Genomic DNA, 42005 nt, shown 5'->3' with positions numbered 1-42005 from the left:
TCGCCTGCGTTTCGGCAAGTACTGGAGTGGGAGACCCTCTGGAAACACCGATTCGCCGCCCACCACTCATACTCAGATTCAGCCCGCACAGCACCCGCTGTGTGGGCTTTCCGTATTTACTACGAGTCCGTTACGGAACCGTAGTGCACAATACTATCAAAACCTGAACCAAATTTCGATAACCGCTAATATATTTGGAGTGCATCTTATGCGAGCACGAGAGCGACGTGTCACATATGCCAGAGTCGACGCAATCCGACGCGGCCTCAATCGTTAATTTCCTATCCCGTCCCTGCTGTCGGGAGATTACGTACTCCCTCTTGGAAAACCGCGAGACGTCCGTCGAAACGCTGAGTCGACGGCTAACCGCCGAGGAGCACGGCGTTACATCCGAGCGAGAGCAGCGTCGAGTACGAACGTCGCTTATACACGATCTCCTTCCCCGACTCGAGGAGGATGGGCTTCTCGAGTTCGATCCCCGGAACGGAAGCGTCACGCGGACGGAAGCGTTCGACGCGAGACGCGACGAGATCGAACGCGCTCGTGCGCTCGACGAGGGATTGAGACGGGACGAGGGCCCGCTCGAGTCGGTTCGATACGCGGAGCCGTCGGCGGCCCGGTCCGCGGGATCGAGCGACTGACGGAACGCCGAGAGGGGCTCGGACGCGACGATACGGTATCGAGTTCGATCCTCGGGATGACTGGTGGGAGCTGCTGTATCGAGGTACCGATGTAATCGCGGGACGGTTGCGATCGTGCCGAAGCCGGCGCGCGGCGGTCCGTACGGGGAGTACCGCTCGAGTCGCGTCGCTCGAGAAGGTGGAAGTGTCGCCCGGAACACTAACGTCCAGCCTCATTCCGTGGCGGCGTGCCGCGTCGGCTGGCTAACCCTCGTGCCGGGCGGGGGACGTTCGTCCCCGGACGTGACGGCGTCCGTCACGATCGAGTTCGGCTGTCGCGTGCCCGGGTTCGCCGTGCTGTCATCGCACCCGGAACGGGTTCGCTCGGACGGGGACTAAAGGCACGCACCGGTAGTAGGGCGGTGGGTCCTTTAAGTCTTGTTTGCGGGCGGTCCGAACGCTCGCTCGAGTCTCCGGGGGCGAGCTATTCGCCCGGGCGCAACCGTATCTGCGATCGGTCGAGGGCGGAGCGCGGCCGCTACTCGTCTTCGGGAACGCTGTACGTGCTCGGGTCCGGCGCCGGGGGGACGCCGTCGCCGTCGCCGGGCTGTTCGGCGAGGTAAGAGAACTCGCCCGTGCCGTCCGGAGCGGTTCCCTGAGTCCAGGGCGCTTCGGGGTCCGGTTGCTGCTCCCGTCTGGTCGACATGAACGCGTAGTTGACGTCCTGATTTTCCTCCTCCTGCGGGAAACTCGCCGGAACGGGAAGCGGATCCTCGAGCGATTCGAGGGCCGCGAGCCACTGGTTCTGGTGCATCGTATCGCGCGCGATGAGGTACGAGAGCATGTCCTTCATGCCGGGGTCGTCGGTGTACTCGTAGAGGCGGGTGGCGAGGGTGCGTCCGGTCCCCTCGGCCATCACGTTCGCGTAGAGGTCGCCCGCGAGGTTCCCCGAGGCAACGACGTAGCCGCCGGAGAACGGAACGCCGTTGCTGTCGAGGGGCATCGCCGACTGGCCGGCGGAGAGGAACTGTCGCGGGTTCTGTCCGGTCATCGACGCGGCCGTCGACGCGACGTTCTCGGCATCCTCGCTCATCTGCTTGGACGAGCCGCGGAGGTTCTTCGTAACGGCCGTCGCGAGCATCTCGATGTGGCCGAGCTCTTCGGTCGCAGTCTCCATCAACAGGTTCCGATACCCTTCGTACTCCTCGGGGAGGGCCCAGGCCTGGAACATGTACTGCATCGCGACGCGCATCTCGCCCTCCTGCCCGCCGATGGCTTGCTGGAGCAGCTTCGCGAAGTGGGGATCCGGCTCTTCGACGGTAACCTCGTACTGGAGCTCCGGTTCGTGGAAGAACATCGGCTTATCGGGCCACCGCGAACGGAATAAAACCGACCCCTGAACGGATATCCGAACGGTTCGGGCCTGTATCGCCATGGCGAACGACTATGAACTCCTCAGTGGTGCTACCGCGGACGTGAGTTCGATGCACCCAGCCAACGCTCGATCGATGTCGCGGCGGACCTTCGCCAAGTACGGCGCGCTCTCGGCGGGCCTGCTCGTCGGCGGCTCGGAGCCGACCGCGGGAGCGCCTCGAGAGGACGGTTCCGAACGGGCGAAACTCGAGGAGGGGGTAATGGCTCCCTATCAGGTGGTTCCGGCGTCTCGAGTGACGGTCGTCGAGCGAGACGTCGGGTGGCAGCCTCAGGGGATCGCGTCCCACGACCGGGCGAGCGTGGTCCGCTACGATCATGCCCCCTCGCTGCGAGCGATCCTGTTGACGGTGGCTCCGCTCCGGGAGGATCGTTCGCTCGCACTGGGGGAGCCACGAGAAGCGGTGTCAGAGGCGAATCGCCCCCTCGTTACCGTCGGTCTCGACGCTGGGAAGCCGGACGGTTCCAGAACGCGGTGAGCCGTCGACGCGGCGGCGACGCCGACTCGACGGGGCCGTCGCTCAGTAGAAGTACTCGTCCTCGGTCAACTGGACGTACCGACCGTCGCGGTAGGAGAACTTGCGTCTCTTGTACGCCGCGAGCAGCTTCGTCGCGCCGATCCCCGCGGCGTAGGTCCGATCGAGGATCGCGTTGCCCCTTTCGGGGCTCTGCATGTCGGCGACGGTCTCGAACGCGCGGTCCCAGTCGTCGGGCTCGTACTCCGCGACGATGTCGGCGAAGGCGACGTTCCGGACGATCTCGTCGCCGATCGCGCGCTTCCAGACCTCGTTGTAGTTCTCGAGGGAGTCGGTCGCGGCGAGACGGCCGGCGATCTTGCCCGTGCGAACGGCGACGTGGTACCCTCCCTCGTGGAACGCCGAGGTCGTCCCCATCGCGCCGCCGGCGACGGCGATGTTCGCGCCGACCGGGGAGTCGATCGGTCGCGTCGAGGAGATCGGGTACGTCTCGGTTCCCTTCGACTTGCCGCGGTCCTCGACGATCGGGATGTCGGTCTCGATGTCGTACTCGTCGCCGTACTCCAGTTCGAGCAGCCGGCGGACGTACTCGGCGCCGGAGGGGAGTTGGTCGTCGGTCGGCTCCAAGAGCGCGTAGGCGCCGGGGTTGGAGACGTCCTCGAGGTCCATTCCGATCGGCATCGTCAGGCCGACGCGGGCGACGGTGCCGTCGTTGGGGAACACCCACGGGTAGGCGGTCTCGCCGGGCATGTACCCCCACCAGAACTTGAGGCGGTTCTCTTCGAACAGCTCGGGCGGAAACTCCCGGTACTCCTGGTAGGCGATGTGGTTCGCTTCGGGCGGCGAGAGGTGATCCGAAACGCTCCGTCCGGGCGGGGTGAACTGATCCAGCGCCTCGAGGGTGATCCGGCGCTGCGGTCCGTCCGCGAGGACGACGTACTGGGCCTCGAGTCGGTCGCCGTCCGAGAGCGTCAGCGTGTGGGTCGGCCCCTTCGGACTCGAGGCCCGCAGGTCGGTCTCGAGGGATTTGACCCCGGTTCCGACCCGCAGGTCGGCGCCGGCGTCGGTCGCGCGCTCGTGGAGCCAGTCGTCCATCCGGGCGCGGTGGAAGGTGTAGCCGAACCGCGGGTAGTCGGTGTCGATCCCGGTGGTCGCGAGTTCGAGGCGGCTCGAGGGGCCGACGAACTCGGTGGCGTCGAGTTCCCGGAGGATGACGTCGTCGGGAATCTCCCGGTAGTCGAAGTCCATGATATCGATCCAGTAATCGAGCATACCGGCCGCGTCGGTCGAGTCCGGACCGAGCCCGTCGCGGTCCTCCCGCGGGACCCCCTGTTCGAACAGGACCGTCTCGGCGCCGTGTGCGGCGGCCCGTTCCGCCGCACAGGCGCCGGCGGGCCCGCCGCCGACGATCGCGACATCAACGCGTTCCATACTTCCTTGGCACTGGACGGCCCGTATTAAACTGCCTGAAGTTCGGATCGACCGCCGGCGGCGGTACTCCCCGCGAACTGAACGTTTTTGCCGCCACCGCTCGAGGCACCTGATATGACGGACCTTCTCGTGTTGCGCAAGGGAACCCACGGAACGCCGATCGAACAGTACGCCCGGACGCTCCGGGAGCGGCTCCCCGACCGAACCGTCGAGCTCGCCCGCACCCCGACCGCCGAGCGCGAGCTGATCGAGGACGCCCGCTTCGTCACCGGGATGACCCTCGATGAGGAGCTGCTCGAGGACGCCGACGCCCTCGAGGCGTTCGCCTGCGCGTACGCGGGTACCGGTCACCTCCCGCTCGATCGACTCCGAGAGCGGGGCGTCGCGGTTACCAACGCCTCGGGGGTTCACGGGCCGAACATGGGCGAGCACGTTCTCGGCGCGATCTTGCACTTCACCCGCCGGTTCCACGTCGCCGAGCGCCGGCAGCGCCGCCGGGAGTGGCGCCACTACAGGGCCCACGAGCTCCAGGGGTCGACAGTCACCATCGTCGGCCTGGGCGCGATCGGGCGGGCGACCGCCGAGCGCCTCGAGCCGTTCGGCGTCGAGACGATCGGGGTGCGCTACACGCCGGAGAAGGGCGGTCCGACCGACGAGGTCGTCGGCTTCGAGGCCGAGCCGTTCGAGGACGCCCTCGCCCGGACCGACTACCTCGTGCTCGCCTGTCCGCTTACCGATCTCACCCGCGGGCTGATCGACCGGGAGGCGATGATCACGCTCGATCCCGAGGCCGTGATCGTCAACGTCGCGCGGGGACCGGTCGTCGACACCGACGCGCTCGTGGAGGCGCTTCGCTCGAACTGGATCCGCGGGGCCTCGCTGGACGTCACCGACCCCGAGCCGTTGCCGGAGGACCACCCGCTGTGGAACTTCGGGAACGTCCAGATCACGCCCCACAACGCCGGGCAGACGCCCCGGTACTACGAGCGGCTGGCCGACATCGTCGCCGAGAACGTGCGCCGGTTCGACCAGGGAGCCGACGAGCTCCGCAACCAGGTCGTTCCCTGATACCCGGCCGTCCGGGATATCCGGAGCCGGAGGGTGAGAGGCGGCGCTCGCCGTCCGATCTCGGCGAGAGAGAATCCGCGATCGCGTCGCTAGAGGTAGCCGTTCTCGAGCAGCAGTTCCCCGTTCAGAACGCTCGCGCCCGCGGCGCCGCGGATCGTGTTGTGTGCCAGGCAGTTGTACTGCAGACCGAACGACGACTCGCGCAGCCCGCCGGCGGCGACGGCCATCCCGTCGCCGAGCGACCGATCGAGGCGGGGCTGGGGACGGTCGGGTTCCTCGAAGACGTGGATGAGCTGGTCGGGCGAGGACCGCAGTTCGAGGGAGGGATACGAAGCCATTGCGTCGGCTGCGTCCTCGGGGGAGAGTTCCTCCTCGGTTTCGACCCAGACGTTCTCGAGGTGGCCGTCGATCGTCGGGATCCGGTTACAGGAGGCGGCGACCTCGACGCCGTTGTGGCTGAGTTCGGCGCCGTCGAACTCGCCAAGCAGCTTGCGCGATTCGGTCTCGAGTTTGTCCTCCTCGCTGCCGATGTAGGGGATGGCGTTGTCGATGATCTCCATCGAGGAGACGCCGTCATAGCCCGCCCCGGAGACCGCCTGGAGGGTGGCGACGTGGACCGACTCGAGGCCGTACTCCGCGAGCGCGGCCAGCGTGGGAACGAAGGTGATCGTCGAGCAGTTGGGGTTTTTGACCATCGCGCCGTCCCAGCCGCGTTCGTCGCGCTGGACCTCCAGCAGATCGATGTGTTCGGCGTTGACCTCCGGGATCACGAGGGGGACGTCGTCGTCCATCCGCGCGTTCGAGGAGTTCGAGGACATGACGTACCCCGCCTCGCAGAACGCGGGTTCGACCTCGGCACCGACGCTCGAGGGGAGCGACGAAAAGAGGAGGTCGACGTCGTCGGGGACCTCGTCGGGGTCGGTCGCCGTGACGGTCGTCTCCGCGACGTCTTCGGGGATCGGACCTTCCACGCGCCACTTCGCGGCCTGTCGGTAGCTCTTGCCGGCGCTGGAGTCGCTCGCGGTCAGCGCGGCGATCTCGAAATCGGGGTGGGGATCGAGAAGCTGGATCAGTCGCTGTCCGACGGCTCCGGTTGCGCCGAGTACGCCTACTCGTACTGCCATTTTCCCGTCCTCGGAGTTGTGTGCGCAAAACGGTTTGGATTCCCGCGACTGCTGCAGGGTCGGAGCCGATCGCCGGAGCGGTCGGCTCGGGGCGATCGCATAGAAGGGATTAAGAAACCGGAGTGGATGGTATCGATCGATGCGCTTCCACCAGAACCGACGCGGTTCAGGTATCGATCCGGCTCGCGGCCCGGCCGCCGGGGGCAGCCAGCTCCGTTCGCCTCGCACGGGGTGGTCTCGGTGACGAACTCGACCGCGGGTACGGACGGCCTCGACCTGTTCGGAACCCGGTTCAGCATCGGCGCGACGGCGGCCTCGGCGCTGCTGTTCCTGCTCGGGATCGCCCTCGGCGTGATGGGCTTCCAGCAGATGAGCATCCCCCTGGCCGGCGAGCTCTCGATCGTCACCGGGGCGGTCGGACTGCTGTTCGGACTCTTCTTCGGGCTCGTCGCGCTCGTCGCCGCGGCCTACATGGAGCCCGGTTTCGACGACGGCCACGGCCACTGAACGGACTCTCGAGCCCGCTGACGCGGACCCGTCGCTATCTGATCTTTTTGACCGAGTCGTCTGCCGGCGAGAACTCGAGCTATGCCGCCGCTTCGCCGCTTTTCTTGCGCGTGACGTAGCCGGCGATGCGGTTGCGAACGCCCTTGGACTCGACGTTCGTCAGCTTCGTGACGCTGTCTTTGTTCTGCTCGAAGTCGGTCGTGAACGCCTCCGGGTACCGCTCCAGCAGGAGGTTCCCGGTCTTCTTGACGTAGGCCGGTTTGATTGCCATACCGATGGGTTTTCCGAGCGCGCCCTAAAGCCATTCGTTCTTCGCCGGGGACCTACCAGTCGGCGTGCTCCCGGACACGCTCGAGGGCCGCCCGCTCTCGCGGGCTCCCCGCGCGGTCGACGACGGAGGCGTAGTACTCGAGGCGGTCCCGGAGCTCCCCCTGATCGTACACCGGGACTCCGAGCCGCGAGGCGGCGACGGTCGCCTCGATCACCGCGCCGAAGCCGCGGTCGATCGTCGGCACCCGCTCGTCGACGACCCTCGACTCGACGGGACGAAGCACCCACTCCTCCCGGCGGGTGTCGCCCTCGGTGTCCGCGCCGATACGTTCGACCCGGACCCGCGTCCAGGCGTCGGCCGACTCGAGGACGGGATCGTCGACCTCGACGATCGAGAGCGCGGCGTCGGCGAAGGTGACGGGGTCGACGGTAAACTGGATATACCCCTCGCCCCGCCGGCGGAAGTTCCGTCGGGTTCTGGTGTTGCCCCACGTCGTGGCGGTGACCGAGCCGTCGTCCTCGTCGGCGAACAGCCCGAGCGCGGCGGCGTTCCACCGGTCGTTCGGCCCGAGGGTCGTCACGACCGACTCGGTGACCCCCTCGAGCGAGACGGGCCACTCGGCGCTTTCGTCCGGCGTTCGATCGCCGTCCCGCTTCGCGTCCTCGCTCATAGCTCGACCGCTTCGCGCTCGAGGGCGATGAACAGTCCGGCCGCGGTCAGATCGGCCGTCGTTCCGGGGTTGATCCCGCGGTCGACGAGTTCGTCGGCGAACGACTCGACGGCATCGGGGTCGGTCTCGAGGGCGTCGCGCTTGACCAGCGCGGCGGCGCGGTCGGTCACCTCCGCGGCGACCCGCTCCCCGCGGCGGTCGGCGACGAGGGTGTCGGGACGGTCGGCCAGCAGCGAGAGGAAGACGGCCGCGGTTCGATCGAGGATCGGGCCGTCGACCGCGGCCAGGCGCTCGGCGGCGTCGAACGAGCGCTCGAACCCGGTGACCCACTCGCGGGCGACGTCGTCTCCCGGAACGCTGCGGTCCATCACGTCGAACAGGGTGAGTCCGCGCTCCTCGAGGGCGGGGACCGCCGCGGCGCCGCGACGGACGTCAAGCGGGGCCATTCCCTCGGGCGGGTCGGCGACGAAGACGTCGACGTGCTCGAAGGCCCGGTAGAAGGCGGCCGCGTCGGCGACGGTCGTCCCCTCGAGGACGCCCTCGAGAACTGGCTGAGAGAGTTCGTGGCGGGCGGCCCGGACCAGCGGCACGAGCAACAACAGCGCGCCGAACTGGGTGTTGCCGCCCTCCTGGGTCGCCATCCCCTCGACGGCGCGCTCGAAGGCGGGGCCGACGGCCGCGCCGTTGGCGGCCAGTTCGAGTCCGTCGCGGGCGCCGACGGCGCCGGCGAGGAAGTGTTCGAAACGCAGGTCCTCGAGGTCCCGGTGGCGGTCGACGTTTCCGGGTTTGGGCGTGCCCGCGACCTCGAGCAGAAGCGCAAGCTCGGCGGTGCGATCGGGCGCAGTTCCGTCCATACCGTCGTCTACGTCGGGGGAAGGTAGAAGTACGTGTTCTTCCGCTCTGCGGGTCCGACCTCGGCCCGGACGGACTACGACGACCGAACCGCGGTGACTTCCTCCCCACCCTACTCGCTCACCGCTGACGCGGTTCGCTCCTTGAGGGTGGGGCTTCCTGCTTCCATGACGCGCTTTGCAGACACCGAATCGGTGTCCGTAGGGAGCGCAGTCTCCACAGGCGTTGATTCGGGATAGCCCGTCCCTACTTGTTCGAGACCGCGAGAAAGAATGTTCCACGACGCATTTGCGTCTCTGTCTGCCTCGAACCCACACGACGGACACGAATGCTCGCGTACCCACAACGGCTTGTCCGTCTCGACGCCACATGACGCGCATTCTTTGGTCGTGCCTCGGGGGTCCACGGAGACGAAGTGCGTCCCTTCCCGCTCGCACTTGTATTCGAGCATTCGAAGGAACGTCCCCCACGAGGCTCCGGCTCGGTTCCGAGAGTTATCGGAGAGTTCGACCAACCCCTTCGTGTCCAAGTCCTCGACGGCCACAAGGTCGTACTCTCGGGCGTAGTACGCCGAGAGTTTGTGCAAGAAATCACGTCGCTTGCGCTTCAGGTCGGCGTGGCGTCGGGCGACCGTCTTGCGTTGTTCCTCCCAATTGTTCGAGCGGTGTTCCTTCCGCGAGAGGTTACGTTGAGCGCGTTCTAACCGCTCGCGTTCGTCGGAAAGGTCTGGTGACTCGACGGCGGTTCCATCGCTGTCGTGGGCGTATTTCAGGATTCCCACGTCGATGCCAACTGCGTCAAGACGATGACGGCGCTGTATCCCCGCTCTACTGCGTCCTCAGAACGCGAAGCGTTCTGATGTACGAACGAGAGCTTCGCTCTCGTTAACGCTACTCGGTCGCTTCGCTCCCTGCGTTGCTCCTTGAGGACGGGGCATTAGCGCCTGATTTTCAGGTAAACTCGCCGCCCCTGTCGACGTAGACCGTCTCCCCGTCGACGATCGCGTCGATCGGGAACCCGTCGGACCAGTGGCGGTCGTCGAAGGCGAACCGCCAGCGCTCGGCGCCGTCCTCGAGGTCGAACCCGACGAGTTCGTCGGCCGAGGTGCGGTCGCCTCTACTGTGGGCGACGACGACGACGTCGCCGACGATCGTCGGCTTCCCGTAGGCATGGGCCTCCCGGTCGTTCCACGGCGCGTCGGCGCCGGTGCTCGAGAGCGTGTGGCGCCCGTGGGTGACGGCGAGATCGCCGACGGCGGCGCTGTGGAGGGCGTCGCTGACGGTGTCGACGACCGCCCCCGAGGCGGGATCGAGCACGACGATTCCCTCCTCGCCTGGCGTCTCGACGAACAGCGCGTCCTCGGTGGCCGCCAGCCCGTTCGCGGCTCGCCCCGACGGCAGGCGGATCGTCCGCAGGGTCCGGCCCGTCGCCGGATCAAGCGCGACGGCCGCGTCCACGTCGATCCCGCTCTCGCTCCGTGCGCCGTCTAACAACGCCCAGACCGTCCCGTCGGCGACGGCGACCGTCCCGTCGCTCGAGTGGAAGCCGTACGCGACCTCGCCGGGCCCACCCTCGGCATCGAGGCGCACGTCGACCGTCTCGCGCTCCCATCGCAGGTCGCCCGTGTGAGCGTCGAACGCGCGAAGAACGCCGTCGGCGCTCGCGTAGACCGCGCTGAGGGCGACGACCGGGGACGATACCGACTCCGCTCCACCGAGCGACTCGCTCCAGCGCACGTCGCCGGTTTCGGCCTCGAGCGCCGCGACCGCTTCGCCCGCGACGTAGACGCGGTCCCCGGAGACCGCGGGCGTTCCAGACGCGCCGATCCCGTCAGCGATCCACCGACGGCTCCCGTCGCTCGCGGCGAGGGAGTGAACCTCGCCGTCGGTCTGGAGGTAGACGGCGTCCTCGACGACCGCTGCGGGTCCGCTACGGTCGTACCGCCAGGCGACCTCGTTCGGTCGTCGGAGCCCGTCGCTCGAGGGGACACACCGACAGTTGCCGATCGTCCCGCCGTGGGACGACCAGCCGCTCGGTTCGGTCGCGTCGGGGGTCGCTGGGGATTCCTTCGCGCTGCTCGTTCCGGCTGCGGCGAGGGCGGTACCGGTCGCGAGGGCCGCACTCGAGACGATCACCGATCGCCGATTCTATTCACCCATACATACAGTCATAATTTCTAACTACATTACTATTATGGATTTTGAAATCACAGCGTAACTTGATGGTGAGCGAACGAATGAGCGAAGCGCGCTCGAGAACGGCCGCGGACGGGTCGTTTCGCGGCGGGCCGCGACAGCGGTGGCGCTCCGTCAGGTACCGGACTCGCCGCTCGAGGAGCCGTCGGCGTCGCGGTCGCGGTGTTCGGCCAGCGCCTCCTCGACGGTCAGCTCGCCGGCGGCGACCCGTCGGGCCAATCCCTCGTCGATCGCCCGGTTGGTCTCGCTTCGCTCGCGCGCCCGGTCCTTGATCATCTGGAGCTCGCCCGCGGTCGGCTCGATCTCTCGAGTTTCGACGGGTTCGCCCTCGAGGCGAGCGATGTTGACGGCGGCCAGCACGTCGCCCATCCCGCGCGAACCCGTGCCGAGGTACGGCGTCGTTCCCGTCTCGTCGACGAGCTCGACGCGGACGTCCTCGAGGTCGTTGACCAGTGTCGAGCTCTGCAGTCGGGCGCCGTCGCCGACCCGAACCACCGGTGAGGTCGCGTCGGCGACCTCCCGCTGGATCACGTCGACGGCGTCGGCGAGCGGAACCTGGAACGCGGCGACCACCATCTCGCCGGCCAGCACGGCGATGCCGGGCTTTCGCCCGGGGTCGACGCCGACGATCGTTCGCCCGCCCTCACCGCGGGCGGTCGTCAGCGCCTGGTCGACCGCCCGTCGGGCCCCGTCGGGGTCGGCGACGACCGTCGTCACGCTCGAGAACGCGTCGGCGTGGGCCTCGTCGGTTACGAGGACGGTCGTCTCCTCGGGCAGCGGCTCCTCGGGCTCGACGGTCGTGAACGCGGCGCCGCGCTCGCGCAGCTCGTTGACGACGCCGTGGTACACCTCGAAATCTGACGTGGCGACGACGATCACGGTCGCACTTCGCTTTCAATCCGAATAAACGTACGCGAACCCCTCGGCGCGCGGCGGATTTCCGGGGGTTTTTGCGGGGTGGCGAGCAATATCGCCCGTGAACGACGAGGCGATTCCGACCGGGTGCGGGCCGATCGACGAGCTGCTCGGCGGCGGGTTCGAGCGCGGAACCGTCACGCAGCTGTACGGACCGCCGGCCGCGGGCAAGACCAACCTCGCGCTGTCGGCCGCGGTCGAAACCGCCGTCGCCGACGGGACCGCCGTCTACATCGACACTGAGGGGCTCTCGGTCGACCGCTTCGAGCAGCTGCTCTCCGCGCGGGTCGACGAGACTGCGGACGTCGAGCGGGTCGCCTCCCGGATCGTCGTCGAGGACGCGCTGGACTTCGAGCAACAGGAGGAGGCGGTCCGGGACGCCGAGGAGTTCGCCGACCGGGCCTCACTGATCGTCCTCGACAGCGCGACCGGGTTCTACCGCCTCGAGCGAACCGGCGAGAGCGACGACGGCGAGGCGCTCCGGGGCGTCGCCCGCCAGATCACCCACCTGCTGTCGCTCGCGCGCAAGCACGATCTGGCGGTCGTGCTCACCAACCAGGTCTTCGCCGATCCCGACGCCGACCGAACGCGCCCGCTCGGGGGCAATACCTTAGAGCACTGGACCGGAACCGTCCTCCGGATCGAACGCTTCCGCGGTGGTAACCGACGAGCGACCCTCGAGAAGCACCGCTCGAAACCCACCGGGGAGTCGGCCCAGTTCCGGATCACGGAGACGGGCCTCGAGGGAGAGGACGCCGACACGCTTCGCTAATCACCTCTCGACGCGACGGAAACGACCGCTCCGTCGACTCGGTTCGAAAAACGGCGACGGCTGCCGGTTTACAGCTCGTTGAGCTTCCGCAGCAGCTGGCCGCGGTACTCCTCGTCGCTGGTGACGCCTTTCAGCTCGAGGACGTTGCGCTCGAGCTTATCGAGCGCGACGCGGAAGGCGTTCTCGGCGCCGTAGCCCTCGCCGGTGCCGGCGACCTGGCCCTTGTTGGTTCGCAGGCGGATCTGACACTGCACCAGCGGCGTCCCGCGGAGCTTCTCTTTGTGCTCGGAGAAGCGAACGTGGGCGTGCATCACCTGCATGTCGGCGTACTTGTCGGAGACGTCCTGGATGCTCTCGGTGATCCCCTCGCGGGTGATCGTATCGAGCATCGAGATGTTGGTGATCTGGACGTCCATTCGCTCCTCCTCGGTGTAGGTCAGCGCCCGCAGGACGTCGGTCTTGGTGATGACGCCGATGACGATCCGGTCGTCGTCCTCGGGGGTGACCATCAGGCCGGCGTAGTCGTCCTCGAGCATCGTCTCGACGGCCGCCTCGACGGAGGTGTCGAGCGAGGTCGTCCTGACGGGGCTGTTCATGATGTCGTAGATCGGGACATCGAGCATCCGATCGGTGTCGCCGACCCGATCGCCGACGGTCGTGGAGTTGTTCTCCCGGATGACGAAGTCGGCGATGTCGTGGGTCGTGACGACGCCCGTGAGGTAGCCGTTCTCGTTCAGAATGGGGAGCCGCGAGATGCCGTGCTCGCGCAGGTGGTTGATCGCCTTGCCGACGCCGTCTTTCTCCTGGAGCGTGACGGGGTCGGAGGTGTAGACGTCCTCGACGGTCAGCGCGTCGAGGTTCTCGAGGACGGCCTCGAGGATCGCGTCGTCGGTGATGACCCCCCAGAGCTCGTCGTTCTCGAAGACGGGCGCGACCTTCGAGTTGCTCTCGATGAGCATCCGCGCGGTCTCGCGGACGTCCTCCTGGCGGTCGATCTGGGGCGCCGGCGAGTTGCGGCTGGGTTTGATCAGCGCCGCGACCTTCGCGTCGTCCTCGACGTGGGACTGGAGCACCTCGCGCTCGCTGAGCACGCCCTCGTACTCGCCGTCGTCGGTGACGATGATCCCCTTCGGGTTGCCGTCCTCGAACGTCGAACGGACCTTACCCATCCGCGTCCCGACGTCGACTTCGATAAACTCCTTCGTCGCGATATCAGCGATATTCATCGTTCGGGTCGGTCTACTCACGCCGGCGTATTTAACGTACTGCACGGTGCTGCCGGCTGGGATCAGGGACACCATTTTTCGACGCCGACTCCGTAGCTGGCGTATGGTGCCCGATATCAGCGTCTTCGGCCGGTACACCTACCTCGCGACCGAGCTGTTCTGGGGCGCGATCGCGTTTCTCCTGCTTCGCCGGGCGAACGCGCTCCGGCGAGCGGGGGCGACGATCCTCGCGCTGTATCCCGTCGCCTACGTCTGGGACCGCTACACCCTCGAGGTCGGCGTCTTCGACATCAAACTCCGGACCGGAATCGACGTCGCCGGTATCCCGCTCGAGGAACACCTGTTCATGGCCGTCGTTCCGGGGTTGGTGGTCGCCTTCCACGAGACGCTGTTCGGCTCGGAGTAGGCTCGCCCTACGGGATGTGTGCAACCGCGACACTCTTGGTTCCCGACCGCTTGCCTAGGAACCATGAGCAATCGCCCTCCTCCGGGTCCGAGCGCGGACCCGACCGACGCCGACCGGGGACTGCTGCGCGGCGTCATCAGGCTGGTCGTCCTGGTGGCACTGGTCGGCGCGATCGCGCTGGCCGGCGCGACCTACGGTCCGGCGCTGGTCGACGATCTCGACGGGTTCGACGACGTCGACGAGATCGACGTCGGAACCCAGCCCTCACCCAGCTCCGAGCCGCCGCCGACCGGCGAGCGCGACCCCGAGGTGACCGACCCCGACGATCCGAACGAGTCGAGCTACGAGACCGACGTCGAGACGATCCCCTCGAACGACGTCGAGGACTTCGTCCACGCCGAGGTCAACGAGCGCCGCGCCGCGCACGACCTCGAGGCGATCGAGTGGGACGGCACCGTCGCGTCGGTCTCGCGGGCCCACAGCGAGGATATGGCGGATCGCGAGTACTTCTCGCACTCGAACCCCGACGGCGAGCAACCCTACGACCGGTTTCGCGACGTCGACGACTACTGCCGGGGGTACGGCGAGAACATCGCGATGACCTGGGTCGACAGACCGGTCGAGGCGGCCGACGGCAACGGAACCGTCGAACACCGGACCGCGGAGGGGCTGGCGGAGGGGCTGGTCGACCAGTGGATGAACTCCACGGAGCACCGCGAGGCGATCTTAGAGGAGAACGTCCCCTACGGCTGGGACCGCGGCGGCGTCGGCGTCTACCTCGCCGAGAACGGGCAGGTCTTCGCGACACACAACTTCTGTCACGAGTGGTGAACCCCGAGGCAAGTCCCATACTCTTGGCGTCGACGCCCGTAGCAGGCGTATGGATACGACGCGGATCTCGGCGGTGCTTCGTTCGATCTATCGGACGACGAAGGACCGGGAGATCACCTTTCTCGCGGCCGGCTTCGCCTACTACGCGTTCGTCTCGTTGATCCCGATGGTTCTGCTCGCGCTCGTCGTCGGCTCGCTGCTGGGCGGCGAAGACGCCGCCGAACGGCTGGTTCTGGTTACGGGCGATTTCCTTCCGCCGGCGGGCCAGGAGCTGGTCGCGGAGGCGCTGACGACCGAATCGGGGCGAGGCGAGGCGACGGCCGTCGCCCTCGCCGTCGCCTCGTGGGGGGCGCTCAAGGTGTTTCGCGGGCTCAGCCGGGCGTTCGACAGGGTCTACGACGAAGTCGCCGAGGACACGCTCGTCGACGAGATCCGGGACGGGTTTACCGTGATCCTGGCCGGAACCGGAGCGATCGTCCTGATGCTCGTCGTCGGCGCCGTCCTCGGGATCGCCGCCGACGTCGTCCCGCTGGCCGGACTGGCGAGCTGGGTGACCCTGCTGATCGGTCTCTTCCTTGTGTTCCTCCCGATCTACTACGTGTTGCCGCCGATCCCCGTCACCGTCCGGGAGATCGTTCCGGGGACGGCCTTCGCCGCCGTCGGCTGGACCGTGCTGCAGGTGGGCTTTCAGATCTACGCCGCGAACGCCGCACGGTACGCGGCCTACGGCGCCCTCGGCGCCGTCCTCCTGTTCGTCACCTGGCTCTACTTCGCCGGCATCCTGATCCTGCTCGGGGCGGTGATCAACGTCGTCCTCGCTCGCCCGGAGCTGGCCAACGATCCGGCGGGAACCCCGACGCCGTAGCGAGTCCCTCGAGGGCGCGACGTCGACGGAGTCAGCCCAGCAGCGTGATGAGCACGAACAGGCTACCCACGGAGGCGACGGTGGTCGCGAAGACGTTCAGCGAGGCGAACTCGGCGTCGAGTGGTCTGCAGAAGTTCTGAACACATCTCAGCATCTGCCTCACCACATTGAAGTCGAACAGATCCAGCATCTGTCTCAAAGGGTTCACCTGTTGTGCTGATCACTCACCGCCGAGTTCGTTGGCGTAGACGTACGTCGACACCGCCGTCGGCATCCCGAGCATCACGACGCCCGCGGTGAAGGTGGCGCCGTCGACCGAGAGCGCCGAGAACACCGCCCAGGCCAGCAGCGGCATACAGCACAGTTTCAGCGCGACGACCGAGCCGACCGCCTCGAGATCGACCGCGTCGGCGTCGATCTGCAGGGCAGCGCCGACACACAAAAGCGCCAGCGGGAGCGCGAGCGACCCCAGCGCGTCGAGGCCGGCCGCGACGCCGTCCGGGAACGTCACGCCGACCGAGCCGACCCCGAGGCCGGCGATCAGCGCGAGCAACACGGGATTTGTCGCGAGAGCGCCGAGCTCGCGACCGATGTCGGTGTCGGCCCGTCCGAAGCTGCTGAGGACCACGATCGTCAGCGGGAGCTGGACGAGCGTCACGAACCCCAGGAGCACGCTCGCGATCGCGGTCACCCGCGCGTCGAAGGTCGCGGCGACCAGCGGCAGTCCGAGGTAGCCGAGGTTCGAGTGGTACGACTGGATGATGGCGACGCTCCGGCGGTCGGTCGAGAGCCGATCGCGGGAGGCGATCCAGGCGATGGTACCCGTCGCGAAGAGGACGACCAGCGAGCCGACGAACAGCTCCGCCGAAAGCAGGTCGGCGATCGACTGGTCGTAGGTCCCGACGAACACGAGCGCCGGGAGAGCGACGTAGTAGGCCGCCGCGTTGAGACGGGCGGTTCTGGCGGCGTTCAGCGCGCCCGTGGATCGCAGCCCCGCGCCGATCAGCAACACCGCGAGCATCCCCAGCAGCCGACCGAGAACCTCCATACGCGCTCGAGACGATCGGGACCCTTCTACCGTTCGGTCTCGCCCGCGGACGACCGCCGTCAGGACGCGAGGAGCCGCCGCAGCCGTCGATGGTGGGCCGCGACCGCGACCGCGGCGAACCCGAGCAGGCCGAGCTGGAGGGGTTCGATCCGGACGACGGCCGTCGTCGCGCCGAGGGGCAGCGGCGGGGAGACGATCGCCCAACCGGACGCCCAGCTCGCCCGGAGCAGCCCGCCCGCGCCGAGCGCCAGCAGGAATCCCGGAACGATCGACGCCAGCCGATCCGCGTCGGCTGATCGCGGCCGACAGCCCGCGTCCTCGAGCGCGAACTGGACCGAGAGTCCGGCGCCGAGCAGTGCCGTCGAGACGATCGCCCCTGCGGACGAGCCGACGTTCTCCGCCGCCAACAGCCAGCAGATCCAGCCCGCCGCGACCGCGAGCGCGAGCCCGACTCGGCGGGGGCCGCGACCGACCCGCCAGCCGTCGACGGCCGCGGCGACGATCCGCGTCCGGACGAGGGTCCCGCAGACGAGGACGGCGGCGCCGACGAGCGCCGTCGCCGTCGTCCGCGAGCCGGCCGCCAGGGCGAACCAGAGACCGACCGAAACGGCCTCGACTGCGCCCGCCGAGACCGCGGCGGCGGCGTCGAAGACGCGCCGACGCGTCGTCCGCCCGAAGACGCCAGACCGCCGAAACACGCTCATATCCGTTCGTTCGGTCCGACCCCTTTCGTTATGTGATCGCTAGCGCCGATGTTCTCTCCGCCCCCACTCGAGCGCCGAAGATGTTCGAGCAGTGCGTGGACAGTCGGCGAGTACCACCCCTTGTGGCCTGTTACTATTCGTCACGATTGACCGTCTCGTTGGATAGACCTATGTATGGGGATGCCAATGGCCGATGTATGGAAGAGACCGAATCCGATCGGACGCTGTCGGAACTCGTCGTCAAGGAACTGGTCGGGCAGGGGCTCGACTCCTCGATGCGAGATTCGATCCTCGAGGCCGTCGAGGATGCCGAGGGGAGCGACGGCGGCTCGCAGAACCTCCCGATCGCGGGCGCGCTGGTCGGCGTCGGTGCCGCGATCGGCTACCTCGCAGGTCGGGGGTCGACCGACCTCGAGGACGTCTCCCTCGAGGACGTCGAGGAGCCCGAGATCATCGAGGACGTGACGGGCGGCGCCGAGGACGCCGAGGCCGAGACCGAGGAGGCTGACGAATCGGCCGAGGCCGAACCCGACGCCGAACTCGAGGACAGCGGCTCCTCGGGCTGGCTCGGTCGGCTGCTGCTCGCGGCCGGGCTGCTCGTCGGAATCGCCGCGTTGCGCCGTCGCTTCGGCGGCGACGCCGACGAGGACTGGGAGCCGATCGAGGAGTTCGAGCCGGCGACCGAGATCGACGCCGACGAGGACGAGGACGAAGACGAGGAGCTCGAGGCCGAGGCCGGCGACGCCGACGAGGAGTAACTCGCGGACTCGTTCTTTCGGACGCCGTCGACGCCCTCGACGCCCTCGACGAAGGAGCTAAGGGGGCGACGCCGACACACTCCACTCGATGGAGACGACCCACCGCGTCGTCGTCGGCGACGCTCGCGAGCTCTCGGCGGTCGACGACGACTCCGTCGAGCTCGTCGTTACGTCCCCGCCGTACCCGATGATCGAGATGTGGGACGACCTCTTCACTACGCTCGATCCCGCGATCGGGACGGCCCTCGAGGACGGCGACGGGCGGGCCGCCTTCGAGGCGATGCACGCCCAGCTCGAGGCCGTCTGGGACGAGCTCGAGCGCGTCCTCGTCGACGGCGGCATCGCCTGTATCAACGTCGGCGACGCGACCCGCACGCTCGAGGACAGCTTCCGGGTCTACCCCAACCACGCCCGCGTGCTCGAGGCGTTCGAGGCCCGCGGGTTCGACCCCCTGCCGGACGTGCTCTGGCGCAAGCCGGCCAACAGCGCGGCCAAGTTCATGGGCAGCGGGATGATCCCGCCCAACGCCTACGTCACGCTCGAACACGAGTACGTCCTGGTCTTTCGCAACGGCGGGGAGAGCCGCTCGTACGAACCGGGCGCCGATCGACGCTACGAGGCCGCGTACTTCTGGGAGGAACGCAACCGCTGGTTCACCGACGTCTGGACCGACGTTCGCGGGGAGCTCCAGGCCCTCGAGGACGACCACGAGGAGCTCCGGGAGCGCTCGGCGGCCTACCCCCTCGAGATCCCCTACCGGCTGTGCTGTATGTACTCGACCTACGGCGACACCGTCCTCGACCCGTTCTGGGGGACGGGCACGACCTCGCTGGCGGCGCTGTGTGCCGGGCGGAACTCGATCGGGTACGAACTCGAGGACGCCTTCCGCGAGGTCTTCGCCGACCGCATCGAGGACGCACCGGAGCTGTCGCGGACGATCGGGCGACGCCGCCTCGAGCGCCACCGCGAGTTCGTCGCCCAGCGCCGCCGCGAGGGCGAGGACCTCTCCTACGAGGCCGTCCACTACGACACGCCCGTGATGACGAAGATGGAACGCGAGATACGGTTCCGCGAGGTCGGCGCGCTCGAGCCCCTCAAGGCCGGCGCGGGCTACCGGGCGATCCACGAACCGCTCGTCCTCGAGTGAGGGCTCGAGGGCGGGCCCGACGAACCTTCCGGGACCGCTAGCGTTTTGCACGGTGACGATGCTCGTACGATCGATGGACACTGCAGTCGATCCGGACCGATTCGACTCGAGGCGCTCGACGGCCTACGCCAACCGCGGGATGGTCGCGACGAGCCAGCCCCTCGCCGCGGAGGCGGGGTTGTCGATCCTGCGGGAGGGCGGGAACGCCTTCGACGCCGCGGTCGCGACCGCGGCCGCGCTCAACGTCGTCGAACCCACCTCGACGGGACTCGGCGGGGACGTCTTCGCGCTGTACCGCACCGCCGACGGCGAGGTCGGCGCGATGCGCTCGTGTGGTCCCGCGCCGGCCGACGCGACGATCGAGAACGTCCGCGGCGCCCTCGAGGAGGCCGACGACGTCTCGGGGTACTATCCCGAGTCCCGCGGGTACGCCGTCGACGGGGGCGCCGGCGGCGATGCCCTCGAGATGCCGTTCCTGGGCCCCCACGCCGTGACGGTTCCCGGGACGGCCCGCGGGTGGGAGGCGACGATCGAGGAGCTGGGGACGCTCTCGCTCGCGGAGGCCCTCGAGCCCGCGATCCACTACGCGACGGAGGGATATCCCGTCTCGCCGATCGTCGCGGGCCACTGGGCGGGCGCCGAGGAGCTCTTCACCGACGAGCACGCCCGCGAGGCCTACCTCTTCGACGGCGAAGCGCCCGACGTCGGGCAGACCGTCACGCTGCCGCGGCTGGGCGACTCCCTGCAGCAGATCGCCGAGGAGGGTGCAGACGCCGTCTACGAGGGCGAGATCGCCGACGAGATCGTCGAGGAGATCCAGTCCGCAGGTGGCTTTATGACCCGCGAGGACCTCGCCGAGTTCTCGCCGGAGTTCGTCGAGCCCGTCAGCACGACCTACAACGGCTGCGAGGTGTACGAACTCCCGCCGAACAACCAGGGACTGGTCGCGCTCGAGGCGCTGAACATCGCCGAGGAGATCGGCGCGGGCGGGCACGACTACGACTCGCCCGAGCGGGTCCACGCCTTCGCGGAGGCGACGAAGCTCGCGTTCGTCGACGGCCACCACTACGTTGCCGACCCCGAGTTCGAGGCGGTCCCGCCGCTGGCCTCGAAGGCGTACGCCCGCGAGCGCGCCGACGCGATCGGCGACGCGCCGATCCGCGATCCCGAGATCGGAGTGCCGACGAGCGCGGCCGAGGACGCCGACACCGTCCTGCTCACGGTCGGGGACGAGGCGGGCAACCTCGTCTCCTACATCAACTCGCGGTTCGCCGGCTTCGGCAGCGGCCTGGTCGCGGGCGACACCGGGATCGCGCTCCAGAACCGCGGCTCCTCGTTCTCGCTCGACCCCGACCACCCCAACAGTCTCGAGCCGGGCAAGCGGCCGTTTCACACGCTGGTCCCCGCGATCGCGAGGCTCGACGAGGACGACTGGCTCGCATTCGGGGTCATGGGCGGGTACATGCAGCCCCAGGGCCACGTCCAAGTGCTTTCGAACCTCGTCGACTACGACATGGACCTCCAGGAGGCGCTCGACCGCCCGCGCTGGCGCTACCGCGAGGACGGCCGGCTCGCGATCGAGGAACGGCTGCCCGGTGCCGCCAAGCTCGCCCGCAAGGGCCACGACGTCGCCGTCCTCCCGCCGGTGATGTTCGGCGGGGCCCAGGCCGTCCGTCGAAACGGGGAGACGCTGTCCGGCGCGACCGAACCCCGCAAGGACGGCTCGCCGATCGGCTTCTGAGCCGTCGGCGACCCCGACGCCGGCGCACGATTGAACCGTCGCGACGTTTTTACCCGCGCCCGCCCCAGCGGAGGTATGGATTCCGGACTCGAGCCCGCGGGGGCGAGGCCTGTTCGCGCGCTCGTCGTCGGCTCGCACCCCTGGACCGAACGCGCGGCGACCGCCCTCGCGGACCGCGATGCGGTCCGCGTCGACGCCGATCCGTCCCGCGACCTCGCGTCCGAGCGACTCGCCGCCGTCGACTGCGTGCTGACCGACGATCGGGACGTCCTCCGCGAGGCGGGGGAGCGGCTCCCGGTGGTCTTCGTCGTCGACGACGTCCTCGAGGCCGACGTCGACGCGTTGCTCTCCGCGGGCGCGGCCGACGTCGTCGGCGCGCGGGAGAGCGAACGCCCGTCGGTCCTCGCACAGCGGCTTCGGCTGTCGGTCGCGTCGGGCGACTGCCCGGAGGCGCGGTACCGGTCGCTGCTCGAGCACTCCTCGGACCTGATGCTCGTCTTCGACGACGCGGGACGGCTCGCCGACGCGGGGCCGGGACTCGAGCGCGTCACCGGGCTCGAGGCGACCCCGTTCGACGTCGATCGGATCTTCGACGCCGTCCACCCCGAGGACAGGGCCGCCGTCGCGGACGCGTTCGACGCCGTCCGCGCCGATCCGCCGGGAGAGACCCGAACCGTCGGCTACCGCTATCGCCGGGACGACTCCTGGCGCGTTCACGAGGCGACCCTCGCGAACCACCTCGACGATCCCGCCGTCGGCGGGGTGGTCGCCTCCGTCCGCGATGTCACCCGCTACTACCGGCTCGAGCGCGGACTGGCCGAGTCGCTCGAGCGTGTCAGCGACGCGTTCTACGCCCTCGACGCGGACTGGCGGTTCACGTACGTCAACAACCGAGCCGTGGAGCTGCTGGGCTCCCCCCGGTCGGCACTGCTCGGCGAGGACGTCCGGGAGCTGTTCCCCCACGGGTTCCGCTCGGAGCTGTTCGAGCGGTTCGAGGAGGCGATGGACCGTCAGGAGTCGGTCTCCTGGGACCGCTACTCGGAGTCGCTGGGGATCTGGATGGAGATCCACGCCTACCCATCCGAGACCGGACTCTCGGTCTACTTCCGGGACATCACCGATCGGATCGAGAGCGAGCGGAAGCTGGCCGAGCGAACCGAGCGCCTGCGGATGGTCGTCGAGAACGCGCCCGTCATCCACTACGTCCTCGACGACGAGGGGACGATCACGCTCTCGGAGGGGCGAGGCCTGGAGAACATCGGGTTCGAGTCGACCGAGGCCCTCGGCGAGTCCTTCTTCGAGCTCTTCGAGGCGTACCCCGAGATCCGCGCCGACGCGAGGGCGGCCCTCGAGGGCGAGTCCGTCCACGAGGAGCGCCGGATCCGCGATCGGACGTTCGAGTCGTGGTACCGCCCCGTCGTCGAGGACGGCGCGGTCACCCGCGTCATCGGCGTCGCGATCGACGTCACCGAACGCGCCCAGTACCGAGACGCGCTGAACGCGCTCCACGAGGCCACTAGCCACCTGCTGACCGTCGACTCCAAGGCGGATGCCTGCGAGTACATTGTCGACGTCGCCGACGAGGTCCTCGACCTCGACAGCATCGTCTACCGGTTCGACGAGTGCCGCAACGAACTCGTGCCGGCGGCGTACTCGAGCGAGCTCGAGCGGGCGATCGGTACGCCGCCGCGCCTCGAGCCCGACGAGGGGATCACCTGGGAGACGTTCGCTACCGGCGAGCCGTCGGTGTTCGGCGACGTCCGGGAGTCCGAACACGTCTACGACGCCTCGACGAGCGTCCGGAGCGGCCTCTACATCCCGCTGGGCGAACACGGCGTCTTCGCCGCGGTGTCGACCGCCGCCGACCGATACGACGAGGACACCGTCGAGCTGGTCCAGCTGTTCGCGACCACCGCCGAGGCGGCGCTCGACCGGATCGGGCAGACCCGCCGCCTCCACGACAGCGAGCGCGAGCTGAAACGACAGAACCGTCACCTCGAGCGACTGAACGCCGCCAGTCGGGTACGCCAGCGAATCGAGGAACACCTGCTGCGGGCCGACTCGCGGGAGGCGATCGAACGGGGGGTCTGCAACACGCTCGTCGAGACCGACGGCTGCTCGTTCACCTGGATCGGCGACCCCGACCCGAGCGGGAGCCGGATCCGACCCCGGACCCGCGCCGGCCTCGAGCGGGGCTACCTCGAGGCGATCACGGCGACGGCCGTCGACGACTCCGCCGCGGAGCCGTCGGGCCGAGCCGCTCGAACCCGCCGTCAGATCGTCGTCGGAAACGTCGCCGACAACGTCCAGGACGGGGCCTGGCGAACCGACGCGCTCTCGCGGAGCTTCCAGTCGGTGCTCTCGGTGCCGCTGGTGTACGACGGCCACCTCTACGGCGTGCTCTCGGCGTACGGCGACGAACCGAACGCCTTCGACGAGCCGTTCGAGTCGGTCCTCGCGGAGCTCGGCGAGACGATCGCGTACGCGATCGACGCCGTGCAGCGAAAGAACGCGCTGCTCGAGGACGACGTCACGGAGGTCGAACTCGCACTGACGACCGCGTCGCCGCTGTGCCGGTTCGCCGACCGCCTCGACCGCCGGCTCGCGTTCGAGGGGGCGACCCTGCAGGACGACGGCGCCGCGCTCGCGTTCGTCTCCCTCGAGCCCGCGATCGACGCCGACGAGCTCGAGGCGTCGGTCGAGGGTGTCGAGGACCCGGCGGTGTTGACCGCCTCAGCGGACCGCACGCTCGTCCAGCTCCGGGTGATGGGACCGTTCGTCGGAACGATCGTCGGGAACCACGGCGCGACGCTGCGCGAACTCGTCTGCGACGGGACGGACCGCCGAGCGACAGTCGATCTCCCCGCGGGACTCGAACTCCGGACCGTTCTCTCGGCGCTCGAGCGCCGCGGTCTCTCGGCCTCGATGATCGCGCGGCGGGACCGCCCCTCGAACGACGTCCCCTCGCTCGGCGGGCCGGCGCGCAAGGCGCTGCTCGAACAGCTCACGCCCCGCCAGCGGGAGGTCATCCGGACGGCGTACCACAGCGGCTTTTTCGAGTGGCCCCGTCAGACGACGGGCGAGGCGGTCGCCGACTCGTTGTCGATCTCGCCGCCGGCGTTTCACAAGCACGTGCGGTACGTCGAGGGGAAGCTCTTCGGGACGCTGTTCGAGGGCGTGACGACTGACGGTTAATATCTTAACCGCCGATCCGACCGACCGTTACACGGTTAACGATCAGACTCTTTGCCCGGAGTCGAGAAGGATCGTCGACGACTCACAGTGGGGCACTATGACTGAAACGACGCCACAATCGATCTCCGTATCGACGACCGACTGCTACGTTACCCAGTACGACCGACTCGACGACGTGCCGCTCAGCGTCGCGATCGCCGAGGCGGTCGCGACCTACCGCGACGCCGATCCGATCGATCTCGACCCGCTGTACTACGCGGTCAACCCGGAGGCGCTCGAGCGCCTGTTCGAGCCCCGGGCCGACGGCCTCCGGAGCGACGGCTCGGTAACCTTCGAGTACAACGACTGTTCGGTCACCGTTACCGCCGACGGCGAGATCCGCGTTACAGACGCCTAATTCGGGCTCGCTCGACGAGATCCCGTCGCGTTTTCGACCCGGCTCGAGGACCGCCCGTAGCCACCCCGTACCACGGTGTATAAACACATTATATTGTAATTATTCCACTACCGAAACAGTTATCCGTGCTCGATAGGAACGGCGAGCCATGTCGAAACACACCACCCAGACGATGAAAGACGTCAGCCACACGCCCCCGAACGGCGACTCCGTGACGAACGTCTGGTCTCGAGGTCGGGACGAGGGAGCGTAGCCGGCCACCGGAGTCGGCTCGGACAGGTGTGGCGAACCGTTCGACGCGAGAGGGCGGCGACACACGGCCGAGATCCTACACCGACGCGTCGCGTCGTTCCCGACCGTAGAGGTCGAACGCGACCTTGGCTGCGCCGAGGACGACGGGACCGACGAACAGCCCGACGGCGCCCAACACCGCGACGCCGCCGAAGATGCCCACGACGATCACCGCCGAACTGAGCGCGCCGCTCTTGCCGATGATCGCCGGTCGGAGGTACATGTCGGAGGCGCTGACGAGCGCGCCGTAACCGGCCAACCCCAGCGCCGCCAGCGGGCGGCCGACGGCGAGGAGGTAGCCCGACGCCGGCACCCAGACGCCGAACGCGCCGACGAGCGGGAGCAGCGCGAGCACGAACGTCGCGACCGTCAGGAAGACGACGCCCGACACCTCGAGCACCCACAGGCCGGCTCCGAGCAGCACCGCCTGCACGGCCGAGACGATCACGTTGCCGACCACCGACGCCCACATGAGCCGATCCAGTTCGGCGAACAGTTCGTCCCTGGCGTCGTCGCCGATCGGTACGACCGTCTGGAGCCAGTCGACGAAGCGATCCCCGTCCCGGAGCAACCCGAAGAGGACGAACGCCGTCACCGTGAGCCCGAACGCGATCGACGGGAGCCCGCCGAGGAACTCGAGGGCGCCCGTCACCGCCCCGTGAAGCCCGTGGAGGCCGTCGTCGATCCGGTCCTGATTGGCCTCGTAAGCCGCGAGCGCGGCCTCGGGATCGAACCGGTAGCCGAACGCCTCGAGTCGCCGTTGAATCGCCGTCGCGTCCAGTCCCCGCCGCTGAACGGTGTCCGCGAGCGCGGAGGCCTGGCGGACGGCGACGACGAGGACGTACAACACCGGCAGGACCAGCGCGAGTAGCGAGCCCGCCAGTAGCGACACCGCCGACGCAGTCGGGCTCAGCACCCGCTCGAGGGCGGCCTGGGCGGGCGCGAGGACGTACGCGAGCACGACGGCGAGCAACACGTACTGGAGGTACGGCAGGACGAGCGCCAGCGCGAGAACGCCGCTGACCGCCGCGACGATCCCGAGTGCGGTCTGTTCGGCGAGCCCCTGGGAGTCGGCCATAGTCCGCCAGTGGGTCGCCCCGTCCAAAAGCGAGTCGAGTTCCGGTCGCGGCGCTCGGGACGGCGCGCCGACCGATCGGCCGCAAAACCGCTCGAGGAACCGCTGTTACTACGGCTACACTCACACGTCACTTATCCGGTTCGCGCGTCCCGGTACGGTATGGTGGACGAATCACGCGGACTCGCCGTCTGTGCGACGTGTGGACGGACGTACGCGGCCAGGGAGCTCGCCGACGGCAGCATGATGCCGATCGGCAGTCCCGACGGCTGCAAGTCCTGCGGTTGCACGACGTTCGAGGCCTTTTCGACTCCCGTAAGCGACTCGGAGGGGACCGACGTTCGGGGGTGAGACGGACGGCTCGAGCGCGGGCGACCTACGCGATCACGGAGACCAGCCCGCCCCCGACGACGGCCAACCCGCCCAGACCGAAACAGACCGCCGCGAAGGGAATCCGCTCGAGGACCCGCATCAACGCGTCGATCGTCAGGTATCCCACGGCGGCGCTCACCGCGAGCGCGGTGGCCGCGGGCCCGACGCCGATTCCGGGCACCCCGCCGGCGTCCGCCATCGTGAGCGCGGCCGCCCCGAGACTGGCGGGAATCGAGAGCAAAAACGAGAGCCGGAACGCGGCGGGCGGCTCGTAGCTTCTGAACAGGAGCGCACTCATCGTAACGCCGGAACGAGAGATTCCCGGGAGGATCGCGAGCCCCTGTACGCTCCCGACGACGAGCGAATCCACCAGGGTGGGGTCGTCGCGCCCGCCCATCGAAACCGACTCCGAGGCGAGCTGGACGACGCCCGTCAGTATCAACAGGACGCCGATCCCGGCGACGAAGAGCCCGCCCGACACCTGTCCGGCGAGATCGACCGCGAAGACGTACAGCGGAATGCCGATGATACCGGTCATCAGGCTGGCGACGACCACGTAGGTCGCGATCGCGCTGTCGCCGTCGTAGGCCGACGACGGACGCCAGTCCGGGACGCTCGAGAGCGCGGTCGCGATGTCGTCCCGGTAGTACGTCGCCGCGGAGAGGGTCGTTCCGACCTGGAAGAACAGCGCGAGTTGCACCGCCGCCTCCGGGTCCACCCGCATGATCGCGAGCACCATCGAGAGGTTCCCCTGGCTCGAGACCGGCAACCACTCCACGATCCCCTGAACGACTCCCGCGACGATCGCGATCAGATACTCCCGCATCGGTGGGTTCCGGTTCGACGCAGCTCCCAGGAGCACATAGTCGTTGGCATCGCGTCCGTCCGCGCGACTGATACCCGTCTCGGGCACGTTGTCGTCGCGCAGCGAGAACGTCGTGATTGCGTGCGATCGCTACACGAAAGCCCGTGCCAGCGTCCGATCGACTCGTCCGTCCCGGAGAACTCGAAGGTGGAGAACCGACCGGTGACCACCGATCAGAGCGCGTGACAACTCGGCGTCCGTCGGTGGACGACGTGGTGATCGCGGCGCCGCCGCCCTCGAGCAGATCGATCCCGGACTTGACGATCGGGCGCGACAGTAGCTGCTCACTGACCGCGCGAATGCGAACTCGAACCAACGGGATAGTGCACGAACTCCCGTCGAAAAACGGAGGGCCGATCGAATCGCGCCGTACCACGCACCCTGCAAGTAGCAGACCGAAGGCCGCTGGCATAAGCTTTCTCGCACTCACATCGACGACCGCCGATCGGACGGGTGACTACGAGCGCCGTTTCACTCGCCGTCTCGTCGCTCGTCTTTCCGGGGCGCGAGCGCCCCGCAACGTTCGCTCCGGGTACGTCACTCGAGTCCGGGCATCGACTTTCTTCGCAACGATACCCTCTCCGACCGTGACGGATCTGAAGTCGGCGCACGTGGAGGGATCCAAATCATCGCCGCACGCCTCTCCTGACCGACGTGCCCGATTCCCTGTGTTTGCAGGGCGAGCATTCCTTGCCTGGTCTCCTCACTATCCTGTGAGGTGAACTCGCATGGACGAGTGTCCCGTTTGTGGCGAAGAGCTACACGAGGATGACGAACAGATCGTGACCCGACACAACTCGGAGGAGTTCCGCTTTTGCTCCACCGACCAGCGGGACGAATTCGAAGATCAGCCTGGAGAGTACGTCTAGCCGGGCGCAGAGCGACTCCCCTTTTCGAGAGTGCGACGCGCTCGCGTGCTACTCGATCAGCCGCGCTCGACGAGCTCCCGCCGTCGGCTACGAGCCCGCTCGTACGTTCGAAGGTGGCGTCGGCGGGGACCGTTTCTCGGCGTGACTCCCGAACTCGTCGACGACCTCCGAACGGACCGGGGCATCGAATCGCGGTTGTCGGCTCCGACGTCACGCTGGTACTCCGTTGCTGCGGCTCGAGGACGCTACAAACCGCTATCTGATACCGAATTGGCTGCGGGAATCCGAGGACCGTTCCGTAGTTGCCGCTCGTCTACGACTCGTCGCTCACTGCGTTCGTGACATCGCGTAGAACGGAAGTGCCCGGGGAGGGATCCAAATCCTACCTTTACATGCCCGTACAAATAGTATAAGTCATGACCTCGAATCCGGAGCAGTCGATCAAACGGCTCCGCGAGCGGATTGACGAAGCCGAGAACATGAGCGAGGCTGACGCCAAGATCCTTCGGCGCATGTCCGATCGCATCCGTATCCTCGGGCCCTCGAAGTACTCCGACTTCGCTCACGAGAAGTACCTCATGCGAGCCGTGAAGATGGCCCAGGAGGTCGGTGGTCTCGCCGACGCCCTCGAGGACCGAGACGCTGCCGAGCGCCTCGTCGCCTGGATCAATACCGAGAAGGCCGATTCCGCCGAGACGAACAAAGACTATCGCGTCACGCTCCGGCAGTTCGGTAAACTCGCCAGCGACGACGACGTCGACGAGATCCCGGAGAGCCTCGAGTGGATTCCTGGTGGCTATCCGAGCAACTACGATCCCGCCCCGGATCCCGGCGACATGCTTCGCTGGGAGGAGGACATCCTCCCGATGATCGACGCCTGTGCGAACCTCCGCGATCGCGCACTGATCGCCCTCGCTTGGGACCTCGGTCCTCGACCCTTCGAACTGTTCGAGTTGACGCCGAAGCAGATCTCCGACCACAAGTACGGGCTCCAAGTCACCGTCAACGGAAAACAGGGCCGGCGATCGCCCGTCCTGATTCCGTCGGTCCCCTACGTCAACCGCTGGCTCGAGGTCCATCCAGGAAGCGGGAGCGACCCGCTGTGGTGCAACCTCAACACCGGCAACTCGATCTCGAACAATCGCGTCCGAGACATCCTGAAGGAGAAGGCTCGGAAAGCCGATGTCGACCGACCGGTGACGCCCTCGAACTTCCGAAAGTCCTCGGCATCCCATCTCGCCAGCCAGGGCGTCTCCCAGGCTCACCTCGAGGATCATCACGGGTGGACGCGTGGCTCGGATATCGCTGCCCGCTACGTCTCGGTCTTCGCCGACGCGAACGACCGCGAGATCGCGAAGGCGCATGGACTCGATGTCCAAGAGGACGAGCATGACGACCTCGCGCCCGCTGTCTGTCACCGATGTGACCGAGAGACTCCACGAGAGAACGACGTCTGCGTCTGGTGTGGTGCAGCGCTCAGCCAGCGTGCCATCGACGAGGACGACGAGCTCGAGCGTCGCTGGATGGAGTCCGCCGGCGCTGTCAGCGAAGCCGAAAGCCTCTCGCTCGATGACGTTATGGAGGCGCGGGACGCCATTGACGACAACGCTGCGCTCCGGCGACTGCTCCTTGGTGACGGCTGAGGTCGACATCTAGTCGTCACCTCCGTCGGCGATCTCGAGTATCCGCTCTATGTCATCCGCGATCGGAAGATCGGACTTGGCGATTCGCTCGAATAGCTCTCGGTTCTCCTCGACAGTCTCTTTCGCTTCGGCTTCGGGATCTGGAATTTTCGTGCTCATCGTGGGGACTCGAGCTGATCGCGGACGTACGCTTGCTCGCTCTCTGGGCGGTCACTGAGGGCGATACAGGTTCGAACACGACCGTCATACTCGATGAAGACGACGTCCCCTTCGGGGTAGCAGTAGGCCGTGCTTCCCTCCTCGGCACTCGGATAGTGGACTGGCTCCGCCTCGTCGAATGCGCCACGAGGATCGGTCCAGGGCGCTTGCGAGCGGTCGAACCACATCTCACTGACGTGGTTGTCCCAGCGTTCAGCCAGTTCAGTATCGGGAGTCGTGTTCACTGTGGGTCACCCCCGTCGCGTGTGAATTCTACTGGATCAGAGCCATGGGCTCCCACCCCGGTGCTTCCGGAGCTCGTATTCATTCGAACATCGGTGTTCTCGTCGACGCGCTGAAGGATCGACGCACGCCAGGTGTGGCTGACTGCTGATTGGAGGGCTTCGTCGACCTCCGGGTTCTCGATCTCTTCTTGGAGTGCCTCGAGTGTCGAGCAGACGTCATCGATCTCCTCGACTATCTCGCGGTCACCGATCTGGAGCCTGCCGTTTGGCCCTTCGGTGATCGTCTCGCGTCGGCAGACCTCCTCAAGACCGCCGCCGTCTGTCCGAAGTTCGCGATCGTCGTTGTCCTGGTTGAACCCGTTCTCGGCAAGGATATCGGCCGGCGATCGGCCGTACTTCGATTGATCCTCCTCGATACCGAGCACCTGCTTTGCGCAGGTCTTGCAGAGTCGGGCGTGAAGTTCTGGATTAGGGATGTTATCGGGATCGAATGTCCAGGGCGTCGCCGATCGTTCGTACTGACACGCCGAGTCGGGATCGTCGCGAGTGCAGTCCTCGGCGGGGATGTGGATCGCCGACGCTCGTCGGCCCTGAAACTGAATCCAGAACGGTACTTCGGCGCGGACGGCGTCAACGTCGATCCCGCCGTCGGTCACCAGCTTGCTCGCGCGCTCGAACGCCGTGTCCGCGGGAACCGTCTCTCGACGTGCCCCCTCGAGTTCGGCGACACAATCTTCGCAGACTGGTGCGTCGTACTCCTCAGGGACATAGCGAAGATCTTCTGCGCTGCGCTCGAGTGGCGTTTCCATGTCAACACCGCAGGCGCACTCGTGGGTCTCGCCGTCGAACGCGACCGAGGCGTGCCAGAGATCGGTCTCGAGGATCCAGTGGTTGACGTCTCGGTCGACAGCAGTGCCGAGTCGGTCCTCGAGCTCCTCCATCCGGCAGCGCTCGCACAGATACTCGCGGGTCCCGCAGGTTGAGCAACTATGCATCGTTCTCCCCCTCCATCGTAGGTTGGGTGACCAAGATCTCGTCGTTATCGTCGTCGACGAGGATCGCGTTGCCGCCGATGTCACCCATCGCGTCCGCGACACCACGATCGAGCGCCCCGACGACCCCGTAGCGGACCGTCATCGGCCGGCACCCCCGACAGCGATGACGTAGCCAGTCTCGACCCACTTCTCGTCAGTCTCACCCTTGACCCGGAAGCGCTGGCCGCCGAATGCCGGCTTCCCTTCGGAGATCTCGAGATCAGGCTGGCTGTCTTCAACCTCGTCGAACTCGCGGGCGACCTGGCCGTTCTCGAGACGCTCGAGGACACCGGCGATCGTGCCGGAGAGATTATTCTCCTCGCGTACAGACAATTCGATTGGATGAGGATCCGTTCCTGCACAACCTCTCGTCTGTGCTGCCGCGTCCTTACGCGGGAGCGTTTTTCGCGACCGATCGTCGTCTGTAGTGTTATCTCGGCCATCTGGACGGCCGGCTGTTCCGCGTTCCGTGGGACAATTGTTTTTGTCCCTGCTGTCGTCTTTTCGCATGGTTTCTGAAATCCCTCGTGCGGGGATCGGAAACCAGCCTGCCGTGCGCCAACACGGTGGGCACGTTTCTATGCCCGGTAAGATCTGGTTTCCATTTAGAGCGTTCTCGCTACTCCACCTTAATGATACCGCTGATGTAATTGCGGAGGCGCAACAGCGGTGGATCTATACCCCATAACATCGTTGGTGTCATATAGCCGAATGACCAACTCCGATCCAATGCGGCTGCAGCTCCCGTCCGACCGTCTGATCCTCGAGCAGTTGGCGGAAGGTCGGAACCTCGGCGCGAACATCGCCGCGAACGTCGACCGGAGTCGCAACAACATCAACCGCCGGATGCCGCAGTTGCACGACTACGGCCTCGTCACGCGGATCGGGCCGGTCGAAGGGACGGGTCTCTACGAGATCACGCCGCGTGGGGTCGCCTGTCTGCGGCTGATTGACGATTACGACGAGTCCGACGAGTTCGAGGAGGCCATCGACAAGCGTGCAGAACAGATCGAGGTCTACTCGATCCGAATCGTCGACGAGGACGCCGACGAAACCTAACACCCGAGTACTCGTCGTCAACATGCACTCTTTGCTTCAGGGAGAAATAGCTTAAAAACCCCTTAGAGTTCCGAATCTTAGTAATAAATGGAGATATCACCAGGTGCTGACTAAAACAATATTGTGGTACGGTGGTCGGATCTGGTTTCTACTCTCTACTGCCAGTATAGTGGCTCTGCAGAGTTATCCTATATATGACAAGAACTCAGCCACCTGTCCTACAATGCCTGTTTGCTGAATTAGGCTTAATACAGCAGCACCTCCAGCCATCACCGCTATTCTGAAAGGCCAAGGTTCCCATCTTTCTCGCCTATTATTGACATGTATCTGAATATCCTCTCTATCAGAATATGTTCTACTACTTTTTCCATAAGTGAAGATACAAGTAATAGTATAGTCCCCTGGTGGGGCATCACTATCAATATTAAACTGATACTTTATTGGAGGGTGGTCTTTTTCTGCTTCTATAACTTCACACACTTTTTGTGGATAATGTTCTTGGTTAGGCGTTTTGCCACCTAAGGTCACTGGATCCTGATTTTCACTCGAAACCCCTTCAAAGAACCAGGATGGAAACTGCCATTGGTTTGATCCCCTACCTAGTTCCATTTGATCAGATTCTTGCCCGGGTTGTAATCGGCCATTTTCGTCCATAGAGAATCCGATTGAAGCGACTCCAATTTCATCTTGAAATAGTTCCGGATATGCATAGGAGACATGAAGACGGTTAGAATCAATATCTCCGATGGCGTCAATGAAAAAATCAATCTCAATTGACTCTCCCGGGTCTACATTGGAGGTTTGGAGGACTGGGATTATTCTGTAAGACGGATCCATAATAATGTCCTGTATTTCGCACCTATTCCATCTTATGGCAGATAGATAAATAAATAGAGATGTATAAGTAAACTATCCCACCTAAACATCAGCTAAAACGATTTATAGTAGATGGGTTTATCATCCATTCGTCTTGGTTACTCTGGTTGGAATCTCAATGACTGGCACAACATCTCCATCAACTACCCAGTAGAGGCGATCGCGAGTCGGTCCATCATAATCAATAAGATTGTAGGCTTTCATCTTCGGGAGCTTCCCGCGACGAGCCCGCTTTCCAAGTGGCTGCACGGGTGACCCAGCGTAGATCGCGTCAGCGCCCGCCTCATAGTAATTGTGTAACTCCTCTCCCGTAATCTCGCCGGCGTCGTGAATGATCGCGTACAGTACCTGGTGATGGTACGGGAGCGACTGCAGGTTCAACCGCCGAATCCGGCGCTTCGCGCGTTCATAGGAGTCGGCGACGTCGCGATCGCGGATCCGGCGGTGGCCGCGCTCGTGAGCCAACTCCGCTGCTGCCCGGAGTGACTGGATTCCCTCGCGAGCGACGCCGGCGACCTCGTCGGCGATCGCCTCGAGTTGGCCTCGCGTCACAACTTCACCGTGTAACCCCTGGCGCGCCCGCCGCTCGAGGATGTCCGCGAGCTCGTCGACACCGTAGCGTTCGAGCTCGAGATGGCCTTGATCGAGACGGTGGCCGTCGGTCACGTCCAGACGTGAGAGCCAGTCAGTTCCATCATGAACGATAGCGACGACGGTCACGTTCTCGATTGCGAGTAGCTCACTGATCGCATTCGTCTCCGGGAGGTCCTCACCTTCGTCCAGGACGATGATCGTCTCGTCGGTGATCGCATTGCGAAGCTGTCGACAAGCATCGGTCGTTGGGAGTGTCTGCGGGACGTCATTCGAGCCTCGCGGGAGCCCCTCGAGAACGCATCGGAGCACGTCGCCGGTCGTTTTCCCGAGCGAGTCCACGAACACTCGCGTGATATTGGTCTGTGTCTCGAGGTGGTTGACTGCGTTCCGTGCGAGCAGTGTCTTTCCCACACCACTGGGTCCGGAAATCAGAACGTCCGATGCTCGGGGGTGTGTCGTGGTAAAGCGTCGGAGTAACTGCTCGGTTTCGGCCTCCCGATGCAACGGATCTGGCGGCAAAAAAGAATCGTCAAAGACCCGTGTATCAGCGATCATACCAATCTGGTCTGTTTGATAGATTATAAAGGCTGCTTGTAATTCCGAAAGTGAAGCGAGAAACAATGGAGTTGCAACCACTCGAGCAGGAACTGGTCTCGCCAGTAGCCAGTTTTTGAAAGCGGTGGCTGCCATCAGGTTCATGCGGGTTCCCGCCAATGTTCTCGGTCGACTAGCGATACTCTCCGCACCGAATCTCGCCAGTCGGTTCTTCTTCCCGAAGCCCGTCGTTCAAATCGACGTTTTGCTTTTGATTCCTTGGGACTCGGTGTCTAGGTCGAGTACGTCCCGCATGTTAGGGCCCTCTGTAGAACGACACCGGGTTTCCGGTGACGATCGCCGCCGGCGCCTCGAGTTCGACGTCGTCAACCTGCTCGTGACCAACGACACACCAGCGCCCGTCGCGACGTTCCTCAACGATCCGATCGTACTCGCCGAAGCCGGCGGGTTCGAGGCGAATACGTCGCGGATTGCCCTCGCGAGGAGTGTACCGTAGCGTGATCGAGCTGTCGGCGTTCATCGCGACCACCGCGGTTCGCCTTCAACCCACATTCCGAGGACGTCGTCGACGTCGTCGAGGTCGACCCACGCCGGGACCGGCTCGCGCCCTGTCTCGAACTTGACTCGTTTGATGTGTTTGCATTCTCTCCCGCGGTACTTGTGGTCGGGACAGAGGCACCGCGCTCCACTAGGCGCCTCGAGGTCGACGATGTACTCCGATTCGCTCGTCACTTCGTACATACCCTTGGCGCCGCGAACGATCCCGACCGAGCTCATGACGGTCATGGGTTCTGTGAGAGCGCGCGCCGCGACCTCGTCGATAATCTCGATCTCGTCGGTCGTGGTTTGCGTGACCGCCATCAGCGAACCACCTCACGGGCCATCGTAGGGACCGCCGAGGCTGCCATCAACGCGAGCCCGCTAACGATCAGGGCCGCCTCGAGCGTCATTCGCGATCGCCCTCGCCATCGCAGTCCTCGGGCCCGGCAACAACGCGGGCCTCCTCGAGGAGCTCGATGTCCCGCTGGGCCTCGCGCTCGAGCTTGCGCTCGCGAACTGGGGAGATACCGGGGCCGCTCGGGAGCCCGTGTGGTGTCGGTTCGGAGCCGTCTGTCAGGTCGGCCGCGAACTCTCGGAGCGACTGTACTTCCTCGTCCTCAAGGCTCTCGGTACGCTCGATGAGGTCGACCATACCCTGCATGTCAGAACCCCTCCGGCGCGCGGTGGGTCGTGAACGCCCAGCCTCGCTTGTACTCGACGTACTCGCACCACGCTGCCAGCGGCCGACCGTCGAGTTCTTCGACGTGCTCGGGCTCACCGCTGACGTCGTCGGTCTCGAGGTCGAAGCCCTCGCTGACGGGGAACACCCTGATCGTGTCCGTCGCAGGGTAGTGTAGGTGGGCGCAGTTCTCCTCGTCGACACCCACGACGAAGCCGATCTTCGCCGCCAGGCCGCCGATCGTTTCTTCCGAAACGCTTTCGTTCGCAGCTATCTGAGATTGCATTGGTCTTCTCCAAGACCGAGGTCGGGTGCTCTAACACCCGGCCGAGATGTTCCCGGCCACCCTCGATCTCTACTCAATAGTATATTGGCCAGTACCTTAGTTATTACGTTACGTTTATTCGAGTCATGATTCGTTGATACCGACCGTAATAGTATTATTATGGAGCGTCATATTTACGGCTATGATGAGTGCAGTAACTGGCAACGTGACTCTCGAAACCGATGATCTGAACCCAACAGATCAGGCAATCTTAGAGGAACTTCACAAAGGTCGATGCACACCGGCGTTCGTAGCCGAGAAACATAGCTATTCGAGTGGGAATGTCCGAAACCGGATGACCCATCTCGCGAGTCATGATCACGTTGAAGGGGTCGGTGGTGGTCTCTACGAGCTCGTTGACGACCCTCGAGAGGATGTCGAGGCCGAGCCTGATCCCGAAGCGCTCCAGGAGCGAGTCGACGAGCTCGAGGCAGACCTCCAGGAGGCTCGCGAGAACGTCGAGTATTACAAGAGCGAACTCAGCGACTGTCGATCGCAGCTCGAGGACGTCCCGGATCGCCAGCAGATCGCCTACGCTATCTCGGAACTCGAGACGGCCTGTGAGCGCGGTGACGGGAACGGCGTCGAAAGCGCCCTCGGACGGCTGCGAGAAGCAGCGGGGTTAGACGATGAGTGACAGATATCAGACAGACGTTACGAGCGCGAGCGGTACTGAGAACGGAGGCGATCGGGGTGACTGAGTGTCGGCGCTGCGGAACCGAGACGTCGCGACGAACGCTCAAGGACCTCTCACCCAGCTCGAAACTCATCTACAAAGTCCTCGAACACGAGGGGGAACTCACACAACAGGAGATTATAGACGAGACACGGTTGAGTCCCCGAACCACCCGCGGCGGGATCAAGCCGCTCCAAGACCATGACCTGATCGACAGCCGTACCTACCTCCCCGACGCCAGACAGTCAATATACTACATAGTAGGTGACCCCGATGACTGAGTGCCGGCGCTGTGGAACCGAGACATCGCGACGGACGCTCGAGGACGAGCCGCTGTGCGAGAGTTGTGGCGAGTGGCGCGAAGAGCACGAGCAGTCTCGCGACGTCGATCAGCACTCACTCGGGGAGTGGGACTCCTAGCCCCCACACCCCGTATGCAAAGTGAAAACACACCTTCAATTCTCTAGCCGGAAGGCCGACGTAGTCCGCGACGGAACCCGACTGTATGACCGACGACAACGCTGCCAAGACCTACGAGTGTCCGTCTCCCGACTGCTCGAGGACGTTCGGTGCGATTCCGGAGCTTACCGAACACATCAACACCGACCACCCTGGAGAGTACCAGCGCGAAGACTGGCCGGACACGCCGGCTGGTCGGGCGTCGCGACGCGATCGTGCCAGCAACGGAGACGAAGAAGAGTAACTGTCCGCACCTTTATATCAGAAACCGCGGCCAGTACCAGCGATGCCTCTACGCGATCATGAGGACGACCTGCTGATCGCAGTCGCACTGACCCGCCTCTTGGTTGACTTCGAAGAAGCCGATCCCGAGCTCGCCGAGCAGGCCTGGCAGCTGGCCGCCGATCGACTCCTGGAGTACGATCTCGAGCTTAGCGAGGCAGTCCGCGAACTACTGTTGTAGAACAGGCACTCCAGGAAACGGAGGGCCGGATCGCGCCGTAACTTCCCTTGTCACACGCCCCCTGCAAAAATAAGTCTAGAGTACGATGGGATAAGTCTTCTCACTTAACCGAATTAAACGTTTCACACTCAACGAAGAGGCCCAAGAGAGAGAGCCAAAGCAACCGCTCCAAAATCGCCGGAGCAACGCTATCGCCGTGAGAGAAACAGCTACTCGAGATCCTCGAGTTCGGGGCAGTTGTCGCCCGTCCAGACACCGAATCGACGGACGTACTTGCTCTGTTCCTTCGGGCTACCCCACCGACCGCCGAAGTAGAAGTGCCAGCGCCACTCGTGGACGACCTTATGGTCGTGATCCTCGTCGACGAACTGGTAGTCGTCGTGATCGCGAGGACGACCTGTTGATCGCCGTCGCACTGACCCGCCTATCCGTCGACTTCGAGCAGGCCGGTCCCGAGCTCGCCGAACAGGCCTGGCAGCTCGCGCTGATCGACTCCTGGAGAACAACCTCGGTCTCCCAAAGATGGGCAGAGGTACTCGGAAACAGGGAACCGCGTCTGAACCCTGTTTCCGTGGCATCCTGGCTGGGTCACCGAGTCTGTCAATGGTGGCGCCGTCGAACAGCCCTCGGAGCGCACCAGCCACCATCATATGGTTAGTTTCAATATTAATATCTATCTATTTCTTGTGGAATACTTGTGTTACTTGAAATCGGTAGGTCCCAGGAAAGGTCACCTACCGTTTTTGGCTGTCCGATGAGCTATCCACGGGTCGGAGGCAGGGGTTAAACGGGCCGATGTCACAGTGACACGTCGATACCTCCGACATCTCCGATTCGTTGCTAAAACTACTAATAGCTTTCTCAGAATAGTAGAAAAGAACAAATCTACAAATATCTGTAAAAACCTCTACGTGAGAATCGAACACAGGCAGGTGTGTAGGAAGCCAGGGGGGGGAGGCTGGCTTCCTTTGAGGCACGCGCCGATAGTCGGGTTGGTGAGTAGACACCAACCCACTGATTCCAAGGCGATTAGGCAGGTCGGTGGTGTTACGCTCGCTGGGGGGTAGCGTTGGAGCGCGTTGACACCCGCCGACCGTTTAGTAGTCCTCGATGCCCTGCCTAATAATTTTTCACTAGTTGTAGTGATTTAGGATATATAGATATATAGCAAATATATCTGCAGAGTGAACACGAAACCTCACCCGGTCGCGATCTCCTACTCGAGAGGAGGGAGTACTCGATATGAGTGGCCGGAGGCATTTAGCGTGCTGAGAGTGAACGTGAGGAGTCACGTAATGCCCCGGCCACTTGTTATTTCACCCTCATACCACTAATAATTTCTCACCCAAGCTAAAACTCAAGTCTAAATTATAGGTTGTGTTTTTACTTTCCGCCAGTGACATCTGTAGGAAAGTCCAGGAAGGGGGACTCTCCTAGATGTCCACGAGGGATGTCGGTATGGTTTGTGAACGGAGAGGAGTTCAGGCAACCACACCGACACCCATAGTTGAGGGGCCGGTGTATTGGATTTTTTGGAAACATGTTTGAATCTCTCATTAAGCTGGTTTTCGCCGCCGTAACATTGTAGTGTCGCCACTAGTTGCCCGCAAGCGTGATCTAAAGCGACCGCATACGCTTCGAGAGAAACAGCTACTTGAGGCCCTCGAGCTCGGGGCAGTTGTCTCCCGTCCAGACTCCGAATCGACGGACGTACTTGCTCTGCTCCTTCGGTGAGCCCCACCGACCGCCGAAGTAGAAGTGCCAGCGCCACTCGTGGACGCCCTTGTGGCCATGATCTCCGTCGACGAACTGGTAGTCGTCGCGATCGAACGCCTTGCGGCCGTTGATCCATGCCGCGATCCGTGAGTCGAACTCACCGGGCTCGCCCATCTCGTAGCGCTCGTCGATCGTCACCCACTCGCCCTTGCTCGCGCCACGCTTCCAGGAATGCATGTGGCCGTAATCCTTCGAGGCACCGGTCACATCGTAAACTTGCTTTCCGAGCGGGATGTCTGACCCGTCCTCGGTCGCATCGTTCGGTCCGTGGGTCGTCGCATACCCACGGGCTGACCACGCTTCACCGGGATTGTGACTCCCGCCAGCTGTACCTCCACCTCGGTGATCAGCAGGGCCGGGAAGCTTCGTCCCGCCGTGATTCATGCTCTGGTGGAACTCGAAGTGCGTCGGGAAGTAGATCTGATACCGGAAGTGGACGACGTCTGGCTCATGCCCGACCAGATCCTCGAGCTCCCAGCGGGTTTCGAGGGAATAGTGCTGCGGCTTCCCCTCCTGGCAGTCGATGCTCGCGACAGGACGCATTCCGCCAGCCGGATCATCCGCAACGTTGGCGTTCTCGTCAGCTGCGATCTTGGGTAAAATTCGATATCACGGTAGTCGGGCTCGGGCTCGCCGATCCCCTCAGCGAGGCTCCCGCGAATTCGATCGATGTTATAAATGTAGCTCTCGATCTTCGAGTCGTCGCCGGGTGAGTAGCTCCCGTTGATGACCGTCAAGCCGTCACCCTCGTAGGGACAGCTCGCCTCAACACGGTAACGAACGTACTGTTCATCCTCGTCGTCGAGCAGGATCCGATACTCCTGACCCTCTCTACGGTCAGAGAGCATTATCTGAGACTGTCTTCTCGGTGATCAAGCGCACGCTCGGCGATGCCGTGCGTGCGCGATCCTGGTATCGAGAGTTCCGTGAAATCGTCCTGATGTGTGTCGTCTACAATATCAAGCGTGCTGCGAGCTAGGCAAATCCAACGCCGTATGGCGATTCACCACAGCCGCAGAGAGGGTATTTTCGAATCAGTTAGTAATTGGCGGTGAGATCTCTGCAGGGTCCATCATCGATCTACACGTTTCAGCCCAGCCCGAACGATGACGCTTCCAACGAACAGAGCTATCGCACCGGTGACCGTCCACTCCACTGATCTTCCAGTTATTGGTTCGCAGTCTCCGACGCACAAAATAGGGTCAATCTGGATGATTCCGAGGCCCTGGACTACCCATAATGTCCCGAGAAGTGTTATGGTGGCGCCGAAGATCGTCAGTACAGTCGCTTTCGCGTTCCACATGTGGATATTCCGAGCCTCCATCAGAGAGGGAGAAGTGCCGTGTGTCCTCGGGTTTAACGCTGAGCATGCACGCACTGTTTATAACCTGCTACACTATTACTCCGTATGATTGCGGTAAGAGCACTTTATCTGGAACACGATTCGCGACAGACCGAACAGTACGGCCAGGTACGCGAATATTGACGATAATGAGATACATAACTGTCGTCATAGCTTTGGAAGACTACATTCAGTCGAAGAACGATCAACAGATGCAGAGAGGTATCAACGATCCAAGAGAGGTCTGGATCGATGGTACGCTCGTAGCGACACAGGAAGCGATACATTATCTCAATCTTCTTGATGATGGGACCGTTGTCGGGGTCGCCCGATTCAGAGGCGATGCTGATCGGCTTGCAACGATAGAAGACGAGACCCCAGAGGTCATCGCTTGCACTGTGACAGGCGGTGAGACGTGGCTGGCGTATATGCACTACAAGCCTGGCGAGCTTGAAACAGCTATTCTCGAACGTATCGATGCCGAAGCCATTAGTATCGATTGGCCGATGAGGGAGACCGTTGATGGGCTGGAAGTCACGCTCTTCGGCGAGGATGCAGGCCTCCAGCACCTGATCGCTGGCTTCCCTGACGAAGTAGACGTGACTCTCGAACGCGCAGGAGAGTATCAGTCGGACATGGGTGACCCAGCGGGACAACTCACCGACCGACAACAAGAAATCCTCCGGACAGCACTCACCGCAGGATACTACGATATCCCTCGTCGTGCAACACAACGCGATTTAGCGGTGGAACTTGGACTTTCAAGGGGAACGATTGGGGATCACCTTCGGCGAGCAGAAGCAAAGATTATCCGGTCGGTAATTGTGTGAAGCAAGTCTCATCTCATCCATGTCTATCCCTCTGATCCCTTGCTAGACTGTGACTAGTCAGTGGCCGATACACGCTGTGTATTTAGACGGGTCTCCAAACATGTCTATTATAATAGGGTATGGTCGCGTTAGATTCGCACATCTACGTAGCTGGAAGTTCACTGAAATAGAGGTGAAAGCAATCCCATGAGAATAGCTCTATGATACGGTCTCACAGAAAGTAAGCATAGCTCAGCGAACGGCGCTTCGCTCTCCCGATTCAAACACACCCCTGGAAAAACGAACCTTCTGGTGGTCAACACCTCATGGTGCAACGCCGATTTCGATTCAAACAACATCATAGCACTCGGCTTGAGGGACGGTTCTCGAGCAAACCTCATGAGTCGGACCCCAGAGCAACCAGAACCCCATAGCAAAAACGAATACAACCTCATGGGAGCGACGGACCGACGCGGGTCTCGACCTCTCGGAAGGATCGCGCGGACGCACATAACGATGCCCGGTGGGCGAGCCTCGGTTCAACACCTATGAGAATCCTGCGACTGACCAAACCACGGATCGTCTAATAGCTGTTTCGTCGTCGATAGTG

49 protein-coding genes and 2 pseudogenes are annotated in these 42005 nt (G+C 64.6%); 23 read left to right on the top strand and 28 right to left on the bottom strand.

What is annotated here, in order from left to right:
* Nucleotides 1–1158: 1158 nt before the first annotated feature.
* Nucleotides 1159–1977: a manganese catalase family protein gene (locus GWG54_RS15305; RefSeq protein WP_167938596.1), complete on the bottom strand. Its 819-nt coding sequence runs from the start codon at nt 1975–1977 to the stop codon at nt 1159–1161.
* 76 nt (nt 1978–2053) lie between these two features.
* Here GWG54_RS15305 and GWG54_RS15300 point away from each other — a divergent pair, with 76 nt between their 5' ends.
* Nucleotides 2054–2530, top strand: a complete 477-nt coding sequence (locus GWG54_RS15300; protein WP_167938595.1) for a hypothetical protein — start codon at nt 2054–2056, stop codon at nt 2528–2530.
* Nucleotides 2531–2572: 42 nt separating this feature from the next.
* Here the strand turns inward: GWG54_RS15300 and GWG54_RS15295 are convergent, their stop codons facing one another.
* The gene (locus tag GWG54_RS15295) at nt 2573–3958 is read right to left on the bottom strand and encodes an NAD(P)/FAD-dependent oxidoreductase (protein ID WP_167938594.1); all 1386 of its coding nucleotides are present in this window, start codon (nt 3956–3958) and stop codon (nt 2573–2575) included.
* 114 nt (nt 3959–4072) lie between these two features.
* Here GWG54_RS15295 and GWG54_RS15290 point away from each other — a divergent pair, with 114 nt between their 5' ends.
* Entirely contained in the window at nt 4073–5026 is a 954-nt protein-coding gene (locus GWG54_RS15290) for a D-2-hydroxyacid dehydrogenase (RefSeq protein ID WP_167938593.1), read from the top strand.
* A gap of 89 nt (nt 5027–5115) precedes the next feature.
* On the opposite strand, the gene asd is transcribed toward GWG54_RS15290, so the two are convergent.
* Nucleotides 5116–6150 (bottom strand): aspartate-semialdehyde dehydrogenase, encoded by a 1035-nt coding sequence (asd, locus tag GWG54_RS15285; RefSeq protein WP_167938592.1) that lies wholly within the window; start codon nt 6148–6150, stop codon nt 5116–5118.
* A 240-nt stretch (nt 6151–6390) separates the two neighbouring features.
* Between asd and GWG54_RS15280 the strand changes: the two genes are divergently transcribed.
* A complete protein-coding gene (locus tag GWG54_RS15280) occupies nt 6391–6657 on the top strand; it encodes a hypothetical protein (RefSeq protein WP_394352930.1) in 267 nt (88 codons plus the stop codon).
* Nucleotides 6658–6736: 79 nt separating this feature from the next.
* Here GWG54_RS15280 and GWG54_RS15275 read toward each other — a convergent pair whose 3' ends face one another.
* The 6 genes and pseudogenes from GWG54_RS15275 to GWG54_RS15250 all read right to left on the bottom strand — a co-directional run bounded on the left by GWG54_RS15275 (nt 6737) and on the right by GWG54_RS15250 (nt 11524).
* Nucleotides 6737–6928, bottom strand: coding sequence for a 30S ribosomal protein S17e (locus tag GWG54_RS15275; RefSeq protein ID WP_008425569.1), 192 nt, complete (start codon nt 6926–6928; stop codon nt 6737–6739).
* A gap of 52 nt (nt 6929–6980) precedes the next feature.
* Complete coding sequence (locus GWG54_RS15270; protein ID WP_167938591.1) at nt 6981–7598, bottom strand: DUF447 domain-containing protein; 618 nt, start codon at nt 7596–7598, stop codon at nt 6981–6983.
* Complete coding sequence (locus tag GWG54_RS15265; protein WP_167938590.1) at nt 7595–8452, bottom strand: triphosphoribosyl-dephospho-CoA synthase; 858 nt, start codon at nt 8450–8452, stop codon at nt 7595–7597. The genes GWG54_RS15270 and GWG54_RS15265 overlap by 4 nt, the downstream gene beginning before the upstream one ends.
* A 110-nt stretch (nt 8453–8562) precedes the next feature.
* A pseudogene (locus GWG54_RS15260) lies at nt 8563–9243 on the bottom strand (RNA-guided endonuclease InsQ/TnpB family protein); the annotation flags it as partial.
* Between the two features lie 157 nt (nt 9244–9400).
* Nucleotides 9401–10585 carry a PQQ-binding-like beta-propeller repeat protein gene (locus GWG54_RS21195; protein WP_167938589.1) on the bottom strand — a complete coding sequence of 395 codons (1185 nt, stop codon included), beginning with the start codon at nt 10583–10585 and terminating at the stop codon, nt 9401–9403.
* A gap of 174 nt (nt 10586–10759) precedes the next feature.
* Nucleotides 10760–11524, bottom strand: coding sequence for a hypothetical protein (locus GWG54_RS15250; protein ID WP_167938588.1), 765 nt, complete (start codon nt 11522–11524; stop codon nt 10760–10762).
* A 97-nt stretch (nt 11525–11621) separates the two neighbouring features.
* On the opposite strand from GWG54_RS15250, the gene radB reads away from it, so the two are divergent.
* Nucleotides 11622–12332, top strand: a complete 711-nt coding sequence (radB, locus tag GWG54_RS15245; protein WP_167938587.1) for a DNA repair and recombination protein RadB — start codon at nt 11622–11624, stop codon at nt 12330–12332.
* A gap of 68 nt (nt 12333–12400) precedes the next feature.
* On the opposite strand, the gene GWG54_RS15240 is transcribed toward radB, so the two are convergent.
* Nucleotides 12401–13558: a CBS domain-containing protein gene (locus GWG54_RS15240; RefSeq protein ID WP_167938586.1), complete on the bottom strand. Its 1158-nt coding sequence runs from the start codon at nt 13556–13558 to the stop codon at nt 12401–12403.
* Nucleotides 13559–13661: 103 nt separating this feature from the next.
* Here GWG54_RS15240 and GWG54_RS15235 point away from each other — a divergent pair, with 103 nt between their 5' ends.
* The 3 genes from GWG54_RS15235 to GWG54_RS15225 all read left to right on the top strand — a co-directional run bounded on the left by GWG54_RS15235 (nt 13662) and on the right by GWG54_RS15225 (nt 15660).
* Nucleotides 13662–13964 (top strand): lycopene cyclase domain-containing protein, encoded by a 303-nt coding sequence (locus GWG54_RS15235; protein WP_167938585.1) that lies wholly within the window; start codon nt 13662–13664, stop codon nt 13962–13964.
* A 63-nt stretch (nt 13965–14027) separates the two neighbouring features.
* Complete coding sequence (locus GWG54_RS15230) at nt 14028–14795, top strand: CAP domain-containing protein (protein WP_167938584.1); 768 nt, start codon at nt 14028–14030, stop codon at nt 14793–14795.
* A gap of 49 nt (nt 14796–14844) precedes the next feature.
* Nucleotides 14845–15660: a YihY/virulence factor BrkB family protein gene (locus GWG54_RS15225; RefSeq protein WP_167938583.1), complete on the top strand. Its 816-nt coding sequence runs from the start codon at nt 14845–14847 to the stop codon at nt 15658–15660.
* A gap of 31 nt (nt 15661–15691) precedes the next feature.
* Here GWG54_RS15225 and GWG54_RS15220 read toward each other — a convergent pair whose 3' ends face one another.
* Genes GWG54_RS15220 through GWG54_RS15210 form a run of 3 tightly spaced genes read right to left on the bottom strand, consistent with a single transcriptional unit; the run spans nt 15692 to nt 17412 of the window.
* Nucleotides 15692–15850, bottom strand: a complete 159-nt coding sequence (locus GWG54_RS15220; RefSeq protein WP_167938582.1) for a hypothetical protein — start codon at nt 15848–15850, stop codon at nt 15692–15694.
* A 30-nt stretch (nt 15851–15880) separates the two neighbouring features.
* The gene (locus tag GWG54_RS15215; RefSeq protein ID WP_167938581.1) at nt 15881–16708 is read right to left on the bottom strand and encodes an AEC family transporter; all 828 of its coding nucleotides are present in this window, start codon (nt 16706–16708) and stop codon (nt 15881–15883) included.
* A gap of 59 nt (nt 16709–16767) precedes the next feature.
* Nucleotides 16768–17412 carry a hypothetical protein gene (locus GWG54_RS15210; protein ID WP_167938580.1) on the bottom strand — a complete coding sequence of 215 codons (645 nt, stop codon included), beginning with the start codon at nt 17410–17412 and terminating at the stop codon, nt 16768–16770.
* A gap of 197 nt (nt 17413–17609) precedes the next feature.
* Here GWG54_RS15210 and GWG54_RS15205 point away from each other — a divergent pair, with 197 nt between their 5' ends.
* The 5 genes from GWG54_RS15205 to GWG54_RS15185 all read left to right on the top strand — a co-directional run bounded on the left by GWG54_RS15205 (nt 17610) and on the right by GWG54_RS15185 (nt 24650).
* Nucleotides 17610–18170, top strand: coding sequence for a hypothetical protein (locus tag GWG54_RS15205; RefSeq protein WP_167938579.1), 561 nt, complete (start codon nt 17610–17612; stop codon nt 18168–18170).
* Nucleotides 18171–18258: 88 nt separating this feature from the next.
* The gene (locus tag GWG54_RS15200; protein WP_167938578.1) at nt 18259–19317 is read left to right on the top strand and encodes a site-specific DNA-methyltransferase; all 1059 of its coding nucleotides are present in this window, start codon (nt 18259–18261) and stop codon (nt 19315–19317) included.
* Between the two features lie 73 nt (nt 19318–19390).
* Nucleotides 19391–21058 (top strand): gamma-glutamyltransferase, encoded by a 1668-nt coding sequence (gene ggt / locus GWG54_RS15195; RefSeq protein WP_167938577.1) that lies wholly within the window; start codon nt 19391–19393, stop codon nt 21056–21058.
* Between the two features lie 75 nt (nt 21059–21133).
* Entirely contained in the window at nt 21134–24253 is a 3120-nt protein-coding gene (locus GWG54_RS15190; RefSeq protein ID WP_167938576.1) for a PAS domain S-box protein, read from the top strand.
* Nucleotides 24254–24350: 97 nt separating this feature from the next.
* Complete coding sequence (locus tag GWG54_RS15185; protein WP_167938575.1) at nt 24351–24650, top strand: HalOD1 output domain-containing protein; 300 nt, start codon at nt 24351–24353, stop codon at nt 24648–24650.
* 328 nt (nt 24651–24978) lie between these two features.
* On the opposite strand, the gene GWG54_RS15180 is transcribed toward GWG54_RS15185, so the two are convergent.
* Nucleotides 24979–26019, bottom strand: coding sequence for an AI-2E family transporter (locus GWG54_RS15180; RefSeq protein WP_167938574.1), 1041 nt, complete (start codon nt 26017–26019; stop codon nt 24979–24981).
* 159 nt (nt 26020–26178) lie between these two features.
* On the opposite strand from GWG54_RS15180, the gene GWG54_RS15175 reads away from it, so the two are divergent.
* Entirely contained in the window at nt 26179–26367 is a 189-nt protein-coding gene (locus GWG54_RS15175) for a hypothetical protein (protein ID WP_167938573.1), read from the top strand.
* A gap of 25 nt (nt 26368–26392) precedes the next feature.
* Here GWG54_RS15175 and GWG54_RS15170 read toward each other — a convergent pair whose 3' ends face one another.
* A complete protein-coding gene (locus tag GWG54_RS15170; protein WP_167938572.1) occupies nt 26393–27214 on the bottom strand; it encodes an undecaprenyl-diphosphate phosphatase in 822 nt (273 codons plus the stop codon).
* 767 nt (nt 27215–27981) lie between these two features.
* Between GWG54_RS15170 and GWG54_RS15165 the strand changes: the two genes are divergently transcribed.
* Nucleotides 27982–28122 carry a TRASH domain-containing protein gene (locus tag GWG54_RS15165; protein ID WP_167938571.1) on the top strand — a complete coding sequence of 47 codons (141 nt, stop codon included), beginning with the start codon at nt 27982–27984 and terminating at the stop codon, nt 28120–28122.
* A gap of 416 nt (nt 28123–28538) precedes the next feature.
* Nucleotides 28539–29765, top strand: a complete 1227-nt coding sequence (locus GWG54_RS15160; RefSeq protein WP_167938570.1) for a tyrosine-type recombinase/integrase — start codon at nt 28539–28541, stop codon at nt 29763–29765.
* 9 nt (nt 29766–29774) lie between these two features.
* Here GWG54_RS15160 and GWG54_RS15155 read toward each other — a convergent pair whose 3' ends face one another.
* The 5 genes from GWG54_RS15155 to GWG54_RS15135 are packed head-to-tail and all read right to left on the bottom strand — an operon-like array spanning nt 29775 to nt 31752.
* Nucleotides 29775–29924, bottom strand: a complete 150-nt coding sequence (locus GWG54_RS15155) for a hypothetical protein (RefSeq protein ID WP_167938569.1) — start codon at nt 29922–29924, stop codon at nt 29775–29777.
* Nucleotides 29921–30208 (bottom strand): hypothetical protein, encoded by a 288-nt coding sequence (locus GWG54_RS15150; protein WP_167938568.1) that lies wholly within the window; start codon nt 30206–30208, stop codon nt 29921–29923. Before GWG54_RS15150 ends, GWG54_RS15155 begins: the two co-directional genes overlap by 4 nt.
* Nucleotides 30205–31203, bottom strand: a complete 999-nt coding sequence (locus tag GWG54_RS15145) for a hypothetical protein (protein ID WP_245242822.1) — start codon at nt 31201–31203, stop codon at nt 30205–30207. Before GWG54_RS15145 ends, GWG54_RS15150 begins: the two co-directional genes overlap by 4 nt.
* Nucleotides 31196–31345 carry a hypothetical protein gene (locus GWG54_RS15140; RefSeq protein ID WP_167938567.1) on the bottom strand — a complete coding sequence of 50 codons (150 nt, stop codon included), beginning with the start codon at nt 31343–31345 and terminating at the stop codon, nt 31196–31198. Before GWG54_RS15140 ends, GWG54_RS15145 begins: the two co-directional genes overlap by 8 nt.
* Nucleotides 31342–31752, bottom strand: coding sequence for a hypothetical protein (locus GWG54_RS15135; protein WP_167938566.1), 411 nt, complete (start codon nt 31750–31752; stop codon nt 31342–31344). The genes GWG54_RS15140 and GWG54_RS15135 overlap by 4 nt, the downstream gene beginning before the upstream one ends.
* A gap of 201 nt (nt 31753–31953) precedes the next feature.
* Between GWG54_RS15135 and GWG54_RS15130 the strand changes: the two genes are divergently transcribed.
* The gene (locus GWG54_RS15130; protein WP_167938565.1) at nt 31954–32301 is read left to right on the top strand and encodes a hypothetical protein; all 348 of its coding nucleotides are present in this window, start codon (nt 31954–31956) and stop codon (nt 32299–32301) included.
* Nucleotides 32302–32484: 183 nt separating this feature from the next.
* Here the strand turns inward: GWG54_RS15130 and GWG54_RS15125 are convergent, their stop codons facing one another.
* From GWG54_RS15125 to GWG54_RS15100, 6 genes are all read right to left on the bottom strand, one after another.
* Nucleotides 32485–33138, bottom strand: coding sequence for a hypothetical protein (locus tag GWG54_RS15125; RefSeq protein ID WP_167938564.1), 654 nt, complete (start codon nt 33136–33138; stop codon nt 32485–32487).
* A gap of 120 nt (nt 33139–33258) precedes the next feature.
* A complete protein-coding gene (locus GWG54_RS15120) occupies nt 33259–34326 on the bottom strand; it encodes a Cdc6/Cdc18 family protein (protein WP_167938563.1) in 1068 nt (355 codons plus the stop codon).
* 295 nt (nt 34327–34621) lie between these two features.
* Nucleotides 34622–34846: a hypothetical protein gene (locus GWG54_RS15115; protein WP_167938562.1), complete on the bottom strand. Its 225-nt coding sequence runs from the start codon at nt 34844–34846 to the stop codon at nt 34622–34624.
* Nucleotides 34843–35187, bottom strand: coding sequence for a hypothetical protein (locus GWG54_RS15110; protein WP_167938561.1), 345 nt, complete (start codon nt 35185–35187; stop codon nt 34843–34845). The genes GWG54_RS15115 and GWG54_RS15110 overlap by 4 nt, the downstream gene beginning before the upstream one ends.
* A gap of 85 nt (nt 35188–35272) precedes the next feature.
* A complete protein-coding gene (locus GWG54_RS15105; protein ID WP_167938560.1) occupies nt 35273–35527 on the bottom strand; it encodes a hypothetical protein in 255 nt (84 codons plus the stop codon).
* 1 nt (nt 35528) lies between these two features.
* Nucleotides 35529–35831 (bottom strand): hypothetical protein, encoded by a 303-nt coding sequence (locus tag GWG54_RS15100; protein WP_167938559.1) that lies wholly within the window; start codon nt 35829–35831, stop codon nt 35529–35531.
* A gap of 334 nt (nt 35832–36165) precedes the next feature.
* On the opposite strand from GWG54_RS15100, the gene GWG54_RS20680 reads away from it, so the two are divergent.
* The 5 genes from GWG54_RS20680 to GWG54_RS15075 all read left to right on the top strand — a co-directional run bounded on the left by GWG54_RS20680 (nt 36166) and on the right by GWG54_RS15075 (nt 37468).
* Nucleotides 36166–36507, top strand: coding sequence for a hypothetical protein (locus tag GWG54_RS20680; protein WP_209438468.1), 342 nt, complete (start codon nt 36166–36168; stop codon nt 36505–36507).
* Nucleotides 36504–36827, top strand: coding sequence for a MarR family transcriptional regulator (locus GWG54_RS15090; protein ID WP_312854293.1), 324 nt, complete (start codon nt 36504–36506; stop codon nt 36825–36827). Before GWG54_RS20680 ends, GWG54_RS15090 begins: the two co-directional genes overlap by 4 nt.
* Complete coding sequence (locus GWG54_RS15085; RefSeq protein ID WP_167938558.1) at nt 36820–36966, top strand: hypothetical protein; 147 nt, start codon at nt 36820–36822, stop codon at nt 36964–36966. Before GWG54_RS15090 ends, GWG54_RS15085 begins: the two co-directional genes overlap by 8 nt.
* Before the next feature lie 85 nt (nt 36967–37051).
* On the top strand, nt 37052–37249 hold the full coding sequence (locus GWG54_RS15080; RefSeq protein ID WP_167938557.1) for a hypothetical protein: 198 nt from the start codon (nt 37052–37054) through the stop codon (nt 37247–37249).
* 42 nt (nt 37250–37291) lie between these two features.
* Complete coding sequence (locus GWG54_RS15075; RefSeq protein WP_167938556.1) at nt 37292–37468, top strand: hypothetical protein; 177 nt, start codon at nt 37292–37294, stop codon at nt 37466–37468.
* Nucleotides 37469–37677: 209 nt separating this feature from the next.
* On the opposite strand, the gene GWG54_RS15070 is transcribed toward GWG54_RS15075, so the two are convergent.
* Nucleotides 37678–37884, bottom strand: a complete 207-nt coding sequence (locus GWG54_RS15070) for a hypothetical protein (protein WP_167938554.1) — start codon at nt 37882–37884, stop codon at nt 37678–37680.
* Nucleotides 37885–39118: 1234 nt separating this feature from the next.
* Complete coding sequence (locus GWG54_RS15065; protein ID WP_167938555.1) at nt 39119–39787, bottom strand: polysaccharide lyase; 669 nt, start codon at nt 39785–39787, stop codon at nt 39119–39121.
* A 217-nt stretch (nt 39788–40004) separates the two neighbouring features.
* Between GWG54_RS15065 and GWG54_RS15060 the strand changes: the two are divergent.
* Nucleotides 40005–40223 (top strand): annotated as a pseudogene (locus GWG54_RS15060) (transposase); the annotation flags it as partial.
* Between the two features lie 539 nt (nt 40224–40762).
* Complete coding sequence (locus tag GWG54_RS15055) at nt 40763–41416, top strand: helix-turn-helix domain-containing protein (RefSeq protein WP_245242821.1); 654 nt, start codon at nt 40763–40765, stop codon at nt 41414–41416.
* Nucleotides 41417–42005: the final 589 nt, after the last annotated feature.

The organism is Natronococcus sp. JC468 (assembly GCF_012163165.1).
Classification (GTDB): Archaea; Halobacteriota; Halobacteria; order Halobacteriales; family Natrialbaceae; genus Natronococcus; species Natronococcus jeotgali.
Note: the sequence above shows the minus strand (reverse complement) of the source record. Positions and strands in the feature narration are given on the sequence as shown.

Coding starts and splice junctions, on each gene's coding strand:
- GWG54_RS15305 (WP_167938596.1), bottom strand. CDS start 1,977: ATGTTCTTCCACGAACCGGAGCTCCAGTACGAGGTTACCGTCGAAGAG.
- GWG54_RS15300 (WP_167938595.1), top strand. CDS start 2,054: ATGGCGAACGACTATGAACTCCTCAGTGGTGCTACCGCGGACGTGAGT.
- GWG54_RS15295 (WP_167938594.1), bottom strand. CDS start 3,958: ATGGAACGCGTTGATGTCGCGATCGTCGGCGGCGGGCCCGCCGGCGCC.
- GWG54_RS15290 (WP_167938593.1), top strand. CDS start 4,073: ATGACGGACCTTCTCGTGTTGCGCAAGGGAACCCACGGAACGCCGATC.
- asd (WP_167938592.1), bottom strand. CDS start 6,150: ATGGCAGTACGAGTAGGCGTACTCGGCGCAACCGGAGCCGTCGGACAG.
- GWG54_RS15275 (WP_008425569.1), bottom strand. CDS start 6,928: ATGGCAATCAAACCGGCCTACGTCAAGAAGACCGGGAACCTCCTGCTG.
- GWG54_RS15270 (WP_167938591.1), bottom strand. CDS start 7,598: ATGAGCGAGGACGCGAAGCGGGACGGCGATCGAACGCCGGACGAAAGC.
- GWG54_RS15265 (WP_167938590.1), bottom strand. CDS start 8,452: ATGGACGGAACTGCGCCCGATCGCACCGCCGAGCTTGCGCTTCTGCTC.
- GWG54_RS15240 (WP_167938586.1), bottom strand. CDS start 13,558: ATGAATATCGCTGATATCGCGACGAAGGAGTTTATCGAAGTCGACGTC.
- GWG54_RS15235 (WP_167938585.1), top strand. CDS start 13,662: ATGGTGCCCGATATCAGCGTCTTCGGCCGGTACACCTACCTCGCGACC.
- GWG54_RS15230 (WP_167938584.1), top strand. CDS start 14,028: ATGAGCAATCGCCCTCCTCCGGGTCCGAGCGCGGACCCGACCGACGCC.
- GWG54_RS15225 (WP_167938583.1), top strand. CDS start 14,845: ATGGATACGACGCGGATCTCGGCGGTGCTTCGTTCGATCTATCGGACG.
- GWG54_RS15220 (WP_167938582.1), bottom strand. CDS start 15,850: ATGCTGGATCTGTTCGACTTCAATGTGGTGAGGCAGATGCTGAGATGT.
- GWG54_RS15215 (WP_167938581.1), bottom strand. CDS start 16,708: ATGGAGGTTCTCGGTCGGCTGCTGGGGATGCTCGCGGTGTTGCTGATC.
- GWG54_RS15210 (WP_167938580.1), bottom strand. CDS start 17,412: ATGAGCGTGTTTCGGCGGTCTGGCGTCTTCGGGCGGACGACGCGTCGG.
- GWG54_RS15205 (WP_167938579.1), top strand. CDS start 17,610: ATGGAAGAGACCGAATCCGATCGGACGCTGTCGGAACTCGTCGTCAAG.
- GWG54_RS15200 (WP_167938578.1), top strand. CDS start 18,259: ATGGAGACGACCCACCGCGTCGTCGTCGGCGACGCTCGCGAGCTCTCG.
- ggt (WP_167938577.1), top strand. CDS start 19,391: ATGGACACTGCAGTCGATCCGGACCGATTCGACTCGAGGCGCTCGACG.
- GWG54_RS15190 (WP_167938576.1), top strand. CDS start 21,134: ATGGATTCCGGACTCGAGCCCGCGGGGGCGAGGCCTGTTCGCGCGCTC.
- GWG54_RS15185 (WP_167938575.1), top strand. CDS start 24,351: ATGACTGAAACGACGCCACAATCGATCTCCGTATCGACGACCGACTGC.
- GWG54_RS15180 (WP_167938574.1), bottom strand. CDS start 26,019: ATGGCCGACTCCCAGGGGCTCGCCGAACAGACCGCACTCGGGATCGTC.
- GWG54_RS15175 (WP_167938573.1), top strand. CDS start 26,179: ATGGTGGACGAATCACGCGGACTCGCCGTCTGTGCGACGTGTGGACGG.
- GWG54_RS15170 (WP_167938572.1), bottom strand. CDS start 27,214: ATGCGGGAGTATCTGATCGCGATCGTCGCGGGAGTCGTTCAGGGGATC.
- GWG54_RS15165 (WP_167938571.1), top strand. CDS start 27,982: ATGGACGAGTGTCCCGTTTGTGGCGAAGAGCTACACGAGGATGACGAA.
- GWG54_RS15160 (WP_167938570.1), top strand. CDS start 28,539: ATGACCTCGAATCCGGAGCAGTCGATCAAACGGCTCCGCGAGCGGATT.
- GWG54_RS15155 (WP_167938569.1), bottom strand. CDS start 29,924: ATGAGCACGAAAATTCCAGATCCCGAAGCCGAAGCGAAAGAGACTGTC.
- GWG54_RS15145 (WP_245242822.1), bottom strand. CDS start 31,203: ATGCATAGTTGCTCAACCTGCGGGACCCGCGAGTATCTGTGCGAGCGC.
- GWG54_RS15140 (WP_167938567.1), bottom strand. CDS start 31,345: ATGACGGTCCGCTACGGGGTCGTCGGGGCGCTCGATCGTGGTGTCGCG.
- GWG54_RS15135 (WP_167938566.1), bottom strand. CDS start 31,752: ATGCGAAAAGACGACAGCAGGGACAAAAACAATTGTCCCACGGAACGC.
- GWG54_RS15130 (WP_167938565.1), top strand. CDS start 31,954: ATGACCAACTCCGATCCAATGCGGCTGCAGCTCCCGTCCGACCGTCTG.
- GWG54_RS15125 (WP_167938564.1), bottom strand. CDS start 33,138: ATGGATCCGTCTTACAGAATAATCCCAGTCCTCCAAACCTCCAATGTA.
- GWG54_RS15120 (WP_167938563.1), bottom strand. CDS start 34,326: ATGATCGCTGATACACGGGTCTTTGACGATTCTTTTTTGCCGCCAGAT.
- GWG54_RS15115 (WP_167938562.1), bottom strand. CDS start 34,846: ATGAACGCCGACAGCTCGATCACGCTACGGTACACTCCTCGCGAGGGC.
- GWG54_RS15110 (WP_167938561.1), bottom strand. CDS start 35,187: ATGGCGGTCACGCAAACCACGACCGACGAGATCGAGATTATCGACGAG.
- GWG54_RS15105 (WP_167938560.1), bottom strand. CDS start 35,527: ATGCAGGGTATGGTCGACCTCATCGAGCGTACCGAGAGCCTTGAGGAC.
- GWG54_RS15100 (WP_167938559.1), bottom strand. CDS start 35,831: ATGCAATCTCAGATAGCTGCGAACGAAAGCGTTTCGGAAGAAACGATC.
- GWG54_RS20680 (WP_209438468.1), top strand. CDS start 36,166: ATGACCCATCTCGCGAGTCATGATCACGTTGAAGGGGTCGGTGGTGGT.
- GWG54_RS15085 (WP_167938558.1), top strand. CDS start 36,820: ATGACTGAGTGCCGGCGCTGTGGAACCGAGACATCGCGACGGACGCTC.
- GWG54_RS15080 (WP_167938557.1), top strand. CDS start 37,052: ATGACCGACGACAACGCTGCCAAGACCTACGAGTGTCCGTCTCCCGAC.
- GWG54_RS15075 (WP_167938556.1), top strand. CDS start 37,292: ATGCCTCTACGCGATCATGAGGACGACCTGCTGATCGCAGTCGCACTG.
- GWG54_RS15065 (WP_167938555.1), bottom strand. CDS start 39,787: ATGCGTCCTGTCGCGAGCATCGACTGCCAGGAGGGGAAGCCGCAGCAC.